The 57671-nt window shown below is 33.2% G+C and carries 50 protein-coding genes and 1 riboswitch (2 of these 51 only partly in view); of the genes, 30 read left to right on the forward strand and 20 right to left on the reverse strand.

Annotation, left to right across the window (positions count from 1 at the left end; all coding sequences use genetic code 11):
- The 24 genes from NMK29_RS05075 to ilvA form a co-directional block, all read left to right on the forward strand.
- Positions 1–1751: the 3' portion of a baseplate J/gp47 family protein gene (locus tag NMK29_RS05075; RefSeq protein WP_108802514.1), read on the forward strand. 1576 nt of this gene lie to the left of the window's left edge; the window shows 1751 of its 3327 coding nt (coding positions 1577–3327); its start codon lies beyond the left edge, outside the window; it ends in the stop codon at positions 1749–1751.
- A 13-nt stretch (positions 1752–1764) separates the two neighbouring features.
- Positions 1765–4578: a hypothetical protein gene (locus NMK29_RS05080; protein WP_108802515.1), complete on the forward strand. Its 2814-nt coding sequence runs from the start codon at positions 1765–1767 to the stop codon at positions 4576–4578.
- Positions 4579–4593: 15 nt separating this feature from the next.
- The gene (locus NMK29_RS05085; RefSeq protein ID WP_108802516.1) at positions 4594–9402 is read left to right on the forward strand and encodes a hypothetical protein; all 4809 of its coding nucleotides are present in this window, start codon (positions 4594–4596) and stop codon (positions 9400–9402) included.
- On the forward strand, positions 9395–11020 hold the full coding sequence (locus NMK29_RS05090; RefSeq protein ID WP_108802517.1) for a contractile injection system tape measure protein: 1626 nt from the start codon (positions 9395–9397) through the stop codon (positions 11018–11020). The genes NMK29_RS05085 and NMK29_RS05090 overlap by 8 nt, the downstream gene beginning before the upstream one ends.
- A 67-nt stretch (positions 11021–11087) precedes the next feature.
- Positions 11088–12878: a DUF4157 domain-containing protein gene (locus NMK29_RS05095; protein WP_108802518.1), complete on the forward strand. Its 1791-nt coding sequence runs from the start codon at positions 11088–11090 to the stop codon at positions 12876–12878.
- 27 nt (positions 12879–12905) lie between these two features.
- The gene (locus NMK29_RS05100) at positions 12906–13568 is read left to right on the forward strand and encodes a hypothetical protein (RefSeq protein ID WP_108802519.1); all 663 of its coding nucleotides are present in this window, start codon (positions 12906–12908) and stop codon (positions 13566–13568) included.
- Positions 13569–13606: 38 nt separating this feature from the next.
- A complete protein-coding gene (locus NMK29_RS05105; protein ID WP_108802520.1) occupies positions 13607–17848 on the forward strand; it encodes a DUF4157 domain-containing protein in 4242 nt (1413 codons plus the stop codon).
- Between the two features lie 5 nt (positions 17849–17853).
- The gene (locus NMK29_RS05110) at positions 17854–18450 is read left to right on the forward strand and encodes a hypothetical protein (protein WP_108802521.1); all 597 of its coding nucleotides are present in this window, start codon (positions 17854–17856) and stop codon (positions 18448–18450) included.
- A gap of 172 nt (positions 18451–18622) precedes the next feature.
- Positions 18623–19441 carry a peptidoglycan-binding protein gene (locus NMK29_RS05115; RefSeq protein ID WP_108802522.1) on the forward strand — a complete coding sequence of 273 codons (819 nt, stop codon included), beginning with the start codon at positions 18623–18625 and terminating at the stop codon, positions 19439–19441.
- A 4-nt stretch (positions 19442–19445) separates the two neighbouring features.
- On the forward strand, positions 19446–20789 hold the full coding sequence (locus tag NMK29_RS05120) for an ATP-binding protein (RefSeq protein WP_108802523.1): 1344 nt from the start codon (positions 19446–19448) through the stop codon (positions 20787–20789).
- A 127-nt stretch (positions 20790–20916) separates the two neighbouring features.
- The gene (locus tag NMK29_RS05125) at positions 20917–22053 is read left to right on the forward strand and encodes a DUF2891 domain-containing protein (protein WP_108802524.1); all 1137 of its coding nucleotides are present in this window, start codon (positions 20917–20919) and stop codon (positions 22051–22053) included.
- Positions 22054–22111: 58 nt separating this feature from the next.
- Positions 22112–23332, forward strand: a complete 1221-nt coding sequence (locus NMK29_RS05130; protein WP_108802525.1) for an Nramp family divalent metal transporter — start codon at positions 22112–22114, stop codon at positions 23330–23332.
- Between the two features lie 27 nt (positions 23333–23359).
- Positions 23360–24091, forward strand: a complete 732-nt coding sequence (gene pxpA / locus NMK29_RS05135; protein WP_159092142.1) for a 5-oxoprolinase subunit PxpA — start codon at positions 23360–23362, stop codon at positions 24089–24091.
- Positions 24088–24822, forward strand: coding sequence for a 5-oxoprolinase subunit PxpB (gene pxpB / locus NMK29_RS05140; RefSeq protein WP_108802527.1), 735 nt, complete (start codon positions 24088–24090; stop codon positions 24820–24822). The genes pxpA and pxpB overlap by 4 nt, the downstream gene beginning before the upstream one ends.
- Positions 24819–25673, forward strand: coding sequence for a biotin-dependent carboxyltransferase family protein (locus tag NMK29_RS05145; RefSeq protein WP_108802528.1), 855 nt, complete (start codon positions 24819–24821; stop codon positions 25671–25673). The genes pxpB and NMK29_RS05145 overlap by 4 nt, the downstream gene beginning before the upstream one ends.
- 303 nt (positions 25674–25976) lie before the next feature.
- Complete coding sequence (locus NMK29_RS05150; protein ID WP_108802529.1) at positions 25977–26378, forward strand: hypothetical protein; 402 nt, start codon at positions 25977–25979, stop codon at positions 26376–26378.
- A gap of 6 nt (positions 26379–26384) precedes the next feature.
- Positions 26385–27077, forward strand: coding sequence for a hypothetical protein (locus NMK29_RS05155; protein WP_108802530.1), 693 nt, complete (start codon positions 26385–26387; stop codon positions 27075–27077).
- Entirely contained in the window at positions 27050–27838 is a 789-nt protein-coding gene (locus NMK29_RS05160; RefSeq protein WP_108802531.1) for a sensor histidine kinase, read from the forward strand. The genes NMK29_RS05155 and NMK29_RS05160 overlap by 28 nt, the downstream gene beginning before the upstream one ends.
- A gap of 16 nt (positions 27839–27854) precedes the next feature.
- A complete protein-coding gene (locus NMK29_RS05165) occupies positions 27855–28511 on the forward strand; it encodes a response regulator transcription factor (protein ID WP_027393842.1) in 657 nt (218 codons plus the stop codon).
- Between the two features lie 588 nt (positions 28512–29099).
- A complete protein-coding gene (gene ilvD, locus NMK29_RS05170) occupies positions 29100–30776 on the forward strand; it encodes a dihydroxy-acid dehydratase (RefSeq protein ID WP_108802532.1) in 1677 nt (558 codons plus the stop codon).
- A gap of 42 nt (positions 30777–30818) precedes the next feature.
- Positions 30819–32552 (forward strand): biosynthetic-type acetolactate synthase large subunit, encoded by a 1734-nt coding sequence (gene ilvB / locus NMK29_RS05175; RefSeq protein WP_108802533.1) that lies wholly within the window; start codon positions 30819–30821, stop codon positions 32550–32552.
- Positions 32553–32554: 2 nt separating this feature from the next.
- The gene (gene ilvN / locus NMK29_RS05180) at positions 32555–33088 is read left to right on the forward strand and encodes an acetolactate synthase small subunit (RefSeq protein ID WP_027393839.1); all 534 of its coding nucleotides are present in this window, start codon (positions 32555–32557) and stop codon (positions 33086–33088) included.
- Between the two features lie 81 nt (positions 33089–33169).
- Positions 33170–34645 (forward strand): ketol-acid reductoisomerase, encoded by a 1476-nt coding sequence (gene ilvC, locus NMK29_RS05185; RefSeq protein ID WP_108802534.1) that lies wholly within the window; start codon positions 33170–33172, stop codon positions 34643–34645.
- A gap of 101 nt (positions 34646–34746) precedes the next feature.
- On the forward strand, positions 34747–36012 hold the full coding sequence (gene ilvA / locus NMK29_RS05190) for a threonine ammonia-lyase IlvA (RefSeq protein ID WP_108802535.1): 1266 nt from the start codon (positions 34747–34749) through the stop codon (positions 36010–36012).
- Between the two features lie 24 nt (positions 36013–36036).
- On the opposite strand, the gene NMK29_RS05195 is transcribed toward ilvA, so the two are convergent.
- The 11 genes from NMK29_RS05195 to NMK29_RS05245 all read right to left on the reverse strand — a co-directional run bounded on the left by NMK29_RS05195 (position 36037) and on the right by NMK29_RS05245 (position 45437).
- The gene (locus NMK29_RS05195) at positions 36037–36423 is read right to left on the reverse strand and encodes a hypothetical protein (RefSeq protein WP_108802536.1); all 387 of its coding nucleotides are present in this window, start codon (positions 36421–36423) and stop codon (positions 36037–36039) included.
- 90 nt (positions 36424–36513) lie between these two features.
- A complete protein-coding gene (locus tag NMK29_RS05200; protein ID WP_027393835.1) occupies positions 36514–37056 on the reverse strand; it encodes an acyl-CoA thioesterase in 543 nt (180 codons plus the stop codon).
- Between the two features lie 30 nt (positions 37057–37086).
- Positions 37087–37452, reverse strand: coding sequence for a 6-phosphogluconate dehydrogenase (locus NMK29_RS05205; protein WP_108802537.1), 366 nt, complete (start codon positions 37450–37452; stop codon positions 37087–37089).
- 13 nt (positions 37453–37465) lie between these two features.
- The gene (locus NMK29_RS05210) at positions 37466–38803 is read right to left on the reverse strand and encodes an IPT/TIG domain-containing protein (protein ID WP_108802538.1); all 1338 of its coding nucleotides are present in this window, start codon (positions 38801–38803) and stop codon (positions 37466–37468) included.
- A 42-nt stretch (positions 38804–38845) separates the two neighbouring features.
- Positions 38846–40000, reverse strand: a complete 1155-nt coding sequence (locus NMK29_RS05215; protein ID WP_108802539.1) for a serine hydrolase — start codon at positions 39998–40000, stop codon at positions 38846–38848.
- Positions 39997–40341, reverse strand: coding sequence for a hypothetical protein (locus tag NMK29_RS05220; RefSeq protein ID WP_108802540.1), 345 nt, complete (start codon positions 40339–40341; stop codon positions 39997–39999). Before NMK29_RS05220 ends, NMK29_RS05215 begins: the two co-directional genes overlap by 4 nt.
- Before the next feature lie 9 nt (positions 40342–40350).
- Complete coding sequence (gene rmuC, locus NMK29_RS05225) at positions 40351–41742, reverse strand: DNA recombination protein RmuC (RefSeq protein WP_108802541.1); 1392 nt, start codon at positions 41740–41742, stop codon at positions 40351–40353.
- Positions 41743–41910: 168 nt separating this feature from the next.
- Positions 41911–42375, reverse strand: coding sequence for a DUF5063 domain-containing protein (locus NMK29_RS05230; RefSeq protein ID WP_108802542.1), 465 nt, complete (start codon positions 42373–42375; stop codon positions 41911–41913).
- A gap of 12 nt (positions 42376–42387) precedes the next feature.
- The gene (locus NMK29_RS05235; protein WP_108802543.1) at positions 42388–43197 is read right to left on the reverse strand and encodes an ABC transporter ATP-binding protein; all 810 of its coding nucleotides are present in this window, start codon (positions 43195–43197) and stop codon (positions 42388–42390) included.
- A 68-nt stretch (positions 43198–43265) separates the two neighbouring features.
- Positions 43266–44297: an iron ABC transporter permease gene (locus tag NMK29_RS05240; RefSeq protein WP_108802544.1), complete on the reverse strand. Its 1032-nt coding sequence runs from the start codon at positions 44295–44297 to the stop codon at positions 43266–43268.
- Complete coding sequence (locus NMK29_RS05245) at positions 44298–45437, reverse strand: ABC transporter substrate-binding protein (RefSeq protein ID WP_108802545.1); 1140 nt, start codon at positions 45435–45437, stop codon at positions 44298–44300.
- Positions 45438–45524: 87 nt separating this feature from the next.
- Between NMK29_RS05245 and NMK29_RS05250 the strand changes: the two genes are divergently transcribed.
- Positions 45525–46172 carry a diphthine--ammonia ligase gene (locus NMK29_RS05250; protein WP_108802546.1) on the forward strand — a complete coding sequence of 216 codons (648 nt, stop codon included), beginning with the start codon at positions 45525–45527 and terminating at the stop codon, positions 46170–46172.
- On the opposite strand, the gene cobC is transcribed toward NMK29_RS05250, so the two are convergent.
- From cobC to NMK29_RS05275, 5 genes are read right to left on the reverse strand one after another with little or no spacing between them, the layout of a single operon-like run.
- Complete coding sequence (cobC, locus tag NMK29_RS05255; protein WP_108802547.1) at positions 46169–46687, reverse strand: alpha-ribazole phosphatase; 519 nt, start codon at positions 46685–46687, stop codon at positions 46169–46171. The two genes, NMK29_RS05250 and cobC, sit on opposite strands and share 4 nt — an antisense overlap.
- Positions 46669–47433: an adenosylcobinamide-GDP ribazoletransferase gene (locus tag NMK29_RS05260; RefSeq protein ID WP_108802548.1), complete on the reverse strand. Its 765-nt coding sequence runs from the start codon at positions 47431–47433 to the stop codon at positions 46669–46671. The genes cobC and NMK29_RS05260 overlap by 19 nt, the downstream gene beginning before the upstream one ends.
- Positions 47434–47482: 49 nt before the next feature.
- On the reverse strand, positions 47483–47791 hold the full coding sequence (locus NMK29_RS05265) for a hypothetical protein (protein ID WP_159092143.1): 309 nt from the start codon (positions 47789–47791) through the stop codon (positions 47483–47485).
- 13 nt (positions 47792–47804) lie between these two features.
- Positions 47805–48839 carry a nicotinate-nucleotide--dimethylbenzimidazole phosphoribosyltransferase gene (cobT, locus tag NMK29_RS05270; protein ID WP_108802550.1) on the reverse strand — a complete coding sequence of 345 codons (1035 nt, stop codon included), beginning with the start codon at positions 48837–48839 and terminating at the stop codon, positions 47805–47807.
- A complete protein-coding gene (locus tag NMK29_RS05275; RefSeq protein ID WP_108802551.1) occupies positions 48840–49343 on the reverse strand; it encodes a bifunctional adenosylcobinamide kinase/adenosylcobinamide-phosphate guanylyltransferase in 504 nt (167 codons plus the stop codon).
- Positions 49344–49422: 79 nt separating this feature from the next.
- Positions 49423–49689, forward strand: a riboswitch (cobalamin riboswitch).
- Between the two features lie 76 nt (positions 49690–49765).
- Here NMK29_RS05275 and NMK29_RS05280 point away from each other — a divergent pair.
- On the forward strand, positions 49766–51718 hold the full coding sequence (locus NMK29_RS05280) for a TonB-dependent siderophore receptor (RefSeq protein WP_108802552.1): 1953 nt from the start codon (positions 49766–49768) through the stop codon (positions 51716–51718).
- A 78-nt stretch (positions 51719–51796) separates the two neighbouring features.
- On the opposite strand, the gene NMK29_RS05285 is transcribed toward NMK29_RS05280, so the two are convergent.
- Positions 51797–53203, reverse strand: coding sequence for a S41 family peptidase (locus tag NMK29_RS05285; RefSeq protein WP_108802553.1), 1407 nt, complete (start codon positions 53201–53203; stop codon positions 51797–51799).
- A 138-nt stretch (positions 53204–53341) separates the two neighbouring features.
- Here NMK29_RS05285 and NMK29_RS05290 point away from each other — a divergent pair, with 138 nt between their 5' ends.
- The 4 genes from NMK29_RS05290 to NMK29_RS05305 all read left to right on the forward strand — a co-directional run bounded on the left by NMK29_RS05290 (position 53342) and on the right by NMK29_RS05305 (position 55570).
- Positions 53342–53851, forward strand: a complete 510-nt coding sequence (locus tag NMK29_RS05290; protein ID WP_108802554.1) for an RNA polymerase sigma factor — start codon at positions 53342–53344, stop codon at positions 53849–53851.
- Complete coding sequence (locus tag NMK29_RS05295) at positions 53838–54326, forward strand: hypothetical protein (RefSeq protein ID WP_051336180.1); 489 nt, start codon at positions 53838–53840, stop codon at positions 54324–54326. Before NMK29_RS05290 ends, NMK29_RS05295 begins: the two co-directional genes overlap by 14 nt.
- Positions 54327–54375: 49 nt before the next feature.
- Positions 54376–54909 carry a DUF4252 domain-containing protein gene (locus tag NMK29_RS05300; protein WP_108802555.1) on the forward strand — a complete coding sequence of 178 codons (534 nt, stop codon included), beginning with the start codon at positions 54376–54378 and terminating at the stop codon, positions 54907–54909.
- Positions 54910–55021: 112 nt separating this feature from the next.
- A complete protein-coding gene (locus NMK29_RS05305; RefSeq protein ID WP_108802556.1) occupies positions 55022–55570 on the forward strand; it encodes a DUF4252 domain-containing protein in 549 nt (182 codons plus the stop codon).
- 65 nt (positions 55571–55635) lie between these two features.
- On the opposite strand, the gene NMK29_RS05310 is transcribed toward NMK29_RS05305, so the two are convergent.
- The 3 genes from NMK29_RS05310 to NMK29_RS05320 all read right to left on the reverse strand — a co-directional run.
- The gene (locus tag NMK29_RS05310; RefSeq protein ID WP_159092144.1) at positions 55636–55788 is read right to left on the reverse strand and encodes a hypothetical protein; all 153 of its coding nucleotides are present in this window, start codon (positions 55786–55788) and stop codon (positions 55636–55638) included.
- Between the two features lie 92 nt (positions 55789–55880).
- A complete protein-coding gene (gene purB, locus NMK29_RS05315) occupies positions 55881–57224 on the reverse strand; it encodes an adenylosuccinate lyase (protein ID WP_108802557.1) in 1344 nt (447 codons plus the stop codon).
- Between the two features lie 159 nt (positions 57225–57383).
- Positions 57384–57671, reverse strand: the 3' portion of a protein-coding gene (locus NMK29_RS05320; RefSeq protein ID WP_108802558.1) for an adenylosuccinate lyase. The gene runs 264 nt beyond the window's last position; the window shows 288 of its 552 coding nt (coding positions 265–552); its start codon lies off the right edge, out of view; its stop codon occupies positions 57384–57386.

Below are 57671 nucleotides of genomic sequence, written 5' to 3' on the forward strand. Positions count from 1 at the left end.
TACAAATATTGGAAAATGGAGAATGGAACCCTAAAGTAACAGATCATGAGTTGTTCAGTGGAGGAACTATTGAAATAACAAAAGATCTTGATACGAACACAGGTTCAAAAGATGAGGTAGATGGATTCTTTTTGCAAAAAAAACTTTCTAGAAAAGATGGTAAAATCATTTTCACAAAAGATGATAAAAAAGTACAAAGTAAACCAGCTCCAAAAGAGAGGTTTAGCGCTGCCGCAAAAAAAGGATTTATAAAACTAATTCTCAATGAATCTTTCTTGCATGAAATGTTTCCTCGGATTTTTTCTGTAGCATTATCAATTACGGATATATTTAATGCATCAAATCCGCCACTGATACCTAATGATCCTTATTCTCCACAGGTAGAGACCATACAGGTAGGATATGATGCTCAGGCAAGTATTGCTGCAAAGAATGTAAAACTTTTTCACGAACATCCATTTGGTATTTCAGAAGAAAGTAGCGAGTTAAAGCAAAACTCAGTTTTAGGATCTGCGGATGATATTACTATTAGATTACTTCCAGCATATAAAAATGGATCATTGTATATCGCTTTAGAAAATGCGGAAAATCTACAAAATGTTTCTTTACTGGTTCAGACCTTAGAGGGAAGTGAAAACCCTGAAACCACAAATGATTTTGCTGAAGGAGAAAAACTAAATTGGTCTATATTATGTAATAACGAATGGTTATCTCTTAATGATGATTATATAATCACTAATAATACAGATAACTTCTTAAAATCAGGAATTGTAAAATTTTCAATACCAAAACAAGCAACAAAAGATAACAACAAACTTCCATCTGGATTTCATTGGGTGAAAGTTGATAATCCAAGAGATTTTGATACCGTAAGCCAATTGATCGATATCAAAGCGCAAGCGGTATTAGCTCAGTTCGAAAATAATAATGAAGATCTAAGTCACTTGCAATATGGCATTCCAGGAGGAACTATATCTAAACTTGTAGAGCGTTTAGCGAATGTAAAAGGAGCGGCTCAAGAATATGGATCTTTTGAAGGAAAACCAAAAGAAACTGATCCAGAATTCTATAGAAGAATTAGTGAACGGTTAAGACATAAACAACGAGCAATCACTATTTGGGATTATGAACAACTCGTACTACAGGAGTTTCCTGATATCTATAAAGTAAACTGTTTAAATCATACGTCATTTACCTCTTTTTTATCTCCAGGAGATGTGACTCTGGTTGTAATTCCTAATACGATTAATCAAAACGTATATGATCCCTACAAGCCAAGAATTAGTAAAACTAAGAGGAATGATATTCAGAATTTCATAAATCAATTAAACACACTCCATGTCACGGCGCAGGTTATAAACCCTGTATATGAGGAAGTAAAGGTTATTTTGAAAGCGAAGTTTTATGAAGGAAAAGATGAAAATTTCTATAAAACACAATTAAAGAAAGATATAGCCAAACTATTAGCGCCTTGGGCTTTTGAAGAAACTACATCTATAGATTTTGGAACCACCTTACATGAGAGTTCGGTCATAGATTATATCGAAAAACTCGAATATGTAGATTATATCACAGATTTTGAATTAAAGCAGGAAGATGGTGTAAAAGAAAATGGAGAAAAGAAATTTAAAAAAGTAAAGAAAGTAGTGCCTTCAAGTGCAAAGGTCATACTTACCTCAGTAAAGTTTACAAGTCATTCTATAGGGGAAGTTACTCCAGAGCAAGAATGCAAGACAGTAGTATCTGTATAATAACAAGAAACAAATGAACGAGACGATATCCATACCAAAAAATGTAAGTACCAAAAATGATTTGGACTTCGAATATCTGAGACAGATCGGTATAGAATATATCGAAAAAATAGGTAGTAACTTATGGACTGATTATAATGTTCATGATCCGGGCGTGACCATCTTGGAGATGTTATCTTACGCAATAACAGATCTTTCTCAACGTATCGAAATGCCAATAGAAAACTTATTAGCATCTAAAGAAAATAATTTTGCTAAGATGCATGAGCAATTTCTTTCAGCAATAAATATTTTACCAACTAAACCAATTACAGCGATAGACTACAGAAATTTATTTATTCATGTGGAAGGTGTCAAAAACGCTTGGATTAAGGCACATGAACAATATATACATATTAATTGTGATGTACACCCAGCACAACTTTCTTATAACGTTTTTGATGAAGATCAATTGGTACCTGCTCCTTTTAAATTACAAGGACTTAATGATATCATCTTAGATCTCGAAGATGAAGTTGAAGATCCAGATATTATCATTAATAAGGTACGAGATATCTATCATCAGAATAGAAATCTTTGTGAAGATATAGTAGATGTAACACTGGTGCAAGAAGATCCGATAGCAATCTGCGCATATATTGATCTTAAACCAGGAGCTGATGAAGAATATGTGCTGGCATTGATTTATCAAGCTATAGATTTTTATTTTTCTCCGACGGTCAGTTTTTATTCTCTTCAGCAGATGTTCGATAGAGGATACACTACAGATCAGATTTTTGAAGGCCCTATTCCATTTAAGGGCGGCTGTGTAGATTTTGAAGATGTAAAAGGAGGGTTTATAGACAAACAAGAACTTATAGCAGCAGACCTTAGAAAGCAAGTAAGACTTTCAGATATGATTCAATTAATTATGAATATCGAAGGAGTAAATGTGATCAAGGATATTTCTATTGGTAATTGCGATGGAACACTCGGTTTAGAAGGTTCATGGAATATATGTATTAAAGATTGGCATAAACCCATTCGTTGCGACAAAAGTACGTTTAACTTCACTAAAGGTTTATTACCAATCGGTATTAATCAAAGTAAACTAGAGGAGTATGAAGAGCAACTAAAAGCAGAAGAAAAGGCAAAACAACTAAGTGTTGATATCGAAGATGTAGAAATGCCTCTGGGATCTTATCAAGCGCCAGAAAGTTATACAACTATTCAGAATGATTTTCCTGACACTTATGGCATCTCTACGATTGGACTTCCGGGTAATGCTAGTGTTTCTCGTAAAGCCAAAGCAGAACAACTAAAAGGGTATTTATTATTCTTTGATCAAATATTGGCAAACTATCTAAAGCAATTATCTAAAGTAAAGGATCTGTTATCTGTAGACGAGGATTTAAGAAAGCTGTATTTGGATAACACGGTACTTACAGCAGATGAAGAATTAAAAGTAAAACAAACTTTTTATACTCAGAAAGTAAACGATATAACTGACATTAAAAAGATACTAACAGATGCTCCAATATATGAGCAAGATCTTATAGAAACAATGAATAATGTCAAAGGACAATATACAGGTGATGAAGTTTTCTATAAAAGAAGAAATGAGTTTTTAGATCATTTAATAGGTCGGTTTGCAGAGCGGTTTTCGGATTATGTATTTATTATGAAAATACTATATGGAGATAATCAAAGTGCCAATGATGAAATTCTTAGAGCGAAGCTAAGTTTTTTACAAGACTATAAACAAATCAGTTGCGAGAGAGGATTAGGTTTTAATTATTGTAATCCCAAAACTACGGATACTGATAATGGTATCTGGGATACATTTAATATTTCTGGGTTTCAGAAAAGAGTATCACGTCTTTTAGGAGTCGTTGATTACAAAAGACGAGATCTAGTGACAGAGTTTTTAGAAGTCTATGAAGAAGCGGATGATGATGATGTAATAGAGTATCGTTGGAGAATAAAAAACGAAACACAAATATTATTATCATCTAGTAAACATTATCATAATTTATCCGATGCTTTCGAAGAATTATTCCTAGCATATCATCTAGCCAAGAATCCTGATAACTATGATCTCAAACTTACGGTAGATGGTACGAAAACCTATTTTAATCTTATCAATCCAAGAGTTACTGATCCAGATAGCGAAGATCGAATTATCGCAAGAAGAATCGCTTTTACAGATACAGAAGAAGAGTCAATAGAAGCAAGAGATGCATTAATTGAATTGATAAAAGAAATCAGCGCAGATGAAGGCATGTATGTGATTGAGCATATTTTGTTACGTCCAGACACCAATAATCTTAATCAATTTGATGCAGATCCACCAGAAATACTATTGCCAGATGCAGGACCAGAGGATTTTATGCCTACTTGTTTGGATTCTGATTGTAAAACATGTAGCCCTGTAGACCCTTATTCATACAGAGTGACAATTATATTGCCGGGTTGGACAGAAAGATTTGGTAATAAAGATTTCAGGACGTTTGCAGAGCAGTTAATTCGTGAGGAACTCCCAGCTCATGTACTAGCTAAAATTTGTTGGATAGGATATCCTAAAGGATTGATTTCTGATGAAGAAAATGAAATGCTCAACATACAAGAAAAATATAAAGCCTTTTTAGAACTATTGCATTGCGATCAGATTATTGATAGTAAATCGGCTATAGAAAATTACAGAAGTACAGTTAATGAATTAGTGGATTGTATGAATAATGTACATACCATTTATCACACAGGAAGATTACATGATTGTGATAATGATGATACAGAAGAAACGGGAAACAAAATAATATTAGGAAGAACGAATATTGGCAACCTTTAAAAAAGAAGAAACGTCATGGCAACAATAAAACTAGAAGAAATTACAACACAATATAGATCGTTTGTTCCTGATCAGGTGTTGACAGCAGAACAACTCAATACAATTATTGATTATTTTGAAGATCAAAATAGGTTAACACGAGTGTGTCTAAGTGGCGTCGGTATTGTGTGTGGACTGAATATGACATACACGGAGAACTCTTCCATCAGTGTGTCAGAGGGATGTGGAGTAACAACAGATGGAGACCTTGTCAAATATGAAGGAAAAACCTATACTCATTTTAAACTCTTTGAAGATAGAGATGCAGAGTATCCAAAATTTCAAGATAATGGGAACATTCTGGAGCTGTTTACGACAGAAGAATCAGAAGAGGTAGCAGCAGCAACATTAAATACATTAGAAAGTATTGCAAACAAAGTTGTGGTGCTGTACTTAGAAAATTACGCCAAAGAAGAAACGCCATGTACTTCTATAGATTGTGATACTCAAGGTAAGGAACAAGTTGCCAAGATTAGAATATTATTACTCAATAAAGCAGATGTCGAAGCTATGAATGTTACCGATGCTGTTTTTACAAAACATAATACTATAGAGGATTATTTAGAATTACCTAAAGTGTCGGTGAAAAGAGTAATACTCAATCAAAATAATACGACAAAGTATGTGAATCTTATCGCTAGCTATTTTCGCTCAATAAATGAAGCACCCTCTGCTTCATTTAGTTTAATAACAGGAGTCACAAGTTTATTTACAAATTTTAATAGGTTGTTGCAACTAGATCAGGCAGCTTCAAAATTGACAACAATAACAGACGGTTTCAAAAAAATCTTTAATTTTTCGATTAATAGAATTCCTTTAGATATTCAATATCGATATGACGTATTAAAAGATGTAGAAGAGACCTACGAAGAAATAAAAATACTGTTATACGACCTTAGAATGGTGTGTTGTCCTTTAGAAACATCATTCCCTAAGCATTTACTACTAGGAGAATTGGTAACAGATAAAGAATATTTGATTTGCCGACATGCATTTTATCCTTCTATAATTATTCCTAATAGCGATGAAAGACTAAAAGAAATTAGAAGTTTGATGGATCGTATATATTATATGGTAAGAGAATATGTGGTCAATTTTGAAGAGTTGATAAAGATCACGCCTTCAAAGGATTATATATTCGATTTAAGTGATAGATCGATACCATATTATTTTGAAACAACAAAAAATCTGATTAAATCGTGGGATCATAATAAATCTATTAAGTATCAGTATGAGAGTAATTTAGGGTATCAGTCTAAAAACTTGTCTACGAATGATGCAGTACAAAACCCGTTAGATTATTGCTTGAATAAATTTGACTTCTATCGAATAGAAGGACATTTAGGAAAGGATTATCGAGAGGCTCTCACGGCAATTAACGAGATTAAGGTAGACAAAGGTTTGGCTTTTGATGTTAAAGTATTGAGCATTGATGAGACACTGGAGGATATTGATATCACAGAATATAACTGTCATTTTGATGATCTTAATACAATCCTTTTAGCATTTTTAAAAGAACAAAAATGTTTATATCAAGATGTAGCTCAATTCTTTTCAGGATTTAGTGTCACCGAACCAGGTAAAAACAAATATTATGTTGTAGATGATTTTGGAAGAACAGTCACAACAGATATAAGAGAAGAACGGGAAGCAATATTAAAGAAAGATTCTAGAACAGTTAATGATCTTACTTCTCTAACGAATAGAATAACATCAGGAAATGGAGCGAATTTAGAATTAATCACTACGCAATCTATTTTATATCAACCAATTGAAATAATAGAAGAAAGTCTTTATAAAGATGAAGATGTAATTGGAGCAGTAATTAATGAAGCTATTTTAGAGAATCCAGATAGAGAAGCGGATACTTTAATTAGAGTAATAGAGGACAAAATCAGGGAGAATGATGCTATCAATGAATTAGATGAAGAAACAAGAATAGTTACCATTAGATTACCCTATGAATTATTAACCTATGCTAGAGCAACTACAAGATTAATACCTACTTCGATTTCAGAATTAAATTTTTCGAGGTTGGATAGATTCTCATCCTCAGTAAAAGAACTTTGTGAATTGGTAGATGACTATCAGAAAAGAATCAATACGATTCTATATAGAAATCAACAAAGCAGCTACGTTAGAAGAGGATTTGAGTCAAGGATAGAATTATTATTAAATCAGCTAACAGTTAATTGTTGTGCAGCAGAAAAAATTCAGGTATTACTTGATGACATTGAAAAGCGTAAACAAGAAATTTTAGCTCAAAAAACCTTAGCCAAGTTTGTAGAAAAACACCCGGGATTAGAACACAAAGCAGGAGTACAACCCGGCGGAACTTTTATTATGGTATATAAAGGAAAACCTAGTGAGACTACTATTGGTAGAGAGCAAGAAGATGAAGTAGAAAGAGAAATAGCCGCTTTTACTCAAAGAATGAATGCACTAAGAGGAGAAGCATCGGTAGATTTAGAACTAGAAAAACAACTTAAAGGATTATTAAGTAGAGAAGAGTCATTATTAGCGTCCAGTGATATTAATTTACCACAAGGAACTGTATTAGCAGATTTTGCATTGCCATATATGTGCTGTTCTGATTGTGCTCCAGTTAATTTTATTATTCCTGCACAAAAAGTATCTCTTAGATTACCGGTTGCTTTTGTATGTCTTGATGATACGACACAGCCTATACTTTTTGAAGTGATTCCAGAAGATGGAGAAGTAAAAGCAAATGTCGAAGCACCATTGAATGGAGGAGTTCGACTGAATGAAGATAATAGATATGTTTTTGATCCACAATTGGTAAGTCCAGCATTACGTGGAACAGAAATTACGTTTACCGTAAATGATCAATTTACAGATGCGAAAATAACTGTGTATGAGAAACCTGTTTTCGATTTTGAGGTAGATGGAATCGTCTATGATTTTGAGAAAGGTGTAGCGCAGGTAACTTTTGGTGTTACAGGAGAAGACTTGCCGGACGATGTGAGTTTCGAATGGAATTTTGGAGATAATACACCTAATATTGTAACTACCCAAGATGCTATCATACATACCTACGAATTAGCTGCTATTGACGGTAATATGGTCGAGGTATCTTTAACGGCTTCAAATGGTCCTTGTGAGCCCGCAATTACGAAAGAAATAGAGTTTGAAGAACAAGAAATATTTATAGGTTTTGAAGAAGGGAATGTATGTTTGGGTAGAGAAGTGGTAACGGTAAACTTCACAGTAACTCCAGCGAATGGTGATGTAACAACAGAAGTTACAGGAATAATGATTATTGAGAATAATCGCATAGAGATTGATCCAACTACTTTTGAAAGTTATGATGAACCTGTTGTTTTTAGTGTGAATGGTCAACCATATCCAGTTGATGAAACTTCATTAGTAGTTTGGAAAAAACCTTCATTCGGAATAACATTTTCGCCTAACCCAATAGAAATTCCGGAAGGAGTTGACGAGGTTGAAGTTACATTTACGTTAGAAAATTTAAATGACTTTAATCAGGATTTATTTGATTACCGTTGGATCTTCAATGGAGATGAAAATGATGATAATCTTTCAGGGTTAAGTGTTACACAGACTTTTACCGGTCTAGGCGGGACCGATACAAATCCAATAATAAATGTAGAATTAAGAGTGTCAGGAGATGGAGATCCTTGTGGACCAGATAGTGTAGACCTGGAAATACCAATAACTATAATCCCTCCTATAGAAATACACTTGCCAAATGACGATTTCTGTATCAATGACGGTCGACCACAAGTATTTATAATAACACCAGAAGGAGCGGATCCTACTATCGTTGGTAATGGTGTAGCTCGAAGAAATGGTAGATTCGAATTTACTCCGTCCAATAGTAATTTGGGGAATGTTTCATTTACAGTAGATGGAGAACCTTCGGATTATAATGTAACTGTTCATAGAATACCCGAAACTTTAATATTCTATACAGGTAATCGTAGCGAATTTATAATTGGAGCGCAAAGAAATCTAGATGAAAATTGGGTTTTTGAATGGAAAGATATTCAACTGTTAGATAATACAGGAAAAGAGATTGATCCTTCTTTCATACAAGTAACTAATAATATTATTAGATGTGTTGGAGAGAATCTCAATTTTGATAGCGGATCGGTTAATCTTGTTGTTAATAGATTTATTGGTGAAGAATTATCCTGCGATAGTGAATTTTCAGAAGAGATTGTATTAGATGAAATTCCTTGCGAAACCCGTCAATTTGGTTTTGTAAATTATATTTACGAAGCATTAATAAACCTTGCCACTAACGATGGAGCACTTAATACAGATAATGAGGTTCTTAAAAAATTAGTTACACTCGTACTAGAAGAATATAGATTCTTCTCTGATATAGAGAATAGAAAATTATATGAGAGACCTCTAGATGATACATTTGCCAGGTTTGACAATTTCTTTGATAGTAATCAAGATGATTGGAATACCGGTACTATTGTAACTGATCAAGACAAACAGTTATTTCAAGCATTACTACAATATGAATTTTTATTAATCACATATGTAACTAGCTGTGCTGATACTAATGTCGAAAGATATTCTCAAAGAATATTAGAGATTTTTGAAAAATTAGGGATTGATACACAATCTAATAACAACAGATTTGTAGCAGGATCAATTACCAATGATGCAGGAGAACGTGTAACTGTAAGTAGAGAAGTTTCGGTAGCAGATATTTCCCGTAATATTTCTGTAGATAACAAGATTAATTTTAAAGGATTTTTAAACACAATTAATAGAATAGATGACTAATAAAAAGCACATCATAAACAAAGTGTTGTTTGAAGTTAATACGACGGATACAAAAACGGCGTATTACCTCAAGGATAATCTTGATGTGTTTTTCAAACAAAGTCTATTACCTACAATTCAAACATATTTTGATAGTATTACCTCTATAAACAATACGATAATAAGGCTTGATAAATTAGAATTAAATATCAATAGTAACGATGTAAAAGATGAGTTGCAGTTACAAATGGCTATAATTAAAGAACTTCAAAAAAAGTTAATCCATAAAAAGGATTCAGAGTTTTCTAAAGAAAAAGGTGCTGAGTTTTTAACTATAGATAAAGGAAAAAGTAATACTGAAACATTCTTACATTTTCTAAAAACGGGTCAAACCCCATGGTGGGATTTAGAAATTGATATTAAACAAGACGCGTTTTTGTCACATATTATTTACAGTAAAGATTTTAGAGTAAAACTTTGTGAAATTTTATTGAATAATCAAGTGCGGAAAAGGTTGATATATCAGTTTTCTAATGAAGAATTATTAAAAATATTAGGAAAAGATAATCCTCAAGTAGAGTTTCCTAAAAAGCTTAAAAAAAGGGTGATCAGAGAACGTTACTGGGAAACAATAATGAAATATTTAACGGATAAGAATCTAAAATCTTTACAAGAAGATCTAATTTCAGTATTTATAAAACTCAATAAAAAAAAGATCAATAAAACTCTAACCAATGAAATTGAAGATGTATTTGAATTAAAAACGATCTTAAATAAGATAAGTTCAGATAAAACAAAACAAGAACAATGGTTAAAATTGAAAATATCATTAATAGATAGCCTGAAAAAAATGGTCTTTAAAGACTCATTGGTAACCCTAGAGGATGGTTTATACAATGGAATACGTAATGATACAAGAAGTAATATCGATACTGGAATACTACAGGAAATAATAGAAGAAAGTGTTAAACGGACACATCAAACTTTAAAAGAACTATTTCATACCTTTAAAGAAGAGATAGTACCTTTTACTTCTACAGTAATATCAAATAAGCTAAAAGAGTTAAAATTTAACCCTGTTAAAAATTCTAAGGGCATAATAAATCAAGCATTCCCCAAAGAATTCTTAGAACAGGATTCTTCTATATATGTACATAATGCAGGTTTAGTATTACTTCACCCGTATTTGGAAAGGTTGTTCATGGAATTAAATCTGCTAAATGAAGAAAGAAAAGTTAAACCAGAAAAGGCAGATTTAGCAATTCATCTGTTGCACTTTATCGCTACCAAAAGAGAAAAGCAACTAGAAAACAATTTAGTTTTTGAAAAATTCTTGTGTGGATATCCAATGGATAAACCCATTCGTAAGAATATAAGATTACCCCAAAAATATAAGGTAGAAGCGGAGCGTATGTTACAAGCGGTATTAAATAATTGGCAAGCTCTCAAAAACACTTCAGTAGATGGTATAAGAGAAAATTTTATTAAAAGATCTGGGAAACTGATGTTGGATGATCAATCTAAATATAGAATGATAGTAGAGCGTAAAACACAGGATATTCTATTAGAGAAATTACCATGGAACCTTAACTTAATTAAGATTCCGTGGATTGATAAACTCTTGTTTGTAGAATGGTAATGTAAATGGGCAGTATGAAAGTAATTACTTAAGGTTTTGAGTATAATGAAATTAAAGAGGATACAATATGAGGTTACAGAGAAAGAAAAAATCGGGGACTCCGGATCAATCGCAAAAAGCTTTTATACAGCCAAAATTAAAAGTTGGAGAACCAGGTGATAAATATGAGGTTGAAGCAGATACAATGGCAGATCAAGTAGTTAATAAAACTTCATCTAATTCAGAAGGAGCTATTCAGAAAAAAGGAGCATCAGAGGAAGAAGTACAACAGAAACCTTTAGCGTCATCAATTACACCTTTGGTGCAAACAAGCATGTTTAAAGATCAAAATGAAGGAGCTGTACAAAAGATGGAAGAGGAAGAACCTGTTCAAAAGCAGGAGGAAGAAGAATCTGTTCAAAAACAGGAGGAAGAAGAAGCTATACAACAAAAGGAGGAGGAAGAATCTGTTCAGAAAATGGAAGAAGAAGAACCTGTTCAGGCAAAATGTGATGATTGCGAAAATGAAGAATCTGTACAAAAAATGGGCGAGGAGGAAGAGGTGCAAACCAAATCAAATTCGAATATCGTTTCCTCGGATTCAAATTCTAACGCTTCTATAGAGTCAAGATTGAAATCTAGCAAAGGAAAAGGCAATAAAATGTCCGGAGATACTAAAAATCAGATGGAGACAGGTTTTGGAGCAGATTTTAGTAGTGTCAACATACATACCGATAGTAATGCAGTACAAATGAGTCAGGAATTAGGAGCTCAGGCTTTTACACATGGTAATGATGTCTATTTTAATAAAGGAAAATACAACCCAGATTCTAAAGTAGGAAAACATTTGTTGGCGCATGAACTTACCCATACAGTGCAGCAAAGTGGAATGGTAAATAAAAAGATTCAAAAGAAGCATACATTAGAGAATAATCCGAAAGATGCACCATCAGGAATGAAATGTAGTATAGCAAATAGTAGTGCTGTAGGAATGAAAATGAGTATCAATCATGGAGTGGGTAGCAGTAATCTATCGGATTCTGATAAAGCTATGCTGTCTAATTTGGCAATGAACTGGCATGCTTCTGGAGGTGCTGATGTAATTAGAATTGATGGATTCGCCAGTATAGATGGAAAACCAGGGTTAAATTGGGGATTATCCTGTGATCGAGCAGAAAAAGTAGCGCAAGAATTGATGAACCCTTCTGATGGTTCAAAAGGGATTCCGCTTGCTAATATTAAAACATTTGCAAATGGAGAAACAAATCAGTTTTCGCAATCATTAGGGCCAAATAGAAAGGCAGTTGTGACAATACCTAATCCAATTCCCCCACCAACTCCTCAAAAAAAGCAAAAGCAAAAAACTGTAACACTAAACATAGTTCATGTAAAAGGAAGTAGTGGTAATGTATCTAGTGCATTAAACTATGCAAATAACGAAGTCTACCACCAAGCAAACATCAAAATAAAAAAAGGAAAGGAAATCAATTTACCGACTTTTATATCTAAACTTATTATTGGTAGCGATTTGATATTAGATGAATATCCAAATCCCACAAGTCCTACTAGTGAAGAGAAAACATTATTGCCTTTAAATCAAAAATCTGGTGAGATCACTTTGTTTTTTGTAAAAGAATTAAGTGCAGGTAGTTTAGGAGAAGCATTTTGGCCAGCAACGGGTACAGGTCTTTTAGGAGTAGTGGTGAGTAATGTTGGAACGGATAATACAGTATCGCACGAAATGGGTCATGTATTATTAAATAAAGGAACCCATGTAGTTCCAGATAACACATATTTAATGCACGCAACGGCTTCAAACCCTAAAAAACTTACTCCAGATGAAATCAAGACAATGAGATCTAGCCCTTTTGTTAAATAAGGTATAAGAATAATAAAAATAGAGATAATGAAAACTTTACTAAACGATTTACATTTATATGAACTAGTACTTTTGTTTTTAGGAATATTCTTGTTTCTGATTCTAAGTGCTGGTTTAGTATACTACATACTCAAAAAAGAAGAAATCAAAAAACTACTGTTATTCTTTCCAATACCAATTTTGATGATCGGATATCCGAGTGTAAAAGAAATAACAATCTCATCCGATAAAATTGCCTTTTCTAAATATCAGGAAGAATATGTTCAAAACCCTAATGATAGCGTAGCAAAACAAAAACTGGAAGAACTCACAATAAAATTGGAGGAGAGAGCCCAAACTCCAGAAGATATAATACAAATTAGTAAAGCAAAATTATTACTTGGTAAATCCAAGGAAGCAATTAGATATGCTAATAAAGCAATTAAAGCAGATAGCAACCATGCTACTATAGCTCAAGAAAATTTGCCTAGAGACTCAGAAGTTAATAACCATACTATTCAAACTCGTAGGATTACTGCTCAAGCAAATCAATTAAAGCGATTAGCAAAAATTCAGGATATAGAGAATATTGACATAGATACAGCGGCATTAAAAGAAAAAATTAATCAAGTAAAGGTTGATAAAGAACTTATTGGTACTAAACAGATAGTGAAAAGAAAAACTTTAGAAAAATTACAGATTAAAAATTGAGAACATCTTCATATTAGGAATATATGTTATAAAATAAAATGTTTAGAACGGCAATATCACATACGACTAATGCTAAATCTAGTAACTCATCTCTTTTTCTAAAAGAGAAGGGCGATGGTGCCTTTATTCAACCTAAACTTAACATAGGCAAACCAGGTGATAAGTATGAAATAGAAGCAGATAAGGTTGCAGATACTGTTGTTGCCAAAGGGAATGATCAGAACAATTCATTTTTTAGTCCAGCACCGATTGTACAGAAACAACAGGAAGAAGAGGTTCAAAAACAGGAAATAACGGATAAAGAAGTTCAACAAAAGCCACTTGTAGATCGAATTAGCCCTTTAATTCAAAGTAAACCAGAAGAAGAGGCGATACAACAAAAAGAAGAACAGGAAGAAATCCAACAAAAGCCAGAAGAAGAAATACAGAGGCAAGAAGTATCGGAAGATCATATACAACAGAAAACAGAAAACAATTTCATAGCGCCTGATATACAAAAAAAGGAAGAAGAAATTCAGGAGAAAGAGGAGGAAGAAGAACAAATATCAACTCTTCAAATGGTTCAGAGGAAATCAAATGAAATTCCAAATACAAATGCATCTATAGAATCTCGTTTGAACAGTTCTAAAGGAGGAGGTTCTCCTTTACCAAAAGAAACCAAGACACAAATGGAATCAGGTTTTGGTACTGATTTTAGTAATGTAAGAGTCCATACAGATGCTAATGCCAAACAAATGAGTCAGGATATCGGAGCTCAGGCATTTACGCATGGAAATGATATTTATTTTAATGAAGGAAAATTTGATACATCCTCCAATTCTGGGAAACATTTACTGGCACATGAATTAACCCATACCGTACAACAAGGAGGAGGAATTAAACGTAAAGTAGAGAATGTAACGTCAGCACCAAAAATGATCCAGGGATCATTTTTAGATTGGATACCAGATTGGATACTTAATAACGCGCGTAATATACCAGGGTATTTATTGTTTACGGTGATTATACAGTATGATCCTTTGTTAGGACAAAGAGTGGAACTAACACCAATCAATCTACTAAGAGGTTTGATAGGATTAGTTCCTTTTGGAACAGCAATTTTTGATAAACTACAAGAATATAATATCATCCAACAAGTATTTGACTGGGTTAGTGGAAGATTAGGGGAACTTAACCTAACTACACAAGGATTATTAAATTTAGTAGAAGAAACTTGGGAGAATAATTCGGTGACATCGTTTGTCGGGGCGTTAAGAGAAGAGTTTAATGGACTTGTTAATAGAATAACAACGTTTGCAAACTCATTGATAGATCAGATTATTACTTGGATAAAAGAGGCTTTAATTGATGTAGCTGAACCAATTTTGGCAGAGAATCGTGCGTGGTCATTGATTAAAAAGATCATACACTATGACCCACTAAGAGACGAAGAAGTAACCGCTACTACTGTAGAAATTCTGGAAGATTTCTTAATGCTTATTGGAAAGGAAACTGAGTTGGAGCAAATGCGAGAAAGAGGCACCTTACAAGAAACAGCCGATTGGCTAGATACTCAGGTAGGAACCTTCATGTCATTATTAGGAGAGTTAAGAGGATTAATAAATGCTGCGTGGGAAGCAATTCGTCCAGCGAACCTAACGGAAATCGCAACAAATTTAACCGCAATGTCAGGGCGCGTTACTGGTTTTTTAGAAAGAGTATGGACATTTGCATTGACAGTAGCTATCGAAGTGCTGAAAATTATTAAGAAAGCCCTACTGGGCTGGCTTTCTTCCGTAGCAAATGAAACAAGAGGATTCTCTCTTGTGAAAGTAATCATTGGTAAAGATCCTTTTACGGATGAACATGTACCGAGAACCGTTCCCAATCTTATCCGAGGATTTATGAGCCTTATGGATGGAGGAGAAGCACAGTATGCTCAGATGGTTGAGACTGGGGCGATCGCAAGAATAGTAGGAGAAATTGAGGCTGCAGTAGAAACACTGAATATGACTCCGCAATCTATTGTGCAGTTGTTTGTGGATCTCTGGAATTCTTTTTCTATTGATGATCTTCTTAATCCTATAGATGCTTTTGTAAGAATTATAGATCAATTTGGTGAACCGATTGGTAGATTGATTGCTTTTGTAGCAGAAATAGTAAGAATTGTAATCGTAGCTATTTTGGAAATTATGAATTTCCCATTCGAGTTGATCGGAAATATTATTACCCGATCACTTCAGGCTATGGAAGACATCAAACGAGATCCAATTGGTTTCCTGAAGAATATACTAAGAGCTATCAAGGAAGGTTTTGTGAAATTCTTTGATAACATCGTAACCCATTTAATTAACGGTGTGATGGGTTGGTTAATGCGAGAATTAAGAGATGCCGGTATTCCAGAACTTACAGACTTCTCTCTGCAAGGAGTAATTAGTTGGGTTTTAGAAGTATTGGGTCTTTCTATGGAACGCATCTGGGAAAAACTGGCAGAACATCCACGAATAGGACCAGAAAGAGTTGCCAGAATACGAGGTGCTATTAATACATTAGAAGGTATCTGGACATTTATCAAAGATGTTCAAGAAAGAGGTATTGCAGCCATTTGGGATAAAATACAGGAACAGCTTAGTAACCTTTGGAATATTGTAATTGATGCTGTAAAGAATTTTGTGATGACTCGTATCATTACACAAATCACAACCAGATTATTGAGCATGTTGGATCCTACAGGTATTATGGCCGTGGTCAACGGCGCGATGGCTTTCTTCAGTGCGGTTCAGAGTTTTATTCAATATTTGCGAGAGATGCTAGAAGTTATCAACTCATTTGTGAATGGAGTAGCCGATATAGCACAAGGAAATGTAGCCACAGCAGCTGATTATTTAGAACGTACAATGGGACAGTCTATGCCAGTAGTCATAGGATTCCTTGCCAATCAAGTAGGATTAGGAGGAATCGGGGCTAGAATAGCAGAGATTATAGGTTCGGTAAGGGCATTAATAGATGAAGCGTTGACTTGGTTGGTAAATAAAGCGGTAGATACCGGTATGGGACTTTTAGATCGTGTGATGGCAGTAGGAGCAAGTGCTAGAGATGCAGTATTTGGGTGGTTAGGATTTGATACTCCAATAAAATTTTCAAACGGAGAAACACACACTATTAAAATCGAAGAGCAAAGTGATCAGAGAGTGATTAATATCTATAGTCAAAGACAAAGATTTGAAGATTTTATTACTGCAAAAGAAACAGAAATAAATGCAACACCAGATGGACCAGACAAAGATAATAAATTAGAAAAAATTGTAAACGTAAGACAGAACTATACGGCTGCTAATGCTACTATACGTGAACTTTATGATTTAGAGAACAATACAACACCAGCTCCAAGTGCTGATGTTAAATTAGCAAAAGAGCGTGAATTGAGAGGGAAATTACTACTCATAAAAAACGATTTACAATCATTAGGATTAGCACCAGGACAAAACGCTATCACATCTCGTTTTGAAGTTGTATCTAGACAAAATAGTCGACCTTCTCAGGTAAAAATGGACCCATTAACTACTTTACCAGGAAATTCTATGGGCTCCGCACCTGGTAGAGGTGTAAATCTTCCTCCCGGTTGGAATTATTTGACACAGTTAAACAATGCTTCCATTATTAATATACGAACTTGGAATAGAATGCATCTTATTCCTGAAAGACTTCATGGATCTGGAACGGATCCGGATAATCTCGTTCCTGCTGATAATTCAGTAAATACACCTGCTTCAAGTATAGAACAAAGAGCTTTAAATGAATTGAGAGACCCTACAAACGTAGATAAAGTATTAAAATATGAGACAACAGTTGATTATCATCCTTCACCGTTACACGAATTTCCAAGTCATATAACAATAGAATGGCAAAAATGGACAGTAGATTCTTCAGGGCAATTATTAGCATCTATTGGAACACCTGATAGATGGCTGTCTAGCACTATAGACCCTCCTCCTTCATTAACTGGAACCGGTTCAGGTCCTGCTGTTTTGAATTTACGAAGAGCAACTGCCGCAGAGTTTGTGGAAATTTTTGGTAGAGGAAGTGGGCGAAGATTACAACTTGCATATTCAAGAAGATTTAGAAACCAATTACCTTTTACCGCCTCAATACTTCTTAATATATACAGAACGTTAGCAAGCGAGGGAAGTAATTCACTTCGATTTTCAGACAATACCTCTGTAAATGATTATAAAGTTCTTGAAGATAAAAACGGTACTAGCATAACGATTGGAACAACTACATATACTATTCAAACCTAAAAAAGATGATAAATAAAAACTACTTTTTAGCAGTTTCAAATTTAATTAATGAACTTATTTCTAATGATTATATTACTTTCTTAAAGTACAACATAAAATCAGGATATCCAGATCATTATATATTACAGCTTGAAAATAATAATAATATTACTATTGACAATAGTATTAAATTTTTTTATCAAAATATAGGGAGCTTGGAAATTCAATGGAATTACATAAAAGGAGATGAGAATTTATTTGGAGAAATCAATATTATAGATTTAAATCAGTTTTTGAATTTAAATAATGATCAAGATTATTGGATAAGAAGATTTAATGAGAGTAATGATCCTGAACAAAATGAATTTACTAAAAGTTGTAAGCCATTTGATTACTTTAATTCTGATGAAATTGAAATTGCTTTCTTTCTAAATTCGAATAATATTATAAATGATGAACTGTATTATTTTAAATCTGGGTTTGGACATAGTAAATTAAATTTATCCATAAATGAATATTTTGATAAATTAATTGAAACAAAAGGTTTAGTAGGTTGGCAAAAAAATCTTTTAATTGGAAAATTTGAGGAAAGTATTTCAATAATTAAATCAATTTTTAATTAAAATGATTTTATGTAGTAATCTAATAGTGTAGAAGTTAAAGGTAATTTTAGGGTATAGAACCTCAATAATACTTATAGCAGTATAGGAAAAAACCCCTAAAAAGATGAGTCTTTTAGCTCATGGAAAACCAGTTGAATTGAGTTAACTTTATGTTTTTAAATAAGATAGGGTTATGAAAAAAACAGCATATCAGAAAGAATTAGTAATCAAAGCCACTCAAAAAAGAAGAGGAACCGATAATAATAAAAAAGATGTGATGAAAATTCAATCTTGGTTAACTTTATTCTCTATTCCGAATCCTAGTAGTGGAACAGCAACGGAAATTGATGGTGATTTTGGTCCAGCAACAGAAAGAGCAGTAAAGAATTTTCAGAGTTTTCATAACCTTGCATCTACTGGAATTGTAGATCAGGAACTATTTGATCAGTTATGTTTTGGGTTAAAAGAAGCTTTCGAAAAACCTTTGCTTAGTAATAATCTAAGAGATTTGATGGTAGAAGTAGCTGAAAATCACTTACAGCAGCATCCTTTCGAACTTGATATACAAGGGCAATCCAATAGCGGTCCTTGGGTTCGTAGTTATATGGATGGTAACGATGGATCACCTTGGTTCTGGTGTATGGGATTTGCACAAGCAATACTTGATCAGGCCGCTAGTAAGATTGGTGAAAACTTTAGAAGATTAATGCCGCTTACTTATAGCTGTGATACCGTTGGTAACATAGGTTTAGAAAAGGGCTTATTGTCTAGGTATCAAAAAATAAGAAAAGATCCTTCTTTAATAAAAAAAGGAGATATTTTCTTGATTCAGAAATCACGTTTAGACTGGACTCATACAGGAGTAATAACAGCTAGAGAAGGAGACGTAATAGAAACAATAGAAGGCAATACAAATCATCTAGGATCTAGAAATGGCGTAGCCGTTATGAAGAGGACCAGAAGCTTCAGGAGATCTAAAATAGATGTGTTTTCTATTGAACCTTTAGTGTAAAAAGATGAAAAAAACCTTAGCTCAGAATGCAATTCATTTTGATAGTAAATTATCATTTTTAAGAGAAGTGATAGAGTATCGCTTAAAAGATAATTATACCAGTGAAATACCTGTTTTTCCAAAATTCGATAACATCGTATCCGATGACTCATTATTTTCAATATTTGTCAGAAAAAAACAATTGTCTTTAGAGGAGGTAATTACTTTATTAGTAACGATTGTACCGCATATTTCTCCTAATTTTTTTACCACAATCATATCGGATTTTTTACCTAATGGAGGTGAATTACCAGAATTTGGAGGTGTCAAAGGAAAAAATCATAGAGGTATTATCCCGACCGGAGAAACAGTTCAGTTTATTATGGGAGGAAACGATATTCAGAAAAGAATACAACTCACAGAGATGTTTTATGAAGACCATCTTTTTATGAGAGAAGGAATTCTTTATTTAGATACAGTTCCTATAGGAGAACCCAAAATGAGTGGGCGTTTATTACTGGAAGAAGAATATGTGTCACTATTTACTACCGGTAAAGTATTAAAACCGACTATGAGTAAAGATTTCCCTGCAGAACGAATAAATACAGAGTTAGATTGGGATGATTTGGTGTTACAAAACAAAACATTACAACAAATAAAGGAGATCGAAACTTGGTTAAATTACAATGATGTCGTATTGAATGATTGGAATATGAAATCTAGGATCAAACCTGGTTATAGGATTCTTTTTTCGGGCCCTCCAGGAACCGGAAAAACACTCACAGCTACATTGCTAGGGAAATTTACAGGCAAAGATGTATATCGTGTTGATTTGTCTATGATAGTGTCCAAATATATAGGTGAAACCGAAAAAAACTTATCAAAACTATTCGATAAAGCAAAAAATAAATCTTGGATTTTATTTTTCGATGAAGCAGATGCTATTTTTGGAAAGCGTACCAATGTAAGAGATGCTCATGATAAATATGCAAATCAAGAAGTATCATACTTATTACAGCGTATCGAAGCACATCCAGGATTGGTCATTTTAGCCTCAAATTTCAAGAATAATATAGATACAGCATTTACACGTAGGTTTCAGTCCATTATAGAGTTCGAAAATCCATCGTATAAAGAAAGATTATCACTTTGGAAGAAAAACTTACCCGATAAAATAGCCTTAGACAAAAGTATTTCTTTAGAGGAAGTCTCTAAAAAATATGCTTTAACAGGAGCGAATATTATCAATGTAGTACAATATATTTGTCTTAAAACGATAGCTTCTAAGCACGAATCAATTCTCCTTGAAACCATATTAGAAGGTATTAAAAAAGAATACCTTAAAGAAGGTAAGATGGTAACCATATAAACCAATTTTAAGAGGTTATAAACTATTTACTTATGTTATTAACAATCATGTAGATTAACACTGGGAAATCAATATTTTTAAAAAGGAATCGTCTTTTTAGATGAGGAAATTTTAAAAGTATTGACATATGAATCGATTAACTATTTTGTTTTTTTTGATGATTATTACGGCTTGTAGTACTTCAGAAAAGAATGCTAATAAGGAAGTAGAAGAAACACCTTTAATCAAAAAAAATACACCTAACGTTGTTGCCGAAACACCTCTAAAACTAACAAAAGAACAAGCAAATACTTTGGTAGAATTGCCCTTAGCTTGCATTCATACAGAGTATCCAAATAAATTAGGACAAACCATAGGAAGCAAAGAAGATCTAGGAGAGCCTAAAGTTTTACATCCAGCATTTTACGGCTGTTTCGACTGGCATTCTGCAGTTCATGGACATTGGTCATTAGTGAAATTAGTAAAGTCCTTTCCAGAAATAGAAAAAGCTACAGAGATAAAAACCAAACTAATAGAAAGTATTTCTAAAGAAAATATAGAGGCAGAAGTACTATATTTTGAAGGAAAACATAATACATCTTATGAACGGACATATGGATGGGCTTGGTTACTTAAACTTGCCGAAGAAATTCATACATGGAATGATCCTGTAGCAAAGAACCTTGAGGAAAATTTGCAACCATTAACAGATGTAATAGTACAACGATATATCGATTTTTTACCAAAACTTAAGTATCCCATCAGAGTAGGTGAACATACCAATACAGCATTCGGATTATCTTTTGCATTGGATTATGCAAATACGTTTGATAATACTAAGCTCAAAAATATCATCGCTTCTCGTGCAAAAGATTTTTATACTAAAGACGCGAACTGTCCGATAGGTTGGGAACCTAGCGGATATGATTTTTTGTCACCTTGTTTAGAAGAGGTTGATCTTATGAGAAAGGTATTGGATAAACCTTCTTTTGATAAGTGGGTTGACGATTTTATGCCACAACTTAAAAATCCTGGTTTTGCTATATCGGTAGGAGAAGTCTCTGATCGTACTGATGGTAAATTAGTACATCTCGATGGACTTAATTTTAGTAGAGCTTGGGTACTATATGGATTAGCAAATCAATACCCAGAATATGATCATCTTATCAATATCGCTAATCAACACGTAAAGTATTCATTACCCAATCTTGTAGGCGACAGCTATGAAGGAGGACACTGGTTAGGGTCTTTTGTAATTTATGCACTTGATGATCGGTCTCAATAATTAAATCAATCTAACCTTTAAAGATTCTTACTTAACTAATAACTAAAAATACAAGCGTGTGAAAAAATGGTTTTCTAACATAGGTCCAGGAACCTTAGTAACTGCAGCTTTTATAGGACCAGGAACAGTAACTGTATGTACATTGGCAGGGGTTCAATTTGGATATTCTCTATTATGGGCTTTGGTATTATCAATAGTTGCCTGTCTTGTATTACAAGAAATGTCAGCTCGTTTAGGAATTATTACCCAAAAAGGATTGAGTGAAGTAGTAAAATCACAATTCGATAATAAAATAGTACGGTGGATATTGATAGGAGTCATTCTTTCAGCTATTTTTATAGGTAATGCTGCATATGAAGCTGGCAACATTAGTGGAGGTGTATTAGGATTGTCTACTATTTTAGGATCACCAATAGTTCAGCTAGGTGGTGTTTCGGTAAACTATATGAGTATTACTATTGGTGTAATAGCCTTTATACTGCTGTATATAGGTAATTATAAAGTTCTAGAACGCAGTTTAGTAGTACTCGTATTGTTTATGAGTATTGCTTTTATCATTACTGCAATAGTAACAAAACCTAACTTATCATTGCTTTTTAAAGGCTTTGTGCCGGATTTATCAACCGATAAGATACTCACTATTGTTGGGTTGATAGGAACGACTGTTGTTCCCTATAATTTGTTTCTTCATGCCTCCATAGTAAGCGAAAAATGGAAAACTAAAGAAGATCTCCCTGCAGCTAGGAAAGATACTATAGTCGCTATTGTATTAGGTGGTTTAGTCTCTATGGCGATTATAATTACAGGAGCAGCTATTCAGCAAACTGAAGTAAATAATGCTGCTGATTTGGCAAAAGGATTGGAACCAGTTTTTGGATCTATGGCAAAATATGTACTGTCATTAGGATTATTTGCTGCTGGAATTACCTCTGCAATCACTGCCCCTTTAGCTGCGGCTTATGTCGTAAAAGGTTGTATGGGATGGCAAGATGGATTAAAAAGTAATTCCTTTAGAGCAGTCTGGATGTTTATACTTTTTTTAGGTGTTTTGTTTTCTTCTTTAGGTATAAAATCAATAGTGATTATTCGATTTGCACAGGTAGCAAATGGATTACTATTACCCATTATAGCAATTTTCTTATTATGGGTTATGAATCAAAAAAATATATTGGGGAATTTTACTAATTCTTTAAAACAAAATATACTTGGTTTTTTAATTGTCTTCATTACTTGTTTTTTAGGCTTTAGAGGTATTTGGAAAGTTATAATTAATATGTAGGAAAAATAGTTTATAAAAGTAGGAATTTTGAAAAAAATAATATTGAATGCTGACGTTGGAGAAGAGGCTGGTTTTGATGATAAAATCATGCCATATATCTCTTGGTGTAATATAGCTTGTGGAGTTCATGCAGGTAATAATCAAGTGATCCAAAAAACAATTGAATTAGCATTGCAGCATCAAGTAAAAATTGGAGCACATCCTTCATATCCTGATCGTGAAAATTTCGGAAGAGTAGTTGTAGATATTTCTTATGATGATCTTGTCGATACATTAACGGATCAAATCCGAAAGGTAAAGTTTTATACAGAAGAACAAGGTGGTCGATTGCACCATGTAAAGCCTCATGGTGCTTTGTATAACGAAGCAGTAAAAAATGAAGAGATAGCAGCTGCAATTATTCAATCTGTTAAAAATATCGATAAAAGTTTAAATATAGTAACGACAAAAGATTCTATGATTTCTTATCTTTGCAGAGATGATGTTAAAGTGAAATATGAAGTTTTTGCAGATAGAAATTACAACGAGGATTTAACGTTGGTTTCCCGTTCTGAAAAAAATGCAGTGTTGGTAAATCCTGAAAATATTTTACCCCATGTGTTGCGAATGATTTCTGACAAAAAAATAAGAACAATAAAAGGAGAGGAGAAGTTGATTTTTTTTGACACGATTTGTGTTCATGGAGATAATCCAAAATCTGTTGAAATTTTGGAGTGTTTATATAAAGAGTTTTTAAAAAGAAATTTTGTTTTAAAATGAAAAAATTAGGCATTAAATTTCGGTATAAACGTTACAATGAAAATGCAATTTTGGTTCAAGGTCCTCAAGAAGTTGATGAAATTTTGTTAAAATCGTTGATTTTTTATAAAAAATCCATTGAGAAATTTTATGGTAAACTAATTGTTGAAGTAATCTTATCATATAACTCGTTATTAATTTACTATACATCTAGTATAGAGGATGTCTATAGTGAGATTTTAACGTTAAAATCTTTGTTTTTAGGTGATTTTAAAAGTATGTCGTTGAAAAAACGTTTGTGGCAAGTGCCTGTTTGCTATGCTCCAACGCTTGCTCCTGAGTTACCTTTTTATGCATCAAATAAGTTGATGAGTATTGATGATGTAATCGCCTTGCACACTGCTCCATTATATACTGTTTACTTTATTGGGTTTTTGCCAGGTTTTTTGTACTTGGGTGGTTTGGATAAAAAGTTAAGTGCTCCAAGAAAATCTATCCCTAGTTTTAAACTAGAAAAAGGATCGGTTGCAATTGGTGGAGATCAAACGGGAGTGTATCCATGTGATAGTCCTGGTGGATGGCATGTGATAGGGCGTACTCCTTTGAATTTTTTTGATATTGATTCTAAGGAATGTTGTTTTGTTTCTCCAGGAGATAAAATTCAATTTATATCGATTAGTGAAAATAAATATAACGATATAAGTTCACTTGTTTCTAGTAGTAATTATACCCCAAAATTTAAACTTTTATGAAAGGAAAGGTAGAGTTGTTGTCTTCAGGGGTGTATACAACTATTCAGGATGGTGGGCGTTTTGGTTATTCTAAATATGGAGTGCCAAAGAGTGGAGCTATGGATTTACGATCTTTCTTTTTGGCAAATGCAATTTTAAATAATGAGGAAAATTCTGCTGTTTTAGAATGGACATTGGTTCCGCCAATTTTAAAATTTCATCAGAACACTATTGTTTCGATTACTGGTGCGATTTGTGATCCGTACCTAAATGATGTTCCTTGTAAAATGAATTCGCAAATTAAAATTGAAAAAGATGATGTTTTGAAGTTTAAAAATGTTCGAAATGGGTTGTATGGATATGTGGGAATTTTTTCAGGTTTTTTGTCAGAATTAGTTTTGAATAGCAGATCTCAATATAATCAAATAACCAAGTTCTTAAGGTTGTTTAAAAATGACATGATTGCTTATGATAGTGTTAGTCGATTTTCGACATCAAATTCTTTGATTTCTAATACTGTTTTTTGGAATGAATTAGATAGTTTAAATGTCTATAAGGGACCAGAGTTTGATATGTTGTCTGAGACGCAAAAGGACATATTGTTAAATCATGATTTTACGATTTCTGATATTAGAGATCGGATGGCTATAAGTTTAGAAGAATCATTAGAAAATGATTTATCATCGATGTTATCATCACCTGTTTTACCAGGTACGGTTCAGTTAACTCCATCGGGTCGTTTGATTGTTTTGATGAGAGATTGTCAAACTACTGGTGGATATCCTAGAATTTTACAATTAACAAAAGAATCTATTAATGCTATAGCACAGAAGCGGACTGGAGATACAATTTGTTTTGATAGGATTAATTGAGTCGAAATTCTATTTAATATGTAGTTTTTTAATGTTTTTAAAAGTTAGTGGTGATATTGGTAATAGGTTGGTTTAATTGTTTTTGTAAAAATATGATAGGGGTAAAATCACCTTTTGTTGTAGGGGGAAAAGCCCCTTTTGTAGCTTTTTTTGTTTTTGCTTAATATTTGTTAATTAACTATGAAACAACTGATTAGGTGTATGGTTTTGCCGTAAATTAATTCTATAAAAGGGTGTTGGTATTTGTGTAAAACTTAGATTTTTAAATATATTAGCGACGATAACCCAATAAATGATATTATTATGGCAAAAAAAGTACAAAAACCTCAGAAGTGTATTAACGTTGAAGAAGCTAGAGAGCTTCACGATAACTGGTGTAAAAAAAGAGGGAAACGTCTACAGAAGAAATTAGGATTTGAAGATGCACGTGAATTTCATTGGTCGGTTGCTGAGTTAGAGGAATATTTGGCTTATGTAAAGCAGGAATCAGAAGAACAAGGAATTAAGGATCCGGGAATTAGAATTTATTTAGGTGCGTATTCGGAGTCCAAATGTAAAATGAAAAAAGGATATTCTACTTTGTTTTTAGCACCTACTGGATCAAGGCCTGGAGCTTCTGGTAAAGATGGAGGTGATCCGATAAATAATTATGATATACCTGCTTTTAATAGAGGAGGAACTGGTCATCCACCAAATGACTATTAGTAGAATATGACATTTTTAACAGTAATTAACCTATTTGAACTTTTAGCGGCTACAATAGGAACAATTTATATCACAAAGTATCGAGAAGACAGAATTACTCGATACTTTGTGTATTTTTTATGGTTTACTGTGTTGTTTGACACCTTCTTCGGCTGGTTTCCTTCACTTATTATAAATAATGAACAACTTTGCTTTCTAGAAGAAACTTTTTTGTATGATAACCACTGGGCTTACAACTCCTATGATATAATAAGTTTTTCTTTTTATCTTTTTTTCTTTTTAAATTTTATAGAATCTGCAAGAGTAAAAAAGATAGGGTTTTTCTTGATATTGTTTTTTATTATTACTTCGTTGTTGAATTTAATCTTTTCAGGTGTTTTCTTTAAATCTCCTGCATTGTATAGCTTGATACTGGGTACATTATTATTGTTAATTTTCATTGTTTATTTTTATTTTCAAGTATTGCAAAGTGATAAGATTCTTGATTTTTATAAAGTATTAGTATTTTATATATCCGTAGGAGCATTAGTATTTCATATATTGGTTAATCCTATTTTTATTTATGGAGAGTATTATAGTGAAGAGAGTCCAAACTTTCATGAAATCTATAGGTCGATATTAACTTTCGCCAATATTTTTATGTATACTTGTTATGTTATTGGTTTTATAATATGCTACAAGAAGAACAAATCTTATTAATTGTTTATTTTACTGTTATCATTTTGTTTTTTGTGGTATTCGGTATTATGTTCTTTGTTGCTTTCCAACGACGGAAAAACAAACTACTTCTGGAGAAATTTAAAGTAAAACAACGATTTGAGGAGGAACTACAAAACTCCAAATTAGAAATCCAAGAACAAACACTGAAAAATGTAAGTTGGGAGTTACACGATAATATTGGTCAGTTGTTATCTACTGCTGTTATGCAGATCAATATCCTAAGCTCTAATCTAGAGCCTAAAATCAAAGAATCTGTGCAAGATATAAGAGGTTTGGTAGGAGATAGTCTACAAGAAATAAGAAACCTATCAAAAACCTTAAATCATGAGGTTATCCAGAATATAGGGTTAGAAAAATCCATCCAAGTAGAATTAGACAGATTCAAAAAACTGAATTTTTTAACTCCCGAGTTAATTGTAGATGGAGAAGAAGTGCTTATCAATCCTAAAGATGAAATCATTATATATCGTATTGTTCAGGAATTTTTCTCTAACACTATTAAGCATGCAGAAGCATTACATCTACTAGTAAAATTAAATTATACTCCTCAGGATTTGACCATTGTTATAAAAGATGACGGTGTAGGATATGATATGGAATCAGTGCAAGCCAACTCTGGATTATTAAATATGAAAAGTAGGGCGTCTCTTGTTAATGCAAGTTTAGATTGTTTTTCTGAGCCCGGTAAAGGAGTATTGCTTACCTTGCGATATCCATTTAAAGAAGAGGACAAAGTTTAATAAAACTTAAACGGAAATGAAGAAAAAAACGGTAGTTATTGTAGATGATCATCTTCTATTTGCACAATCTCTAGAAAGCCTTATTACTAATCTAGAAGGGTATGAGGTGTTAGCTATTTTAAAAAACGGAAAAGAACTAACACAATATTATCTACATAAAAGAAAGAAACCCGAATTGATATTACTAGATGTAAAAATGCCAGTTATGGATGGTATCCAGACGATGCAATGGTTAAAAGAAAATCAACCAGAGCAGAAGGTGTTAGCATTGACGATGGAAGATGATGAGGAGACTATTATAAAAATGCTAAGAGCAGGAGCGAGAGGGTATTTATTAAAAGATATTCATCCTGAGAACTTCGAGTTTGCTATGAAAATGGTCATAGAGCAAGGGTTTTATTATTCCAGTAAAATAGAAACGGCGTTAAAATACTCTGAAAAAACGGATGCAGATATTGGTCAAAATCTAGCAGATAAGTTAACTGATAGAGAGTGGACTTTTTTAAAGTATGCATGCTCAGAATTAACATATAAAAGCATTGCTGGCGAAATGAACCTTAGTCCTAAAACAATTGAAAATTATAGGGAATCGGTATTTAAAAAACTTCAAGTTAAGACTCGAGTTGGTTTGGTTATATATTGTATGAAAAATAATTTATTTAAGTTGGATTAATATCTTCGTTTATTAAATACAATTTGTTTTTCAAAAATATATTTCGTTATATTTACGGCATAAATGAAAAAGAACAACACTAATATTATTAATATCATTATCAACGTCGTGATTATTTCACTGCGATGAGAAGGGTATTTGTAATTTACAATATATTAAAAATCCCTTCTTAATTAAGAAGGGATTTTTTTTGAACCATATTTAAAAATGAAAATACAAATACAAAATATCATTATTGTCAATATTATTAGTATCGTGGTGATTATTTCATCAGGATGATAGGGATATTGATCTTAAGTATTAAACAAAAATCCCTTTCGTTTCTGGAAGGGATTTTTTTTGCTAGAATCTATAATAAAATAAAAATTTAACAAATAGTGATTGTAAATAAAATGAACATAAGTAACTGTAAATCAATTAATAAGATATGTTTAGTGGTGGTTGGATGTTGTAAGCTTATTGAATAAAATTCAACAGTTTAGTCATTACGAAATAATTTTATGCTAAGGTTTATTTGATTAAATATGAATTTGATAAAAAACCAGTTAAAATTTTAGATAATTATCAAAAAATTCACATTCAAAAAGGATGAGTATTAATAAATATAGTAAACAGGTAACACAGGACGATACACAACCAGCAGCACAAGCAATGCTTCATGCAATTGGTTTGACTGATGAAGATTTTAACAAGCCTCTAGTGGGGATTGCAAGTACAGGTTATGAAGGTAATCCTTGTAATATGCATCTTAATGATTTGGCAAAATTAGTAAAGCAAGGAACAAAAGAAGAAGATGTTGTTGGTCTTATATTCAATACGATTGGTGTTAGTGATGGTATTTCTATGGGAACTCCCGGAATGCGTTTTTCGTTACCTTCTAGAGATGTAATTGCTGATTCTATGGAGACAGTTGTTCAGGCAATGTCTTATGATGGTATGGTCACTGTAGTAGGATGTGATAAAAATATGCCAGGTGCGTTGATGGCTATGATTCGATTAAACCGACCATCAATTTTAGTGTATGGAGGAACTATAGCTTCTGGATGTCACGAAGGAAAGAAACTGGATATTGTTTCGGCGTTTGAAGCTTGGGGAGAGAAGGTAGCTGGAACTATGGAGAATAGTGAATATAAAAGCGTAATTAAAAAAGCCGTTCCCGGAGCAGGTGCCTGTGGAGGAATGTATACAGCAAATACAATGGCTTCTGCAATCGAAGCCTTAGGAATGTCTTTGCCTTATAATTCTTCAAATCCAGCAATTAGTAAAAATAAAGAAGAAGAAAGTATCGCGGCAGGACGTGCGATGCGAACTCTTTTAGAAAAAGATATTAAGCCATTAGATATTGTAACCAAAAGGTCATTAGAAAATGCGATTCGTTTGGTAACTGTACTTGGAGGTTCTACGAATGCGGTATTACATTTTCTGGCAATAGCTAGGGCTGCAGATGTAGAGTTTACGTTAGCGGATTTTCAAAGAATAAGTGATGAAACTCCATTCTTAGCGGATTTAAAACCAAGTGGGAAATATTTGATGGAAGATGTGCATGAAGTAGGAGGTGTTCCTGCAGTACTTAAATATTTATTAAAGAAGGGGTTATTGCATGGAGATTGTCTAACAGTAACAGGAAAAACACTAGCCGAGAATTTATTAGATGTTCCAGATCTTACAGAGGGACAAGATGTAATAAAACCATTAGAAAATCCAATCAAACCAACAGGTCATTTAAGAATTATGTTTGGTAATCTAGCTGAAGATGGTTGTGTTGCTAAAATTACAGGAAAAGAAGGACTTCGTTTTCAAGGGAAAGCAAAAGTCTTTAATAGTGAATATGATGCTAATGATGGTATAAGAGATGGATTAGTAGAAAAAGGTAATGTAGTCGTCATAAGGTACGAAGGTCCTAAAGGAGGTCCCGGAATGCCAGAAATGTTAAAACCTACAGCGGCAATTATGGGAGCGGGCCTTGGTAAAGATGTTGCATTAATTACTGACGGAAGATTCTCTGGCGGAACGCATGGATTTGTAGTAGGGCATATCACTCCAGAAGCACAAGAAGGAGGTTTGATTGCATTAGTAGAAGATGGAGATGTTATTACAATCGATGCAGAAACAAATTCTATTACAGTTGCTATAGAAGAGGAAGAAATTAAAAGAAGAAAAGCTTCTTGGGTTCAACCACCATTGAAATTCAAAAAAGGAGTTTTGTATAAATATGCCAATACAGTTTCATCTGCATCACGAGGATGTGTTACAGATGAGTTCTAAAGAACGTTTCAGCTTGACTGAAATATAAAAATATATAGCGTAATGGAAACACAAACGCAGACAATAGAAAAAGAAGCAAAAGAAACCACAGGTCATATGACAGGTGCAGAAGCAGTAATACATTGTTTACTTGCAGAAGGTGTGGATTTAATTTATGGATATCCTGGAGGAGCAATTATGCCAGTTTATGATGAGCTATATAAGTTTCAGGATAAACTTCATCACGTGCTTACCAGACATGAGCAAGGTGCTACTCATGCCGCTCAAGGATATGCTAGAACAAGTGGAAAAGTTGGAGTGGCGATAGCTACATCTGGTCCAGGAGCAACTAATTTTGTGACTGGTATAGCGGACGCTCAAATAGATTCTACACCGATGGTTTGTATCACTGGACAAGTGGGATCTCATTTATTAGGATCTGATGCTTTTCAGGAAACGGATATTATAGGAATTTCTACGCCAATTACTAAATGGAATCATCAGGTTACTAAAGCTGAAGATATTCCTTCTGTGTTAGCCAAAGCATTTTATATTGCGCGCTCAGGTCGTCCAGGACCTGTTCTGATCGATATAACTAAAGACGCTCAGTTTGGTGAACTTGATTTTAAGTATCAAAAATGTAAAGGAGTACGAAGCTATAAACCGATTCCTGAAACGGATCCTGAAACATTAAAACAAGCTGCGGATTTAATTAATGAAGCAAAAAAACCGATGATTGTTTTTGGTCAAGGTGTAATTCTTGGTGAAGCAGAAGAGGAACTAAGAAGTTTTGTAGAAAAAACAGGTATTCCTGCTGCTTGGACAATTTTAGGATTATCAGCATTACCAACTTCTCACGAATTAAATGTGGGTATGGTAGGGATGCATGGTAATTATGGGCCTAATAAGCTTACTAATGAATGTGATTTGTTAATAGCTATAGGAATGCGTTTTGATGATCGTGTTACTGGTAATTTAGAGACCTATGCTAAACAGGCAAAGATTATTCATTTTGAAATAGATCCAGCAGAAGTTAACAAAAATGTAGAAGTAGATGTTGCTGTTATGGGTAATGTGAAGAATACGTTGTCTGATATTCTTGCTTTAGTAAAATCTAATACTCATAAAACTTGGTTACAAGAATTTAAAGACTTTGATACTATTGAATATGATAAAGTAATCAAAGAAGAATTATATCCTTCTAAGGATGGTCTTTCTATGGGAGAAGTACTTAGAGGAATTAATGAAGAAACTAAAGGAGATGCCGTGATCGTGTCTGATGTAGGACAGCATCAAATGATTGCTTGTCGATATGCAGAATTTGTGAGAACAAAAAGCAATGTAACTTCTGGAGGTTTAGGAACTATGGGATTTGCCTTGCCAGCAGCGATTGGAGCAAAAATGGGAGCTCCTGAACGAGAAGTTGTAGCTATCATAGGTGATGGCGGATATCAAATGACCATACAAGAATTGGGAACTATTTTTCAAACAAGGGTTCCAGTAAAGATTGTGGTATTAAATAATGACTTTTTGGGAATGGTTCGTCAATGGCAACAATTGTTTTTTGACAAAAGATATGCTTCCACGGAAATGGTGAATCCAGATTTTGTAACCATTGCAAAAGGATATCATATTGACGCAAAAAGAGTTACGAAAAGAGAAGAGTTAGGAGATGCTATTAAAGAAATGATAACTTCAAAAGAACCTTACTTTTTAGAAGTATGTGTAGAAAAGGAAAATAATGTATTCCCGATGATACCAACAGGAGCATCGGTTTCAGATATAAGATTGAGTTAGTTATGGAGAGAGAATGTTATACAATTTCAGTATACACTGAGAATAATATAGGATTGCTAAATAGGATATCTGCAATCTTCCTAAAGCGTCATATCAATTTAGATAGTATGACTGCTTCAGTTTCAGAAATTAAAGATGTTTTTCGATTTACTATTGTTGTAAAAATAACAGAGGAGCAGGTTAAGAAGTTGGTAGGTCAGATAGAAAAGCAAATAGAAGTTATCAAGGCTTTTTATCATAAAGATGATGAAACAATATATCAAGAAACTGCGCTATTCAAGGTTGCTTCTAAATTGTTGTTTGAAGAACGACAAATACAGAATGTGATTAAAGAAAGTAATGCGAATATTGTAACTGTTACGCCAGAGTTTTTTGTATTAGAAAAAACAGGAAGGCGCAAGGAAGTAGAAGAGTTGTATGATAAGCTAGAGCCTTATGGGTTAATGCAATTTGTGCGTTCTGGTAGAATTGCCGTAACAAAAGAAAAGATGCATATATCTAAAATAATCGAAAGCTTTGGAATAGAAGTAGCTTGATATTTACAAAAATACGAACAACTAGAAATCAAAATTAAATAGATTTCCGCAAAAGCGGAAGTAACCACAAATTAGAAGGAAATGGCAAATTATTTTAATACGCTATCATTAAGAGATCAATTAACACAATTAGGGAAATGTAGATTTATGGACTCTTCTGAGTTTACGGATGGAGTCAATGCATTAAAAGGGAAGAAAATAGTAATTGTAGGTTGTGGAGCACAAGGACTGAATCAAGGTCTTAATATGAGAGATTCTGGATTAGATATTTCATATACGCTTCGCGAAGCTGCTATTAAAGAACAGAGACAATCTTATAAGAATGCTACAGATAATGGTTTTGCTGTAGGAACTTATGAAGAATTAGTTCCTAATGCAGATGTAGTAATTAATCTAACACCAGATAAACAACATACTCAGGTAGTAAATACTGTAATGCCATTAATGAAAAAAGGAGCGACATTGTCGTATTCTCATGGATTTAATATTGTAGAAGAAGGAATGCAAGTGCGTGATGATCTTACGGTTATTATGGTAGCGCCAAAAAGTCCGGGTTCTGAAGTTAGAGAAGAGTATAAAAGAGGTTTTGGAGTACCAACATTAATAGCAGTACATCCTGAGAATGATCCGCAAGGTTTCGGATTATCGCAAGCAAAAGCCTATGCTGTAGGTACTGGTGGCGATAGAGCAGGTGTATTAGAATCTTCATTTGTAGCAGAAGTGAAATCTGATTTAATGGGAGAACAAACAATTCTTTGTGGCCTTTTACAGACCGGTTCTATACTTTGTTTTGATAAGATGGTAGAAAAAGGAATAGATGCAAGATATGCTTCAAAATTAATTCAATATGGATGGGAAACTATTACTGAGGCATTAAAGTATGGTGGAATTACGAATATGATGGATAGATTGTCTAATCCTTCTAAGATAAAAGCATTTGAATTGTCCGAAGAATTAAAAGAAATAATGCGTCCATTGTTCCAAAAGCATATGGACGATATTATAGGAGGGCATTTCTCTAAAACTATGATGGAAGATTGGGCAAATGATGATAAGAATCTATTGTCGTGGAGAGCGGCTACAGGAGAAACAGCTTTTGAAAAAACACCGGCAGGAGATGTAGAAATTTCTGAGCAAGAGTTTTATGATAATGGAGTATTAATGGTAGCTATGGTAAGAGCAGGAGTAGAGCTTGCTTTTGAAGCAATGACTTCTTCTGGTATTATTGAAGAATCTGCTTACTATGAATCTTTGCATGAAACACCGCTTATCGCAAATACAATCGCTCGTAAGAAATTATTCGAAATGAATAGAGTGATTTCTGATACAGCGGAATATGGTTGTTATTTATTTGATCATGCGTGTAAGCCTTTACTAGGAGACTTCATGAAGAAAATAGATATAGATGTAATCGGAAAAGCATTTGATCAAGATAAAAGTAACGGAGTAGATAATGCCAAGTTAATAGAGGTGAATGCTGCTTTAAGAAATCATCCAATAGAAGTGGTAGGAGCTAGATTAAGAGCTTCTATGACGGCCATGAAACCAATAGTATAATAATTTATTTGTCTAGCTGGGTCTGTCGAAGTTTTTTGAGATGTGTATTGTGTAATCTTTGATGGACTCAGACTGGCAGATAAAATATGAGAATATAGAAAATGAATACAGAAGTGACGACATATTTTCCTCAATTAGAAGACATCAAAAAAGCATCTTCTAATATTAAAGAGGTTGCTATGGTTACACCTCTGATGAATAGCATTCGGTATTCACGTAAATACGATGCTAATATTTTATTAAAAAGAGAGGATTTACAACGTGTTAGATCCTATAAAATAAGAGGCGCTTTTAACAAAATTAGTTCTTTAACTAAAGAACAGTTGACTAAAGGAGTTGTGTGTGCTAGCGCTGGAAACCACGCACAAGGTGTTGCGTTTGCATGCCATCATCTAGGAATACAAGGGACTATTTATATGCCATCTGTAACTCCTAAACAAAAAGTAGAACAAACTCAAATGTTTGGCGGATCAAAGGTGAAAATTGTTTTGGAAGGTGATACTTTTGATGATGCATCAAAAGCAGCAAAGAATGCTTGTATTGCAGAAGGAAAAACGTTTGTTCATCCATTTGATGATCCTAAGACAATAGAAGGGCAAGGAACTATTGGTTTAGAAATATTTGATCAAGTGGATCACCCTATTGATTATATATTCGTAGCTGTTGGTGGCGGTGGCCTCGCTTCCGGACTATGTGGTGCTATGAAGGCATTATCTCCTAAAACAAAAATTATTGGTGTGGAGCCGCAAGGAGCGGCTTCTATGTTAACTTCTATAAAGGAAAATAAGAACACCGAAATTTTTGATATTGATAAATTCATTGATGGAGCAGCCGTGCAAAAAGTCGGAGATCTTAACTTTGATATTTGTAAATCATATTTATCGGATATGATGACAGTTCCAGAGGGATTGGTATGTCAAACTATTTTAGACTTGTATAATAGAGATGCCATTGTAGTAGAACCTGCGGGAGCATTAACTTTAGCCGCTTTGGAATTCTATAAGGAAAAAATAGTAGGAAAAAATGTAGTTTGTATTGTTAGCGGAAGTAATAATGATATTACTAGGACAGCAGAAATTAAAGAAAGAGCCTTATTGTATGCTGATTTAAAACATTATTTTATCGTTCGTTTCCCTCAAAGAGCTGGAGCCTTAAAACAATTCGTAGGAGAAGTTTTAGGACCAAACGATGATATCACCCACTTTGAATATTCAAAGAAGTCAAGTAGAGAAAATGGTCCAGCCGTTGTCGGTATAGAACTCAAAGATAAAAAAGATCTAGAGCCTTTAATTTCCAGAATGAAGCAATATAGTTTTTTTGGTGATTACCTAAATGATAAACCAGACCTGTTTCAGTTTTTGGTATAATGAATCCAATTTATTTAAATAGGATTATTGTTCTAAAAGACCATCTGCAATCCAATCCTCTACAATATCAATAGTAGCTTGCGGCATTCTTCCTCCATTATCTGAAGGAGGCATTACATTAAAAGCATTGTTTGTAGTGATAAAACTAAATAGATTTCTGTCATTTACTGCATTCACTACTTCCTGAAAAGTTTCTAGTGCCATTGGAGCAGAATTTTGTAACGGAGTTCCGTGACATTCTGTACAGTTGCTGTCAATAATTGCTTTTACATGACCAACATAAGTAGATGTCTGACCCGGAATTGGATCTGGATCTATAGGTACTTCTGGCTCTGTAGTGCCATCATCGCTACTACTGCAACTAAATAATGTAAATGCGAGTAATGTAACTAATAGTATTGGGGATTTCATAGGTATTATTTTTTTCTTCAATATAGCAAATATTCCAGGAATTAATAAGATTTCTGATTTTACAAGTATAACGCTAAGATTTTGGATAAATTATAGATCGATCTGAACATTATATTCTTTTAGTAGTTCTAAGTGATCTTCTAGTTGAAATTCTGAAGCTTTAAATCGATCTCTTCGTGATTTTGCATCTTCTTTACGAATAATGCTTCTTACAAAACGTCGCACTGCTGTTTCATTTTCTAAAATTAAACCAGGAACGGGTACACTACTTCCTTGGTCATTTTTAGCAACCATGGTAAAGTAACTAGAGTTACAATGTTTTACTTTGCCAGTCATAATGTTTTCGGATTCTACTCTTACACCAACAACCATAGAAGTCTTTCCCACATTATTTACAGAGGCTTTCATAGTTACTAATTCCCCAACTTCTATTGGTTTTAAGAAATCAACTTTATCCACACTGGCGGTAACACAGTATGCTTCGGAATGTTTAGATCCGCAAGCAAAAGCAATTTGATCCATTAGTGATAAGATATAGCCACCATGAATTTTACCACTGAAATTAGAATGGGAGGGAAGCATTAATTCAGAAATGACAACTCTGGATTCTCTAGCGGTTTTAAATTTTTTCATTTCTGTTTTTTAAAAAGTTATTTTCGAGTATTATTTTCTAAAATGAGGCGATTCTTCTTCCTCTACATCAGTTACAAAATACTTAGAATCTCCTAGCCAAGAAACGGTAGCAAAACGTTCTTTGTACTTTAACTTTACATATCTACCTTGATATTCTTCTAGTTTTTTAATGACTTGATCATTCCTGTCTTCTACAGAAAAACTAAATATTTGAGCTCCCGAAATACCTTGACTGATCTCACCTTCCCAGGTTTTAAAAACAATACCTTTGTTACTAAATTTTATAAGTTCACCGCTACGTACACCTTCGCTATACGTTGCAAAATATACAGAAGTATACCATAAGGTAAACAAAAGTACAATTCCTAAAATTATGAAAAACAACGTTTTTTTCATCAAAAAATATTTACTAAAATTCTGGTGTTATAATTCTGATACTATCATCTGTTGATATATAAATAATATCATTTTCTCCAACCAACAGACCTCTAGGGTTATTAAATGTAGCTATAGTTGGAACACCGTCCATAAAACCAATTTCTCCGGTACCTGCAAGTGTACTTACGATACCTTCTGGGCTAAGCTGGCGTATTTTTTTATTACCAAAGTCTACAACAATAATGTTTCCTTCAGAATCAATATCTAAATCAAGTAGACCATCAAATTGAGCGATATCGCTTTCTCCATCAACATCACCATCAACTCCCGTACCTGCGATTGTAGATACCACTCTTTCTGGAGTTACTTGTCGTATCCTATTACCATCACCAAATATGAGATTACCGTCATTATCAAACTCCATTCCTGTAACAAAACCAATTTGAGCTACATCAGCAGGACCATCTACAGAACCTACCTCTCCAGTTCCTATAAAGGTACTAACGACATTGTCTGGCGTAATTTTTCGAATAGTAGCAGCTGAAAAATCACTTACATATAGATTTCCAGAAGTATCAATTGCAATCCCAATGGGAGAAGAAAACTGAGCTATACTGCCGATTCCGTTAACTAATCCGAATTCTCCTGTTCCCGCAATAGTTTCAACCGTTTGATTGGTAAGATCTATTTTTCGAACATTATTATTGTTAAAGTCTACTAATATAAGATTTCCATCAGGATCTATGATCATACTTCTAGGGTTCGAAAAAGTAGCTTCAGCCAATGTGCCGTCAACTGATCCGGTAACTCCTGTCATTCCGGCAACGGTACTTACAATATTGTTGACATCAATTTTTCTAATTTTATTATTGCCATAATCCGTTATATAAATAGCTCCTTCATCATCTTCAGCAATATTCCATAGAGAAGAAAAAGATGCTTCTGCAACAGGTCCATCTACATCACCAGATATTTCACTACGGATTAACGTGCTTACTTGTGCTGGTGTAATTATATATGTGAATTCTGGACCTAAGGTTTCTTCTCCTTGTGTTATTACTTTGACGATCCCAGTTTGTGCACCTCTCGGAACAATAGCTTTAATTTCTGTAGCGGTAATAGAATTTATAACAGCTTCTACATCATTAAAAAAAACAGAAGTAACATTTTCATTAGTATCAAAGGCAATACCAGTAATTGTAACTTCGGTATCTCCTGGCCCACTTTCTGGAGCGATACCTTCTATAGAAGTAATAGCAGTAAACGTAAGATTGTCTGCATCTTTAGTGCAACTTGTAATCCCCAAAATTATTAAAAAAAGAACGGCATAAATGCTGTTTTTTTTTGATATAAGTGTGAAACATATCATAAGCTGAGTTTTAAAATTACTACAAATATAGAGGTAAAATTTTTAGAAAGAATCATAAATCTTAGTAACGAATTCATCGATTTTATTGGGTTCTAGCCATCTAGTTACGATAACAAGATTTTGTTTTTTATCGATGACTATAAAATTACCTCCAAAACCTGCGGCATAATAAATATGTTCCGGAAGTCCTTCCCAATGACGAGATCCTTTTTGGTTTAACCACCACATAAATCCATAATTAGAATTAGCTTTAGAAGGTTTAGTAGCTTCTGTAATCCAATTTTCTGAAATCAATTGTTTGTTATTCCACTTCCCATTATTCATAAATAATAGTCCGAAACGAGCATGATCTTTGGTGTTAATAAACAAACCGCCACCAGAATGACCGCCACCACTTACAGATTGCATTTGTATACCATCAATATTAACCCAGGAATTATCATATCCATACCATCTCCATGTAGTCGAAGCACCAATGGGGTCCATTATTTTTTCTTTAAGAATCTGTGGTATAGGCTTTCTCCAAATATTTAGGAGTGAATAGGATAATACGTTTACTCTAACGTCGTTATATTCGAAAACGGTACCTGGTTCTTGTAGTTTTCTGAGTTTCCAATCATCGATATTACCTGTTTTTGGAGGACGATCTGCCCAATCATAACCACCCCATAATTGTCCAGACCAATCTGATGATTGTGTAAGTAAATGCCTCCAGGTAATTTTTTTGTTATGGTTACCGTCATAAGTGTTATCCCAAATATAGTTGTATGCGAAATCATCTGCAGAACTAATCAGTTTGTTATCTATTGCTAAACCTGCGATGGTTGATAGGTAGCTTTTGGTAACACTAAAAGTCATGTCCACGCGATCTACATCACCCCATTTAGCAATAATATATCCGTCTTTTAGAATTAAACCGGCAGGAGCACCTCTTTTTTTGGTAGGCCCCAAAATTTTATGATAAGGTTCTCTTTCGAAACCTTTTAGTATTGCTTGTCGTAGATCTCTAGATCCAGAATATTCTTGATCCTTGGCATACTCAACAGCTTCGTTAAGCTTTGCAAAATCGATATTAAATTCGGTAGGACTCTTTTCATTCCAACTTCCTCGTTCCGGGAAATAGAGCTGTTGAGCAGTATTTGTTTCGGTAAAAAGCCCAAGAATTAATAAAAAAATGAGTGTGTGAATATTTTTCATGAAGTTAATGATTTTGTTCTGATCACTTTTTTCATTAGAAGAAATATCCCGACAGCAAATAGGACACTTCCAACAACGGATACGATGCTAATAGCTGTTGTTATATAGGAGTAAATAGTACCTTCCCATTTTTGATAAAAAGCAAATTGTATAAATAATATTCGCCCAATAATGATACATAAAAATATAATTACATTACCAATTAAAATTAGAATACCCTCAATTTGAGATTTCATTTTTGATAAATAATATATACTTATTACAATAAAGAATATTGTTGGAATTGCGTATACCAATCCCATTAACAATTGTATGATAATCTGAGGAGTATCTATGTCCATAATAAAAAATTAAATTTCGTTATCTTCAGAAGCACGTTTTATAATTGCCTCTGGTAGGGATTTTTTAGCTTTAGCTCCCATTTTTTTAAGTTTTTCTACACTGGTAATCAAATTACCACGTCCATCTACGAGTTTATTCATCGCAGAGGAATAGTCTTTTTTAGCATCATCAATCTTTTTGCCAACTCCTGTAAGATCTTTAACTAATCCTTCGAACTTGTCATACAGAGCTCCTGCCTGTCTTGCGATTTCTATAGCATTACGTTGCTGCTTTTCGTTATTCCACATAGTATCAATAGTACGTAGCGTTGCTAAAAGTGTAGATGGAGTTACAATCACTATGTTTTTTTCAAAAGCTTGATTATACAGTTTGTTGTCTTCATTAATTGCAATGGCAAAAGCGGGTTCTATAGGTACAAAAAGCAACACGAAATCAGGTGATTCGATATCGTATAAATCTTGATAATTTTTTTCTGAGAGTTGATCGATATGACGTCGTAAGGATGTGATGTGCTCTTTTAGATATGTAGTTCTTAAGTTTTCATCATCTTCATTTACATAGCGTTCATAGGCAGTTAGGGTGACTTTAGAATCAATGACCATTTTCTTACTATCAGGTAAATGAATCACTACATCTGGTAAAACACGTTGACCTTCTGTTGTTGTAAAACTTTGTTGTACAAAATATTCTCGATCTTTTTCTAGTCCAGATTTTTCCAAAACCCTTTCTAAAACCAATTCGCCCCAATTACCTTGCATTTTACTATCACCTTTTAAGGCTTTGGTAAGGTTGGTAGCCTCCTTACTCATTTGTTCATTTAAATCCTTAAGCCCAAGTATTTGCTGACGTAAAGCTGCGTGATAATCGATACTTTCTTTATGAGTTTGTTCTACTTTTTTCTCAAAAGTGTTGATTTTTTCTTGCAAAGGATTCAGAATGTTTTTAATATTTTCTCTATTCTGTTCCGTGAATTTATTGGATTTTTCGTCTAAAATTTTATTCGCTAGATTTTCGAATTCTTTTGTAAATTTTTCTTGTAGTTTTCCAACTTCTTCCTTTTGTTCTTGGTTTTTGAGTTGTAAGTTCTCAAACTCGGCATTACGTCGGGTAAGTTCGGTGTTGAGAAAATCTTTTTCTCTCCGAATCTCATCTCTTTCCTTAGCGGTGTTAGAAAGTTGTTTTTCTAAAGCTTCCTTTTGTACTTGCTGTTGTTGATGGGTAAGTTCAAGTTGTTGATCAGCGGTTTTTTTTGCTTCTTCTAACTGTAATTGTAATTGATTAGAGCGTTCGCTTAACGCACTTTGATCACTTTTGTTTTTTAGTGACGCTACGTATTTACCTATAAAAAAACCTATTATAATTGCAACGACTGCAACGACTAGCAATATGTATTCTGACATGTAATTTTTTATTTACTCGATAATCGAGATTTTGATTTTGCGAGGCTTGCCTCAAGATAAAAAAATAAGTTTACCACAAATGCTCAAGAGCTTGCCTTAAGAGTAGTTTTTTCAAAGATAAAAATTTAGCCAGTATAAGTTGAAAAGAAGTAAGGGTAAATAATCAAATTATGATTGTTCTTCTAGATCTTTTAATGTTTTTAAAATATTAACGATATGTCTCTCAGAGTGATTACGCATAATAAATTCAAAATACCACAAAGCATCTTTATCACTTGTGTTTTCGAATCTCCATCGAACCTCCATTAGATCTTTGATAATGTCGGATAAATCATCATTAGCATCTCCAAGTCCGTTATCGGGTTTCGTCATTTCAAAAGGATCTAAAATCATTTGATAAAATCCCAATTTTGGAAAATTAGATCTAATAGTATTAGAGATTTTTTCGAAATTAAATTCTGGAGCTTCCGGATATTCTTTTTCGTCTTCTGGAGTGTTTCCTACGATTGCCAGATATTCTTGATATAGAGATATCAAAGTTTGTTTTAAAACAAGTTCTTTATTTTCAATGGTTAGTTTTGGAGTAGTACCCCATTGTACAATAAGTTCTATGATATCTGTTAATCTGTTCATTGTATATTTTGTTTAATGTCTTACTTTGTAGCTTCCGGTTTCTGGATCAAACAAAATAAGGTCTTCTGGAAATAAAGCAGAAAATGCTCTACACTGAATTAACTCTTTAGGACGCCCAAATTCGAAACCTTCTGAATTCATAACTATCATTTTATCACATAACTGGATTGCAAAATCAATCTCATGTGTAGAAAATAAAATCGTCTTTTGGGTTTCAAAGGCTAAACGTTTTAATAGTTTTAATATATATGCTTTATGATAAACGTCTAAATGTGTCGTCGGTTCATCTAACATAATAAAAGGCGTGTCTTGCGCAATCGCCCGAGCAATAAGAACTTTTTGTAGTTGTCCGTCACTTAATTCGAAACATCTTTTGTCTACGAGTTCTTCTATATGAGTAACTTCTATAGCTTTTTTTATTTTCTCGATATCTTCCTCGAGTAGTTTACCTACCCAGTTAGTATAAGGTTGTCTTCCTAATGCAACCAATTCTTTTACAGTTAGGTTTTTTGAGGCAATCTGTTCTGTTAATACGATACTTAACTGTGAAGCTAATTCTGAAGTCTTATATTTTCTAATTTCTTTATCAGATAAAAATATGTCGCCACGTAATGCTGGCTGCACCTTAGATAGTGTTCTGAGTAATGTGGATTTTCCTATTCCATTTGCGCCTACTAATCCAACAAGTTCTCCTTCGTATAATTTAAGATTGATATCTGCCGCTACAACTTCTAGATTGTTTTTCTGACTATAACCAATAGAGAGATCTTCCGTTTTTAGAACGATATTTTGATTTTCGGTATCTAATGACTCTATTTCCATAGTGATGTACTCATCTAATATAGTATCGAATCTTTTTAGGATATCTCTACTATCTTGATTTTCTTAAATTAAAACAACATTTTTCGTTTTCTTACTAATAACCAGATAACCACTGGAGCTCCAATTAATGATGTAATAGCATTTATTGGTAATGTATATTCTGTACCTGGTAATTGTGATATAATATCGCAAACTAACATGATTAAACTACCTATTAGCATCACTGCAGGAATTAATGTTTTATGGTCCGAAGTATGAAATAATTGTCGTGTTAAATGCGGTACAGCTAATCCTATAAATGCTATTGGTCCAGCAAATGCTGTAATACTTCCTGCTAACAATCCAGTAGCTAAAATAATCAAGAAACGACTTTTTTTAATGTTTAGTCCAAGACTACGCGCATAATTTTCTCCTAGTAATAATGTATTTAAAGGTTTTATTGCAAAAACAGCTAACACAATTCCTAATAAAGCAATACAAGAGAAAATTAATACATCAATCCAAGATAAATTTCCTAAACTTCCAAATCCCCAAAAAATGTAACGTTGCAATTGCTCTGCCGGGGCAAAATAAGAAAGTACACTTACGATTGCACCAGTAATGCTACCGAACATTAATCCTATAATTAGAATTGCCATCGTATCTCTAACTCTGATTGATACCAACATTACCATAAATAAAACTAAAATACTACCTAGACTAGCGGCAACTACTAATCCCCAATTAGATACTAAAAATAGCGCTGTTGTTCCACCTATTAATGCGCTTCCTAAAATCAATAATGCTACACCAAGACTAGCTCCAGAACTGATGCCAAGAACAAAAGGTCCAGCTAAGGGATTTCTAAATAATGTTTGCATTAATAGTCCAGATACACCTAATCCACTACCTACAATTACAGCAGTAATAGCTTTAGGCAATCTATAATCAACAATGATATGTCTCCAAGATTCTTTTTCGACGGTAACGCCTACTAAACTTTTTAGAGTGTCAAGCCAAGGAATTAACACAGAGCCAAGGCTTATATTAGTTACAAAACATAGTACGAGTACTATGAGAATGATAATGAAAACACTTTTATATGATTTATTTGGGGTCAACTAGTTCAGTTTTTCGAAAAAATAAGGTTCGTAATCTGTTAATAGTTCGGGATGTGCTATTTGGATTATATCCTTAAGAATTAAATCCGGACGCATAGGTCCTAATTCATAATATATCAATCCACCTTTTGCGCCGGTTTTTAACGTAGAAGAATATACGGTTTTATTTTTAAATGCTTCAAAAAAAGTATAACGATTGTTTTTTTCTTTTAGTTCCAAAAGAGATTTAGAAGATCCTGAACCAATCCAAAGATCAGCATTTTGAGCTTTCTCAAGTACACTTTCAAAATTTAATGCAATGCTTCCTGTTTTTGGTGTTTCCTCCCATAAATATTTTGTATTAGCATCTTTTAAAAACTGTGCAACGTAACTATCTCCTCCAGGGACATACCATACATCTTTAAACATATTTCCGGATAAGATGGTTGGAGATGTTGGAGAATTTTTGGCTAAAGTAGCTGCTTTATTATAATCTTTTTCGATCACCTTAAAAATACTATCTGCTTCTTTTTCTTTGTTGTAAAACGCGGCTACAAACTTTATCCATTCTGCACGACCCAATGGATGTTGTTCCATCCAAGATCCGTTCATAACAACAGGAATTCCTGTTTGTTCTAATAAATCATACGTTTTGGTATCACCGGTAGCAGAGTATCCAATAATAAGTTCCGGTGCTAGCTCTAGCGTAAGTTCGGTGTTTAGATGACCATTGTTACCTAATTCAGTGATAGAACCATTATCAATTAAATTTCTCGTTTTTTCTGAGGAGATATAATCACAATGAGGAAAACCAATTAATTTATTTTCTAATTTCAGATATTCTAACATTGGTATATCTGTGGTAGAAGTAACTACTGTTTTATCTACTGGAATCTGGATGTATGAAACTTTTCCGTTTACTGCTGGTTTTTCAGTTCCTTTAGGATGTAGTATATATGTAAATGAACTTTTGGCATCTGGCCATGGAGAGGTAATCTTTATTTCTTTATAGGTCTCTTTGTTTTGAATAGTAAACCCTATTGCGTACTGGACTTTTTGTTCTACAAGTTTTTGTGTTGCTATTGATACCTTTTCTTTATTTTCCTTTTTACATGATTGAAAAGAAATAAATAATACAAATAGGATATAGAAATTCTTCATGTGATTTAGAATATTTTTCAAACTTCGATATATTTTTTGAAAACGTATAATGATTTACCGTTAATTTGTGTAGATAAATAGTATGATATGTCATTTTTGTGTTCTTGGAGTGGAGGAAAAGATAGCTGTTATGCAATGCATATTGCTGCTAAACAAGGTCATGAGCCTGTAGTTTTGTTAAATGTGCTTAATGAATATGGCGATCGATCTAGATCACATGGAATTCCAAAAGAAATATTAGAAGCGCAGGCAAGTGCTATGAAGTTACCTATCTATTTTTTTGAAAGTACATGGACTGATTATGAACGATTGTATATCGAAAACTTAAAAGTGTTAACCGGTACGTATAATTTGAAATCTGCCGTGTTTGGAGATATTGATATTCAATCTCATAGGGATTGGGAAGAGAAAGTGTCCAATGCTGCAGGTTTAAAAGCGATGTTGCCTATCTGGCAACAATCCAGAAAACAGTTAGTGTTAGATATGATTGATCATGGGATTGAAGCCTTGATTGTTTCTTGTAATAATACGTTAGGGTCAGATTTTTTAGGAAGAAATATAGATCGACAACTTATTAAAGATTTAGAAGTTTTGGGTGTGGATGCTTGTGGAGAAAATGGAGAATATCATACATTAGTAGTAAATGCTCCACTTTTTAGAGAACGACTTGATGTTCGTGTAGTAGGAAAAGAAATTTCTTCTAACTATAATTTTGCTAGACTACGGTTAGGTTAGATTTTAATTACATCTCCATAATTTATTTTTATTTTAAAAGAATCTTTGAGATCTATTTGTCTAATGTGTGCTAGTAAAGCTCTTATCGCTCCTGCATGAGCCACAATTATTATTTTTTTATCAGAAGCATGATCTAGAGATTGATAAAATTGGATCATACGCTGTTGTAACATAATATAAGATTCTCCATTAGGCACCTTAACATTTACAAAATCTTCCATCCAAGGATTTAGTTCATCTTGCGGAATATCATCCCAGTTTTTTAATTCCCAATCACCAAAATTTAATTCCTGCAATCTATTATCAAAAATAGTTTCGATATGGAATGTTTCTGCTAATACTTTACACCGTTTTAGTGGGCTGCTATAAATCTTAGATATTTCTTTACTAGGTATTTGCTTATGAATTTTAATGACCTCAGATTTAAAAGTATCTGTGATGTCTAGATCACTTTGTCCATAACATATTCCCTTTTGAATATCAGGAGTTGTATGTCTTACCAGATATATTTCCATAAAGCTAATATACTAAGGTAAAATACTACTTCACTAAGTTGCTGAACTGCACCAGCACAATCACCGGTTTGGCCACCTATCCATTTTTTAAATTTAGCGGCTAGAAACATTTTGGAAAGATACATTGGGATCAACGTAAGAAGGATCAAAGGGTTTAGAAAAAATACTAACGGAACAATTCCAAAAAAAGCACTGATCATAAGCATGGAAACACTCATACTCTTTGCTGCGGGTTTAGCTTTGCTATCTTCAGTATCACGGACATATGGATGTGTAAAAATAAGTGTGGTTGCTATAAACCTACTAAGGCTATGACCAGAGATTATAACTAGTGGAATATATATAGGAGCTATTTCTCTTAAAGCAGAAAATTTAATTGCTAGTAACAATAAAATCCCAATAGTTCCATAGGTTCCTAATCGAGAATCTTTCATGATCAAAAGAATTTTTTCTTTAGTCCAACCACCACCAAAACCATCACAAACATCTGCAAACCCATCTTCATGAAATGCTCCTGTTGCATAAATAGTACTGAACATAGACAGTAGTAAGGAGATTTCTAGTGAGAACAAGAAAGAGAACCCATAGAATATTGAAGCTCCAATTCCTCCAATTAAAATACCCACTAAAGGAAAGTACTTAGAACTCTTACGTAAATACCCTGGATCGTGATTGACCCATTTGGGACAAGGGATTCTTGTGAAAAACATAAGAGCAGTAAAGAATATATGGATCTCTTTTTTCATAAATGTAAACTCTTAGATTTTGATGAATATTGATGTTTGTAAAATAGTTTTAAATAAAATATTTCCAGAAGGATATAAAGACTGATATAAATAATATACTAGCTAATATTATCCCTACCATCCCAATTCTATTTTTTTTTAAAACAGTCATAATTCCTAGATAAAAACTTAATAAAGAAATGCTGATAATTACTATTTTAAATAACCTTCTAAATGAAACTAAATCATTAATAAAAAGGAAATTTACTTCCTTTCCAGTTATACGACTATTTTGTATTTCATACATTAACGTATGATATTTATATGTAAAGAAAAAACCAACAATAGTTATTATTATGGATAAAACTCCCTTTTTCATTTAGAAGTAGGTTTTATTCGTTTGTAGTAACTTCAGCTTCTTCAAAACTAGCCATATTATTTAGGAATGATACCGCAGATTCTAAAATAGGGTATGCAACCGCAGCACCAGTACCTTCTCCTAATCGCATTCCTAGGTTCAATAAAGGTGTTTTTTCTAGAAAGTTTAATATTTTTTGATGCCCTTGTTCCTCGGATGAATGTGCAAAAATACAATAATCCAATACGTTTTTATTAATTGCATTAGCGGCCAATAGGGCAGCAGTTACGATAAAACCATCTATAAGAATGGTCATTTTCAATTCTGCAGCTTTAAGTATTGCTCCAGTAATCATGGCAATTTCGAAACCTCCAAAAGTAGTGAGTGCTTCTATAGGAGAATTGGGATTGTGCTTTTCAAAAACAGTTTTTAAAATCCTTTTTTTTGTTTTAATAGCGTCTCCTTGAACTCCAGTTCCTGCACCGACACACTCCATAATTGGAATCTTTGTAAAATGAGACATCAATAATGCAGCTGCAGAAGAATTACCAATTCCCATCTCACCAAAACCTATTACATTACACCCGTTTTGAAATGTGTCCAAAACGATACGAGACGCTTTAGCAATAGCATTATTACATTGATTTATTGTCATTGCTGGTTCTATTTCATAGTTTTTAGTTCCATACGCTATTTTGGCATCAATTAGCCCCGGAACATTATCAAAATTGTGATTTACTCCAGCATCAATAATTTCTAGATGTATCTTATTTTGGATGCAAAATGAATTGATCGCCGCACCACCATTAAGAAAATTATACACCATTTGCTTCGTAACTATTTGCGGGTAAGGATTTACCTCACCTTTTTCTGCGATTCCGTGATCTCCAACAAAAACAAGAATTGTTGGATGTTTTAATTGTGGATTTGTTTTATGCTGTATTAATCCAATTTGCAATGCTATTTTTTCAAGCTTGCCTAAGGACCCAACAGGTTTAGTTTTGAGATTGATTTTATGTTGTATCGTATTTTCTAAAGATCTATCTAATGAAGAAATAGTAAAATCCATTTATTTTATTTTTACTGGTATTCCGGATACCATTAATACTGCGTGATCTGCATGTTTGGCAATATGCTGATTCATCCAACCTTGTAACTCTGTGAATTTCCTGCCAATTTCTGTCGAGGCGTGGACTCCCATTCCAATTTCATTGGATATTATGATAAAAGTAGCGTTAATTTTTAAGAGTTTATCAAACTCTGCTTTTGCTTGTAATAAAGAAAGTTCAATGTCATTTTTAGTATCAACAAAGAAATTAGTAAGCCATAGAGTTACGCAATCAATAACCACTGTTGTATCATCATCGACAACTTTAGATAGTTCTTTTTCTTCCTCAATGGAGACCCATCTATTGTCTCGATCAGCAATATGTCTATCAATTCGTGCTCTATGGTTTCCATCCCATATCCTAGAAGTCGCTAAATATTTGGGATTATCCGAGAGTTCTAATGCGAGATTTTGGGCATAACTACTTTTGCCTGAGCGTTCTCCTCCTGTTACGTAATACAACATTTGTGGTTTTTAAGAGTGTAAATATACTAGTATTACTAATTTATTTATTAAAGAGAACACATTTTCGAAGAAATATGATACATTCGCGCAGAATTTTGGTTTTAAGACACTTTCAAGTGTTAAGAATTAAAAGGGAATCAGGTGAATAAATTATAAATCTATAATGAATGAATCCTGAGCTGTTCCCGCAACTGTAAACTTTGCCAAATCGAGACTGATTGTTATTTCAGTAACGTAGTAGGCGCTTATTGTTATTTCTTTATAACCACTGTTTCGACATTTTCGGAATGGGAAGGTAAACAATAAGACGTAAGCCAGGAGACCTGCCTAAATTCGATATGTCAAACTTTCGGGATAGAAGTTTAGGTATGGGTAAACTGCATACTTTTTTCCGGTAATTGTAAAATTAAGTCATTTAGGAAATGAACAAAAAAGTGTTTTTTGGGGCTACGCTAATTATGTTAGGAGCTCAGATTATTTCAGCGCAAGAAGTAAACCAAGAAGAAAAGGTAAACGAATTAGATGAAGTGGTAATTTCTGATTCGAAATTTAAATTAAAGAGAGAGCAAAGTGGTAAGGTAATTACTAAGATTAGCTCAGAAGAACTTGAACGTAGTCAAGGTCAATCAGTTGCTACGGTATTAAATAGAGTAGCAGGAGTTTTTGTTAATGGAAGTAATAATGCGGCAGGAGAACCATTAGGAGTGTATGTTCGTGGTGGAAGAAATCGTCAAGTTGTTATTAGAATTGATGGTGTTACAGTAAGTGATCCTACTTCATCTGCAGGAGATTTTGATTTAAGATTATTATCAACTAGTCAAATAGAATCTATAGAGATTTTAAAAGGAGCTTCTAGTACATTGTATGGATCTGGAGCAGCAGCAGCAGTAATTAATATTACTACAAAATCAGAAAGTAAAGATGCTATCGCAGCGCAATTTTCTTCTAGTATTGGTACAAACCAATCACAAGATGATCAAGATTATGATATAAATGAATTCGTAAACTTTGCATCTATTAATGGTACAATTGGTAAAGTAAGTTATTTAGGTAGTCTTTCTCATCAATCTACTGATGGTTTATCGGCTGCAGAGGATCCTCTCGAATCTACTAGCGGAAATACTTTTGATAGCGATGCTTATAACAAATTTAATGTATATGCAAAAGTTGGATATCAATGGAGTAAGAATTTTAAGTTTCACTTTTTTGGGAACTTAGATCAGTATAAAACAGATTTTGATGGTGGAGCAGGATTCGATGCTAATAATCAGTTTAATAGTAGGCAATTAAGAGGTGGGAGCTTTTGGGAAGCTAAATATCCAAATGGAAGTTTCACTTTTGTAGATAGTTATGCATTAGTAGAAAGAGAGTTTAATTCTAGTTTTCCTTCTAAATATGAAGGTAAGATCTATACTTTTGATGCTTACAATAAGTATAACTTTAATAATACATTTTATACTGTAATAGGTGCCAATGGTTCCTATAGTGATTTTAATCTATTTAGTATTCCATTTGGAAGTGATGATTTTGAGCAGACAATTAATGATAATGAAGCTGATTTTGATATCATTGATCCATATGTAAATTTGGTGTATGCCTCTAAATTTGGTCTTAATATTAATGCTGGAGCACGTTTAAATATTCATAGTGCATATGGCAATCATATGGTGTATAGCATTAATCCTTCTTATACATATACTTTTGGAGGAAATTATATAAAAGGACTGGCATCTTATAGTACGGCTTATATTACTCCATCGTTATTTCAGTTGTATGATACGGCATTTTTTAGCGGGAATCCTGATTTAGAACCAGAGGAAAGTACTACTATTGAGGCTGGAATTGAATTTTCTCATCAGAAAAAGGCAACGATAAGTGTTGTGTATTTTGATAGAACATCTGAAAATTTTATCACTTTTGATCCTACCACTTTTGTAAATTTGAATTCTACAGAAGATATTGAAGTAAATGGAGTAGAGGTTGAGGCAAATGCACAATTCTTAGAAGATAAATTATCTATTAATGCTAATTTTACATATACTAATATTGATAAATTAGAGAATAATATTAGAATTCCAGAAAATAGTATACAGGCTTCTATAGGTTACCAGTTAGATTCTAAAACTTTCACATCTGTAAGTTATCAAATGAATAGTAAAAGGAATGATACCTTTTTTAATCCTGTCACTTTTGCTTCAGATCCTGTGGAGTTAGATAGTTATGGAATATTAGATTTTTATATTAGTCATCAATTGATGGACAACTTAAGTATTTATGCAGCTATGAATAACGTTACTAATGAAGAGTATCAAGAGATATTTGGTTTTAGTACGAGAGGTAGAAATGCTCGCATTGGATTTAATTTGAAATTTTAAGCCTAATAGATAAATAAAAAAAAGTTCCCAGATACTTATATCTGGGAACTTTTTTTAGTATTAGTTTTGTTTGATTTTTTATTTGTCAAACGTTTTATACATTCTTTCGTAGTCGAGTTGATGCATATTACTGCCTCCTAATTCGTTAAACTCAATGTTTTTGTTTTGTATGCTACTTCGATTTCCTAAGATGTCATTGATAGCAGCATTAAGAAGTGGTTCGTCAGGATCTCCAAGTACTCCCAGATTACTATAATCTTCTGGATTACTTATTTCAGGAGTAAATCCATTAAAATAATCCGTAAAGCCCACTGAGTTAATAGTTTTTAAAATCAACGGTTGCATCGCATAAGTATGACCAAGATTTAAGTTTGTTCCGGATCTAAAATAATTATCAGAATCATAAATGGTTGTGGATGCCTGGAACTTACCTCTAGTTACATCTCCTATTTGAATTACTGTAATATACGGGTCTAACCCGTTTATTATTAATTCACTGGCAGAAGCAGATCTATTTGTGGTTAGGATGTATACTCTACTAAGGTTAAGACTATTGATTCCATCTCCATTTCTTATCTGATTGTCAAAACGATTAGTGTCCCCAAACTGCGGTTGTCTGTCAGAATTCCACTCTTCTGTAGTAAAAACTTCGCCATTAAATTGTCCTGTAATCATACTAGCTAAATCCTTAGTGGTTTCTGTATCACCTCCACCATTATATCTCAGGTCTAATATAAAATCGGTAACTCCATCAGATTTAAATTGACCAAAAGCATTATTTAATTCTACTTCAAAATTAGATCTAAATCCATTATACATTAGATATCCAACTGGGTTTCCTCCCACATTTAATGTTTTAGATAAAAAAACTGGGTTTTCTGTATATTGTGTTTTTGTTAGAGAAACAGATTCTCCTGTTGGTGTAATGTTAGTTCCATCAAAAGTTGCTAAACCAATAGTGTATGACTCAGGCGATAGTAAGGTGGTCGTGTTTGAATCTGTTATTTGAGTTCCATCGATAGTATTAAAGATGTCTCCTCTTTTTATTCCTTTAGCTTCAGCATCTGTTCCTGGTAATACATAACGAACATACCCAAAAACTTGGGTAGGCTCATTTGGATATCGAACTAATCCGAATTCCATTCCATTGTTTAATGTAATGCCATCTAACAATTGTTCTAATGCAATATAATCACTAACAATCCAACTAAATTCATCTTGATCTGCAACTAAGTGATCAAAAAATGATTCTGGAGAATTAAAAGAGTTTAAGAAATCGGTGTATTCTCCATTAGAAGAAAAGCGATCATCTGCTAAATCTGGGACATCTTCCTTATATAGATACCATACATTCATTCCTCTTCTTATAAAATCTTTAATGTCGAGATCAGAAGAAGGTTGTATTACATCATCATTATCATCAAAACAACCGGTAACTATACTTCCTAAGAAAAGAAGCGCAGTAAAATATTTTAGCAATTTCATAAACTTTTTTTGTTTTATATAACCCTAAAAATAGGGACTTTATTATAATTTTAAAAAAATGTGTAACAAATTATATGTATAGTCGTCTCCCTTATATAAAGCTAACAAGTTAGTTTTGTAACAACCAACCAACACAATATGAAGGAAAGAGCATTTATAACGCTTACCAATGGTTTTAAAGACAAGCTGTACAGGTTGGCTAAAAGATTGTTGGTAAGTAATGAAGAAGCAGAGGATGCTACGCAAGAAATACTACTAAAGCTATGGAGGAATAAAACAAAAATGGCTGAGTATAAAAATGTAGAAGCATTTGCGATGACAATGACTAAGAACTATTGCTATGATAAGTTGAAAGCAAAAGAAAGTGGGAACTTAAAAATTGTACATAGTAATTATAAAGATGAACGTCCCTCATTACAACGACAAGTAGAGGCTAAGGATAGTCTAGAGTGGGTAGGTAAAATTATGGATGGATTACCAGAACAACAACGTATGATAATCCAGCTAAGGGATATAGAACAATACAATAATGCAGAAATTGCCGAAATGTTAGAGATGAATGAAACAGCGGTTAGAGTAGCATTATCAAGAGGAAGAAAAACAATAAGAGAAGAATTATTAAAAAAACACAATTATGGAGTTGGCTAAACTAGAAAAACTACTGGATAAGTATTTTGAAGGAGAAACGACACTTTCTGAAGAAAAAGAATTAAAGGTTTATTTTACCGGAGAAAGCGTGCCGTCACATTTGGAAAAATATAAAGATTTGTTTCAGTTTTTTTCTGAAGAAAGTCAAGTAACTGCTAGTTCTGAAATTAGTTTAAATACTAATACAAGTAGAGTGCCCTGGTATACCTGGATAGGTGTAGCTGCATCAATAGCCTTGATTGTGGGGCTGTTTATAAAAGATATTCCTGCAGGAGTTGATCCAGAAGGTGTATATGGTACCTATGATGATCCTGAATTAGCATTACAGAAAACCAAAGAAGCCCTTGATTTGGTAGCTAGTTTAATGAATGAGGGCAAAAAGGATTTGGTCTACCTGAACGAGTTTGATACGGCTAAAAAAGAATTAGTGTATTTAAACGAGTTCGAAACAGCCAAAAATAAATTAATAAAATAAATACGAATATTATTCCTAGAACAAGGGGATATCTTAAAATGAATCAATTATGAAAAAGTTTGTAATCATACTATTAGTAGCATTTGTACCATATATTTCTATTGCACAAAGCAATTTTGATAAATACGAAGACATGAACGATGTGTCATCTATTGTGGTAACTAGTAAAATGTTTAAATTATTAAGCAAGATGGATCTAGAAAGTAATGATCCTGAAATTAAGGATTATGTGAATCTAGTAGAAAATATTGAAAACATTAAAATCTTTGTTACCGAAAAAAATGAAATAGGTCAGAAGATGAAAGCAGATGTGCAAAAGTATCTTAAGAGTACTTCATTAGATGAACTAATGCGTTTTAAAAGCGATGGAAAAAACGTAAAGTTTTACTCTAAGCCTGGTAAAAATGATAATTACGTTACTGAATTATTTATGTTTTTAGAAGGAATGGAAAATGATGGAGGTCCTAATACAGTAGTAATGACTATTACTGGAGATATTGATCTAAGACAAGTTTCTAAAATTGCAGATCACTTAAATGTTCCTGGAGGAGAGGAACTTAAGAAAGTGAATAAGAGAAATTAAGCTTATATTTTAGTTTAAGTTACACCCAAGCTTCTTTAGGTAGAAATACCTAAGGAAGCTTATCATCAATCAAATCAACCTGTTCGGCTTGTACGAATAAAAACCAATTAAAATGAAAAATATAATAAAACTAACGTTAGTAGTCTTCGGGATGCTATTAATAAGTTGTAATAGTGAAACATCACTCCAAAGGTATTTTGTGGATCATCAAGGTGATGCAGATTTTGTTGCAGTAGACCTAGCAACAAGTCTACTAGATGCTAGAACTAAAAAAGTAAATCTTTCTGATGACGAGAGAGAAGCGCTAGAAAGTATCAAAAAAGTTAATTTCTTAGCATTACCTCTTAAAGAAGGAACAGAAACAAGGTACGAAGAAGAAAAAGCAAAGATTAATACAATACTAGATGCTAATAAGTACGAAACCTTAATGAGGTTTGGTTCTAATGGAACCAAAGCAGTGTTAAAGTATCAAGGAGAGGAAGATAATATTGATGAAATGATTGTATTTGCTTCTAATGGAGATCGAGGTTTAGCTTTAGTGAGAGTGTTAGGTGATGATATGAAACCAGGAAACGTTGCGAAACTGATGAATGCAATTGATAAAGGAGATGTAGATATTGGAGCTATAAAAGATATTTTAGGAGATGTAAAAATCGACTAATAACTACTATCAATGATCAAACAAAAAAAGCTTCGACTTATATGGTCGAAGCTTTTTTTGTTCTTTTAAATTGGAATGATTATCCACCACCACCATGAAGAACCTCCACCATTTTCTCCACCTTCATCATGATCTATTTCCTCATCTTCTTGACTACCACCACCTTTGATTGTTATCAAATTTTTAATTTCGTGTTTTTTAAACTTTTCCAACTTCATACTTTTTAAATTTTAATTTAATATTCCGTTTCTAAAATAGGAAAAATAATTTAAGGGAATTTATGTGAAAGTCAAAAAATAATTCTAATCAACTATATTCCTGTATAATTAGATGGAGTGATGGCTTTTAGTTCTGTTTTAATCGTATCAGAAACCTCAAGCGTCTCTATAAATTCTGAAATAGAATTTTGATTTATTGCAGCATTCGTTCTTGTAAGTCCTTTTAATGCTTCGTATGGATTAGGGTATCCTTCTCTTCTTAAAATGGTTTGGATAGCCTCTGCAACTACGGCCCAGTTATTTTCGAGGTCCTGAGCAAACTTTTCTTCGTTAAGTAATAACTTGTTTAACCCTTTTAGAGTAGCCTGAAAAGCAATTAATGTATGTCCAAAAGGAACACCTACATTTCTTAGTACAGTACTGTCTGTTAGATCTCGCTGTAATCTACTCACAGGTAGTTTAGCAGATAAATGCTCGAATAAAGCATTAGCAATACCAATGTTTCCTTCGCTATTTTCAAAATCAATCGGGTTTACTTTATGCGGCATAGCAGAAGATCCAACTTCGCCTTTTTTGATTTTTTGTTTGAAATAATCCATAGACACGTACGTCCATACATCACGATCCAAATCTAATATAATGGTATTAATACGTTTTAATCCATCAAACAAAGCTGCCATATGATCATAATGCTCAATCTGAGTTGTTGGGAAAGAGTGATGTAATCCTAGTTTTTCTTGTACAAAACGAGTTCCAAAATCTTTCCAATCAATTGAAGGATATGCAACTTTGTGAGCATTATAGTTACCTGTAGCTCCGCCAAATTTAGCAGCACTTGGGATATCATTTAATAAATCAAATTGAGCTTCTAATCTAGTTACGTATACCTGAAACTCTTTTCCTAATCGAGTAGGAGATGCAGGTTGCCCATGTGTACGAGCTAACATAGAGACATCAGACCATTCTTCTATTAATGATTTTAGTTTAGCTAATAATTCTAAATATTGTGGAATATAGACATCACCAATAGATTCTTTAATACTTAAAGGAATCGCCGTGTTATTAATATCCTGAGAGGTTAAACCAAAATGTATAAACTCTTTATATTCCTGTAAACCTAGATTATCAAATTTTTCTTTTATAAAATATTCAACCGCTTTTACATCGTGGTTGGTAACTTTTTCTATGTCCTTTATGGCTTGCGCGTCTTCTGTAGAAAATTCTGTGTAGATTTCTCTTAATTTTCCAAAAATCGCTGTGTCAATATCTTTTAATTGTGGTAATGGAATCTCGCATAAAGCAATAAAGTATTCTATTTCTACCAATACACGATACTTTATTAAGGCTTCTTCGCTAAAATATGTGCTTAATGATTGTGTTTTAGAAGCATAACGACCATCAATTGGCGAAATAGCTTGCAGAGGAGATAATGACATAACGTTGATTTTTTGAAAGGTGCAAAGATAATTTATTTAATAAGGAATAACGAAGTACAAAGAACGATTTTTTGATTGTCTACATATCAAAGATTAAAATTGAAGATTTATATGAATTTCATAATTATATAGATAGAAATTATGATTTATATTAATTCTCTATATCTTTTTTAAAACCATTCTTGACCGAGCTTTATATGCAGCACTTCCACTATGGTAGTTGTTTTCTAATACAATTTTTAGTTCTGGATGTATCCAATCAAATTCAGTTCCAAGAAGATATAAACTAGTCATGGAATAAGCCTTAGGGGCTACTTTCTGATCAGAAATGAGCCAATCAAAACAAGTTTCTGTTATTTTTTCTAAATGTAATGTTGAGAGCATTTCCCGAACTATAGGTAGTTTCTCTTTATAATAGGCGAGTATTAGGTATTCACATATTTTTGC

Source organism: Aquimarina sp. Aq107 (genome assembly GCF_943733665.1).
Taxonomy (GTDB): Bacteria; Bacteroidota; Bacteroidia; order Flavobacteriales; family Flavobacteriaceae; genus Aquimarina.

Excerpts from the sequence above, each read along its gene's own strand:
- ilvN (WP_027393839.1), top strand. The coding sequence starts at position 32,555 with ATGGAGAGAGAATGTTATACAATTTCAGTATACACTGAGAATAATATA.
- NMK29_RS05290 (WP_108802554.1), top strand. The coding sequence starts at position 53,342 with ATGAAGGAAAGAGCATTTATAACGCTTACCAATGGTTTTAAAGACAAG.
- ilvB (WP_108802533.1), top strand. The coding sequence starts at position 30,819 with ATGGAAACACAAACGCAGACAATAGAAAAAGAAGCAAAAGAAACCACA.
- ilvC (WP_108802534.1), top strand. The coding sequence starts at position 33,170 with ATGGCAAATTATTTTAATACGCTATCATTAAGAGATCAATTAACACAA.
- NMK29_RS05285 (WP_108802553.1), bottom strand. The coding sequence starts at position 53,203 with ATGAAATTGCTAAAATATTTTACTGCGCTTCTTTTCTTAGGAAGTATA.
- cobC (WP_108802547.1), bottom strand. The coding sequence starts at position 46,687 with ATGGAAATATATCTGGTAAGACATACAACTCCTGATATTCAAAAGGGA.
- NMK29_RS05195 (WP_108802536.1), bottom strand. The coding sequence starts at position 36,423 with ATGAAATCCCCAATACTATTAGTTACATTACTCGCATTTACATTATTT.
- NMK29_RS05235 (WP_108802543.1), bottom strand. The coding sequence starts at position 43,197 with ATGGAAATAGAGTCATTAGATACCGAAAATCAAAATATCGTTCTAAAA.
- NMK29_RS05295 (WP_051336180.1), top strand. The coding sequence starts at position 53,838 with ATGGAGTTGGCTAAACTAGAAAAACTACTGGATAAGTATTTTGAAGGA.
- cobT (WP_108802550.1), bottom strand. The coding sequence starts at position 48,839 with ATGGATTTTACTATTTCTTCATTAGATAGATCTTTAGAAAATACGATA.
- NMK29_RS05260 (WP_108802548.1), bottom strand. The coding sequence starts at position 47,433 with ATGAAAAAAGAGATCCATATATTCTTTACTGCTCTTATGTTTTTCACA.
- NMK29_RS05200 (WP_027393835.1), bottom strand. The coding sequence starts at position 37,056 with ATGAAAAAATTTAAAACCGCTAGAGAATCCAGAGTTGTCATTTCTGAA.
- NMK29_RS05120 (WP_108802523.1), top strand. The coding sequence starts at position 19,446 with ATGAAAAAAACCTTAGCTCAGAATGCAATTCATTTTGATAGTAAATTA.
- NMK29_RS05245 (WP_108802545.1), bottom strand. The coding sequence starts at position 45,437 with ATGAAGAATTTCTATATCCTATTTGTATTATTTATTTCTTTTCAATCA.
- NMK29_RS05300 (WP_108802555.1), top strand. The coding sequence starts at position 54,376 with ATGAAAAAGTTTGTAATCATACTATTAGTAGCATTTGTACCATATATT.
- ilvA (WP_108802535.1), top strand. The coding sequence starts at position 34,747 with ATGAATACAGAAGTGACGACATATTTTCCTCAATTAGAAGACATCAAA.
- NMK29_RS05265 (WP_159092143.1), bottom strand. The coding sequence starts at position 47,791 with ATGAAAAAGGGAGTTTTATCCATAATAATAACTATTGTTGGTTTTTTC.
- NMK29_RS05105 (WP_108802520.1), top strand. The coding sequence starts at position 13,607 with ATGTTTAGAACGGCAATATCACATACGACTAATGCTAAATCTAGTAAC.
- NMK29_RS05165 (WP_027393842.1), top strand. The coding sequence starts at position 27,855 with ATGAAGAAAAAAACGGTAGTTATTGTAGATGATCATCTTCTATTTGCA.
- NMK29_RS05205 (WP_108802537.1), bottom strand. The coding sequence starts at position 37,452 with ATGAAAAAAACGTTGTTTTTCATAATTTTAGGAATTGTACTTTTGTTT.
- NMK29_RS05125 (WP_108802524.1), top strand. The coding sequence starts at position 20,917 with ATGAATCGATTAACTATTTTGTTTTTTTTGATGATTATTACGGCTTGT.
- NMK29_RS05090 (WP_108802517.1), top strand. The coding sequence starts at position 9,395 with ATGACTAATAAAAAGCACATCATAAACAAAGTGTTGTTTGAAGTTAAT.
- NMK29_RS05250 (WP_108802546.1), top strand. The coding sequence starts at position 45,525 with ATGTCATTTTTGTGTTCTTGGAGTGGAGGAAAAGATAGCTGTTATGCA.
- NMK29_RS05280 (WP_108802552.1), top strand. The coding sequence starts at position 49,766 with ATGAACAAAAAAGTGTTTTTTGGGGCTACGCTAATTATGTTAGGAGCT.
- rmuC (WP_108802541.1), bottom strand. The coding sequence starts at position 41,742 with ATGTCAGAATACATATTGCTAGTCGTTGCAGTCGTTGCAATTATAATA.
- NMK29_RS05095 (WP_108802518.1), top strand. The coding sequence starts at position 11,088 with ATGAGGTTACAGAGAAAGAAAAAATCGGGGACTCCGGATCAATCGCAA.
- NMK29_RS05160 (WP_108802531.1), top strand. The coding sequence starts at position 27,050 with ATGCTACAAGAAGAACAAATCTTATTAATTGTTTATTTTACTGTTATC.
- NMK29_RS05150 (WP_108802529.1), top strand. The coding sequence starts at position 25,977 with ATGGCAAAAAAAGTACAAAAACCTCAGAAGTGTATTAACGTTGAAGAA.
- NMK29_RS05100 (WP_108802519.1), top strand. The coding sequence starts at position 12,906 with ATGAAAACTTTACTAAACGATTTACATTTATATGAACTAGTACTTTTG.
- NMK29_RS05305 (WP_108802556.1), top strand. The coding sequence starts at position 55,022 with ATGAAAAATATAATAAAACTAACGTTAGTAGTCTTCGGGATGCTATTA.
- NMK29_RS05115 (WP_108802522.1), top strand. The coding sequence starts at position 18,623 with ATGAAAAAAACAGCATATCAGAAAGAATTAGTAATCAAAGCCACTCAA.
- NMK29_RS05310 (WP_159092144.1), bottom strand. The coding sequence starts at position 55,788 with ATGAAGTTGGAAAAGTTTAAAAAACACGAAATTAAAAATTTGATAACA.
- NMK29_RS05275 (WP_108802551.1), bottom strand. The coding sequence starts at position 49,343 with ATGTTGTATTACGTAACAGGAGGAGAACGCTCAGGCAAAAGTAGTTAT.
- NMK29_RS05215 (WP_108802539.1), bottom strand. The coding sequence starts at position 40,000 with ATGAAAAATATTCACACACTCATTTTTTTATTAATTCTTGGGCTTTTT.
- NMK29_RS05080 (WP_108802515.1), top strand. The coding sequence starts at position 1,765 with ATGAACGAGACGATATCCATACCAAAAAATGTAAGTACCAAAAATGAT.
- NMK29_RS05110 (WP_108802521.1), top strand. The coding sequence starts at position 17,854 with ATGATAAATAAAAACTACTTTTTAGCAGTTTCAAATTTAATTAATGAA.
- purB (WP_108802557.1), bottom strand. The coding sequence starts at position 57,224 with ATGTCATTATCTCCTCTGCAAGCTATTTCGCCAATTGATGGTCGTTAT.
- NMK29_RS05230 (WP_108802542.1), bottom strand. The coding sequence starts at position 42,375 with ATGAACAGATTAACAGATATCATAGAACTTATTGTACAATGGGGTACT.
- NMK29_RS05145 (WP_108802528.1), top strand. The coding sequence starts at position 24,819 with ATGAAAGGAAAGGTAGAGTTGTTGTCTTCAGGGGTGTATACAACTATT.
- NMK29_RS05210 (WP_108802538.1), bottom strand. The coding sequence starts at position 38,803 with ATGATATGTTTCACACTTATATCAAAAAAAAACAGCATTTATGCCGTT.
- ilvD (WP_108802532.1), top strand. The coding sequence starts at position 29,100 with ATGAGTATTAATAAATATAGTAAACAGGTAACACAGGACGATACACAA.
- NMK29_RS05085 (WP_108802516.1), top strand. The coding sequence starts at position 4,594 with ATGGCAACAATAAAACTAGAAGAAATTACAACACAATATAGATCGTTT.
- NMK29_RS05220 (WP_108802540.1), bottom strand. The coding sequence starts at position 40,341 with ATGGACATAGATACTCCTCAGATTATCATACAATTGTTAATGGGATTG.
- NMK29_RS05155 (WP_108802530.1), top strand. The coding sequence starts at position 26,385 with ATGACATTTTTAACAGTAATTAACCTATTTGAACTTTTAGCGGCTACA.
- pxpB (WP_108802527.1), top strand. The coding sequence starts at position 24,088 with ATGAAAAAATTAGGCATTAAATTTCGGTATAAACGTTACAATGAAAAT.